Origin of the sequence: Brevundimonas sp., from assembly GCF_046293315.1 — a bacterium.
Classification (GTDB): Bacteria; Pseudomonadota; Alphaproteobacteria; order Caulobacterales; family Caulobacteraceae; genus Brevundimonas.
In genome coordinates this window covers 114600-168642 of the sequence record NZ_JBKBPF010000001.1, presented here as the reverse complement: position 1 = coordinate 168642, position 54043 = coordinate 114600, and the positions used below count along the sequence as shown (strand labels likewise).

General features: G+C 69.1%; 56 protein-coding genes and 1 pseudogene (1 of these 57 running past the window's edge). 21 read left to right on the top strand and 36 right to left on the bottom strand.

Features of this window, described 5'->3' with window-relative positions; all coding sequences use genetic code 11:
- Positions 1 to 130 precede the first annotated feature (130 nt).
- The gene (locus tag ACK4SE_RS00755; protein WP_409687302.1) at positions 131 to 700 is read left to right on the top strand and encodes a hypothetical protein; all 570 of its coding nucleotides are present in this window, start codon (positions 131 to 133) and stop codon (positions 698 to 700) included.
- Between the two features lie 180 nt (positions 701 to 880).
- Positions 881 to 3274, top strand: coding sequence for an ATP-binding protein (locus tag ACK4SE_RS00750; protein ID WP_409687300.1), 2394 nt, complete (start codon positions 881 to 883; stop codon positions 3272 to 3274).
- On the opposite strand, the gene ACK4SE_RS00745 is transcribed toward ACK4SE_RS00750, so the two are convergent.
- From ACK4SE_RS00745 to ACK4SE_RS00665, 17 genes and pseudogenes are all read right to left on the bottom strand, one after another.
- On the bottom strand, positions 3256 to 3771 hold the full coding sequence (locus tag ACK4SE_RS00745) for a periplasmic heavy metal sensor (protein ID WP_409687297.1): 516 nt from the start codon (positions 3769 to 3771) through the stop codon (positions 3256 to 3258). The two genes, ACK4SE_RS00750 and ACK4SE_RS00745, sit on opposite strands and share 19 nt — an antisense overlap.
- Complete coding sequence (locus ACK4SE_RS00740) at positions 3768 to 4193, bottom strand: hypothetical protein (protein WP_409687294.1); 426 nt, start codon at positions 4191 to 4193, stop codon at positions 3768 to 3770. The genes ACK4SE_RS00745 and ACK4SE_RS00740 overlap by 4 nt, the downstream gene beginning before the upstream one ends.
- Positions 4190 to 4771, bottom strand: a pseudogene (locus ACK4SE_RS00735) (RNA polymerase sigma factor); the annotation flags it as partial. The gene ACK4SE_RS00740 and the pseudogene ACK4SE_RS00735, both read right to left, overlap by 4 nt.
- A 54-nt stretch (positions 4772 to 4825) precedes the next feature.
- Complete coding sequence (locus ACK4SE_RS00730) at positions 4826 to 5422, bottom strand: EF-hand domain-containing protein (protein ID WP_409687291.1); 597 nt, start codon at positions 5420 to 5422, stop codon at positions 4826 to 4828.
- 72 nt (positions 5423 to 5494) lie between these two features.
- Positions 5495 to 8398 (bottom strand): bifunctional [glutamine synthetase] adenylyltransferase/[glutamine synthetase]-adenylyl-L-tyrosine phosphorylase, encoded by a 2904-nt coding sequence (locus ACK4SE_RS00725; RefSeq protein WP_409687288.1) that lies wholly within the window; start codon positions 8396 to 8398, stop codon positions 5495 to 5497.
- Positions 8395 to 9801: a sensor histidine kinase gene (locus ACK4SE_RS00720; RefSeq protein WP_409687285.1), complete on the bottom strand. Its 1407-nt coding sequence runs from the start codon at positions 9799 to 9801 to the stop codon at positions 8395 to 8397. Before ACK4SE_RS00720 ends, ACK4SE_RS00725 begins: the two co-directional genes overlap by 4 nt.
- Positions 9798 to 10199, bottom strand: a complete 402-nt coding sequence (locus ACK4SE_RS00715; RefSeq protein ID WP_409687283.1) for an endonuclease domain-containing protein — start codon at positions 10197 to 10199, stop codon at positions 9798 to 9800. Before ACK4SE_RS00715 ends, ACK4SE_RS00720 begins: the two co-directional genes overlap by 4 nt.
- 74 nt (positions 10200 to 10273) lie before the next feature.
- Positions 10274 to 10945: a response regulator transcription factor gene (locus tag ACK4SE_RS00710; RefSeq protein WP_409687280.1), complete on the bottom strand. Its 672-nt coding sequence runs from the start codon at positions 10943 to 10945 to the stop codon at positions 10274 to 10276.
- A gap of 32 nt (positions 10946 to 10977) precedes the next feature.
- Positions 10978 to 12549 (bottom strand): Do family serine endopeptidase, encoded by a 1572-nt coding sequence (locus ACK4SE_RS00705; protein ID WP_409687278.1) that lies wholly within the window; start codon positions 12547 to 12549, stop codon positions 10978 to 10980.
- A gap of 103 nt (positions 12550 to 12652) precedes the next feature.
- Complete coding sequence (locus ACK4SE_RS00700; RefSeq protein ID WP_409687275.1) at positions 12653 to 13150, bottom strand: cytochrome c-type biogenesis protein CcmH; 498 nt, start codon at positions 13148 to 13150, stop codon at positions 12653 to 12655.
- Positions 13151 to 13282: 132 nt separating this feature from the next.
- A complete protein-coding gene (locus tag ACK4SE_RS00695; RefSeq protein WP_409687272.1) occupies positions 13283 to 15256 on the bottom strand; it encodes a heme lyase CcmF/NrfE family subunit in 1974 nt (657 codons plus the stop codon).
- Positions 15253 to 15756, bottom strand: a complete 504-nt coding sequence (gene ccmE / locus ACK4SE_RS00690; protein ID WP_409687269.1) for a cytochrome c maturation protein CcmE — start codon at positions 15754 to 15756, stop codon at positions 15253 to 15255. Before ccmE ends, ACK4SE_RS00695 begins: the two co-directional genes overlap by 4 nt.
- Positions 15753 to 16565: a c-type cytochrome biogenesis protein CcmI gene (ccmI, locus tag ACK4SE_RS00685; RefSeq protein ID WP_409687866.1), complete on the bottom strand. Its 813-nt coding sequence runs from the start codon at positions 16563 to 16565 to the stop codon at positions 15753 to 15755. Before ccmI ends, ccmE begins: the two co-directional genes overlap by 4 nt.
- 24 nt (positions 16566 to 16589) lie before the next feature.
- Positions 16590 to 17945 (bottom strand): hypothetical protein, encoded by a 1356-nt coding sequence (locus ACK4SE_RS00680; protein WP_409687266.1) that lies wholly within the window; start codon positions 17943 to 17945, stop codon positions 16590 to 16592.
- A 77-nt stretch (positions 17946 to 18022) separates the two neighbouring features.
- On the bottom strand, positions 18023 to 19426 hold the full coding sequence (locus ACK4SE_RS00675) for an ATP-binding protein (protein ID WP_409687264.1): 1404 nt from the start codon (positions 19424 to 19426) through the stop codon (positions 18023 to 18025).
- Complete coding sequence (locus tag ACK4SE_RS00670; RefSeq protein WP_409687261.1) at positions 19423 to 20103, bottom strand: response regulator transcription factor; 681 nt, start codon at positions 20101 to 20103, stop codon at positions 19423 to 19425. The genes ACK4SE_RS00675 and ACK4SE_RS00670 overlap by 4 nt, the downstream gene beginning before the upstream one ends.
- On the bottom strand, positions 20103 to 20438 hold the full coding sequence (locus ACK4SE_RS00665) for a PepSY domain-containing protein (RefSeq protein ID WP_409687258.1): 336 nt from the start codon (positions 20436 to 20438) through the stop codon (positions 20103 to 20105). The genes ACK4SE_RS00670 and ACK4SE_RS00665 overlap by 1 nt, the downstream gene beginning before the upstream one ends.
- A gap of 239 nt (positions 20439 to 20677) precedes the next feature.
- On the opposite strand from ACK4SE_RS00665, the gene ACK4SE_RS00660 reads away from it, so the two are divergent.
- Positions 20678 to 21040 carry a hypothetical protein gene (locus ACK4SE_RS00660; protein WP_409687255.1) on the top strand — a complete coding sequence of 121 codons (363 nt, stop codon included), beginning with the start codon at positions 20678 to 20680 and terminating at the stop codon, positions 21038 to 21040.
- Between the two features lie 217 nt (positions 21041 to 21257).
- The gene (locus ACK4SE_RS00655; RefSeq protein ID WP_409687252.1) at positions 21258 to 21632 is read left to right on the top strand and encodes a hypothetical protein; all 375 of its coding nucleotides are present in this window, start codon (positions 21258 to 21260) and stop codon (positions 21630 to 21632) included.
- Between the two features lie 56 nt (positions 21633 to 21688).
- Here ACK4SE_RS00655 and ACK4SE_RS00650 read toward each other — a convergent pair whose 3' ends face one another.
- From ACK4SE_RS00650 to ACK4SE_RS00640, 3 genes are all read right to left on the bottom strand, one after another.
- Positions 21689 to 22261 (bottom strand): nucleotidyltransferase family protein, encoded by a 573-nt coding sequence (locus tag ACK4SE_RS00650; RefSeq protein WP_409687249.1) that lies wholly within the window; start codon positions 22259 to 22261, stop codon positions 21689 to 21691.
- Positions 22258 to 23040: a bifunctional hydroxymethylpyrimidine kinase/phosphomethylpyrimidine kinase gene (gene thiD / locus ACK4SE_RS00645; protein WP_409687247.1), complete on the bottom strand. Its 783-nt coding sequence runs from the start codon at positions 23038 to 23040 to the stop codon at positions 22258 to 22260. The genes ACK4SE_RS00650 and thiD overlap by 4 nt, the downstream gene beginning before the upstream one ends.
- A 213-nt stretch (positions 23041 to 23253) precedes the next feature.
- Positions 23254 to 23592, bottom strand: coding sequence for a DMT family transporter (locus ACK4SE_RS00640; RefSeq protein WP_409687244.1), 339 nt, complete (start codon positions 23590 to 23592; stop codon positions 23254 to 23256).
- 82 nt (positions 23593 to 23674) lie between these two features.
- Between ACK4SE_RS00640 and ACK4SE_RS00635 the strand changes: the two genes are divergently transcribed.
- From ACK4SE_RS00635 to ACK4SE_RS00620, 4 genes are all read left to right on the top strand, one after another.
- Positions 23675 to 23986 carry an ArsR/SmtB family transcription factor gene (locus tag ACK4SE_RS00635; protein ID WP_409687241.1) on the top strand — a complete coding sequence of 104 codons (312 nt, stop codon included), beginning with the start codon at positions 23675 to 23677 and terminating at the stop codon, positions 23984 to 23986.
- Positions 23983 to 24522 (top strand): SRPBCC domain-containing protein, encoded by a 540-nt coding sequence (locus ACK4SE_RS00630; RefSeq protein WP_409687238.1) that lies wholly within the window; start codon positions 23983 to 23985, stop codon positions 24520 to 24522. The genes ACK4SE_RS00635 and ACK4SE_RS00630 overlap by 4 nt, the downstream gene beginning before the upstream one ends.
- Before the next feature lie 70 nt (positions 24523 to 24592).
- Positions 24593 to 25024, top strand: a complete 432-nt coding sequence (locus ACK4SE_RS00625; protein ID WP_409687235.1) for an SRPBCC domain-containing protein — start codon at positions 24593 to 24595, stop codon at positions 25022 to 25024.
- 13 nt (positions 25025 to 25037) lie between these two features.
- A complete protein-coding gene (locus ACK4SE_RS00620; protein WP_409687232.1) occupies positions 25038 to 25499 on the top strand; it encodes a DUF1579 domain-containing protein in 462 nt (153 codons plus the stop codon).
- Positions 25500 to 25923: 424 nt separating this feature from the next.
- On the opposite strand, the gene ACK4SE_RS00615 is transcribed toward ACK4SE_RS00620, so the two are convergent.
- Positions 25924 to 27165 carry a class I SAM-dependent RNA methyltransferase gene (locus tag ACK4SE_RS00615; protein ID WP_409687229.1) on the bottom strand — a complete coding sequence of 414 codons (1242 nt, stop codon included), beginning with the start codon at positions 27163 to 27165 and terminating at the stop codon, positions 25924 to 25926.
- A 154-nt stretch (positions 27166 to 27319) separates the two neighbouring features.
- Between ACK4SE_RS00615 and ACK4SE_RS00610 the strand changes: the two genes are divergently transcribed.
- The 3 genes from ACK4SE_RS00610 to ACK4SE_RS00600 all read left to right on the top strand — a co-directional run bounded on the left by ACK4SE_RS00610 (position 27320) and on the right by ACK4SE_RS00600 (position 30646).
- Positions 27320 to 27958: a hypothetical protein gene (locus ACK4SE_RS00610; RefSeq protein ID WP_409687226.1), complete on the top strand. Its 639-nt coding sequence runs from the start codon at positions 27320 to 27322 to the stop codon at positions 27956 to 27958.
- 219 nt (positions 27959 to 28177) lie between these two features.
- The gene (typA, locus tag ACK4SE_RS00605) at positions 28178 to 30010 is read left to right on the top strand and encodes a translational GTPase TypA (RefSeq protein WP_409687223.1); all 1833 of its coding nucleotides are present in this window, start codon (positions 28178 to 28180) and stop codon (positions 30008 to 30010) included.
- Positions 30011 to 30154: 144 nt separating this feature from the next.
- Positions 30155 to 30646: a hypothetical protein gene (locus ACK4SE_RS00600; RefSeq protein WP_409687220.1), complete on the top strand. Its 492-nt coding sequence runs from the start codon at positions 30155 to 30157 to the stop codon at positions 30644 to 30646.
- 76 nt (positions 30647 to 30722) lie between these two features.
- Here the strand turns inward: ACK4SE_RS00600 and ACK4SE_RS00595 are convergent, their stop codons facing one another.
- Positions 30723 to 30971: a GlsB/YeaQ/YmgE family stress response membrane protein gene (locus tag ACK4SE_RS00595; RefSeq protein WP_409687218.1), complete on the bottom strand. Its 249-nt coding sequence runs from the start codon at positions 30969 to 30971 to the stop codon at positions 30723 to 30725.
- A 195-nt stretch (positions 30972 to 31166) separates the two neighbouring features.
- Here ACK4SE_RS00595 and ACK4SE_RS00590 point away from each other — a divergent pair, with 195 nt between their 5' ends.
- Both ACK4SE_RS00590 and hisN read left to right on the top strand, forming a co-directional pair.
- Entirely contained in the window at positions 31167 to 31553 is a 387-nt protein-coding gene (locus ACK4SE_RS00590) for a helix-turn-helix domain-containing protein (RefSeq protein WP_409687215.1), read from the top strand.
- 50 nt (positions 31554 to 31603) lie between these two features.
- Positions 31604 to 32392, top strand: a complete 789-nt coding sequence (hisN, locus tag ACK4SE_RS00585) for a histidinol-phosphatase (RefSeq protein WP_409687212.1) — start codon at positions 31604 to 31606, stop codon at positions 32390 to 32392.
- On the opposite strand, the gene ACK4SE_RS00580 is transcribed toward hisN, so the two are convergent.
- The 3 genes from ACK4SE_RS00580 to ACK4SE_RS00570 all read right to left on the bottom strand — a co-directional run bounded on the left by ACK4SE_RS00580 (position 32389) and on the right by ACK4SE_RS00570 (position 35337).
- On the bottom strand, positions 32389 to 33426 hold the full coding sequence (locus ACK4SE_RS00580; protein WP_409687208.1) for an alpha/beta fold hydrolase: 1038 nt from the start codon (positions 33424 to 33426) through the stop codon (positions 32389 to 32391). The two genes, hisN and ACK4SE_RS00580, sit on opposite strands and share 4 nt — an antisense overlap.
- Positions 33423 to 34346: a class I SAM-dependent methyltransferase gene (locus tag ACK4SE_RS00575; RefSeq protein ID WP_409687205.1), complete on the bottom strand. Its 924-nt coding sequence runs from the start codon at positions 34344 to 34346 to the stop codon at positions 33423 to 33425. The genes ACK4SE_RS00580 and ACK4SE_RS00575 overlap by 4 nt, the downstream gene beginning before the upstream one ends.
- A 115-nt stretch (positions 34347 to 34461) precedes the next feature.
- Positions 34462 to 35337 carry a class I SAM-dependent methyltransferase gene (locus ACK4SE_RS00570; RefSeq protein ID WP_409687202.1) on the bottom strand — a complete coding sequence of 292 codons (876 nt, stop codon included), beginning with the start codon at positions 35335 to 35337 and terminating at the stop codon, positions 34462 to 34464.
- Between the two features lie 258 nt (positions 35338 to 35595).
- Here ACK4SE_RS00570 and ACK4SE_RS00565 point away from each other — a divergent pair, with 258 nt between their 5' ends.
- Entirely contained in the window at positions 35596 to 36057 is a 462-nt protein-coding gene (locus tag ACK4SE_RS00565) for an Hsp20 family protein (RefSeq protein ID WP_409687199.1), read from the top strand.
- Positions 36058 to 36109: 52 nt separating this feature from the next.
- Here ACK4SE_RS00565 and ACK4SE_RS00560 read toward each other — a convergent pair whose 3' ends face one another.
- Genes ACK4SE_RS00560 through gpmA form a run of 3 tightly spaced genes read right to left on the bottom strand, consistent with a single transcriptional unit; the run spans position 36110 to position 38772 of the window.
- Positions 36110 to 37384, bottom strand: coding sequence for a pentapeptide repeat-containing protein (locus ACK4SE_RS00560; protein WP_409687196.1), 1275 nt, complete (start codon positions 37382 to 37384; stop codon positions 36110 to 36112).
- Positions 37385 to 37435: 51 nt separating this feature from the next.
- Entirely contained in the window at positions 37436 to 38062 is a 627-nt protein-coding gene (ribD, locus tag ACK4SE_RS00555) for a bifunctional diaminohydroxyphosphoribosylaminopyrimidine deaminase/5-amino-6-(5-phosphoribosylamino)uracil reductase RibD (protein WP_409687193.1), read from the bottom strand.
- Positions 38059 to 38772, bottom strand: coding sequence for a 2,3-diphosphoglycerate-dependent phosphoglycerate mutase (gene gpmA / locus ACK4SE_RS00550; protein ID WP_409687191.1), 714 nt, complete (start codon positions 38770 to 38772; stop codon positions 38059 to 38061). The genes ribD and gpmA overlap by 4 nt, the downstream gene beginning before the upstream one ends.
- Before the next feature lie 139 nt (positions 38773 to 38911).
- Here gpmA and ACK4SE_RS00545 point away from each other — a divergent pair, with 139 nt between their 5' ends.
- Positions 38912 to 39043, top strand: a complete 132-nt coding sequence (locus tag ACK4SE_RS00545) for a hypothetical protein (RefSeq protein ID WP_409687188.1) — start codon at positions 38912 to 38914, stop codon at positions 39041 to 39043.
- 18 nt (positions 39044 to 39061) lie between these two features.
- Entirely contained in the window at positions 39062 to 40561 is a 1500-nt protein-coding gene (locus tag ACK4SE_RS00540; protein WP_409687185.1) for a phosphomannomutase/phosphoglucomutase, read from the top strand.
- Here the strand turns inward: ACK4SE_RS00540 and ACK4SE_RS00535 are convergent.
- Both ACK4SE_RS00535 and glmM read right to left on the bottom strand, forming a co-directional pair.
- A complete protein-coding gene (locus tag ACK4SE_RS00535) occupies positions 40558 to 41547 on the bottom strand; it encodes a YeiH family protein (RefSeq protein ID WP_409687182.1) in 990 nt (329 codons plus the stop codon). The two genes, ACK4SE_RS00540 and ACK4SE_RS00535, sit on opposite strands and share 4 nt — an antisense overlap.
- A gap of 43 nt (positions 41548 to 41590) precedes the next feature.
- A complete protein-coding gene (gene glmM, locus ACK4SE_RS00530) occupies positions 41591 to 42940 on the bottom strand; it encodes a phosphoglucosamine mutase (RefSeq protein ID WP_409687178.1) in 1350 nt (449 codons plus the stop codon).
- Positions 42941 to 43113: 173 nt separating this feature from the next.
- Between glmM and glmS the strand changes: the two genes are divergently transcribed.
- Together glmS and galU are read left to right on the top strand one after the other, a co-directional pair.
- Entirely contained in the window at positions 43114 to 44931 is a 1818-nt protein-coding gene (gene glmS, locus ACK4SE_RS00525; RefSeq protein WP_409687175.1) for a glutamine--fructose-6-phosphate transaminase (isomerizing), read from the top strand.
- A 434-nt stretch (positions 44932 to 45365) separates the two neighbouring features.
- Positions 45366 to 46250: a UTP--glucose-1-phosphate uridylyltransferase GalU gene (galU, locus tag ACK4SE_RS00520; RefSeq protein WP_409687172.1), complete on the top strand. Its 885-nt coding sequence runs from the start codon at positions 45366 to 45368 to the stop codon at positions 46248 to 46250.
- Between the two features lie 10 nt (positions 46251 to 46260).
- Here the strand turns inward: galU and ACK4SE_RS00515 are convergent, their stop codons facing one another.
- The 4 genes from ACK4SE_RS00515 to ACK4SE_RS00500 form a co-directional block, all read right to left on the bottom strand.
- Positions 46261 to 46536, bottom strand: a complete 276-nt coding sequence (locus tag ACK4SE_RS00515) for a hypothetical protein (RefSeq protein ID WP_409687169.1) — start codon at positions 46534 to 46536, stop codon at positions 46261 to 46263.
- A 2-nt stretch (positions 46537 to 46538) separates the two neighbouring features.
- Positions 46539 to 47093, bottom strand: coding sequence for a hypothetical protein (locus tag ACK4SE_RS00510; protein WP_409687166.1), 555 nt, complete (start codon positions 47091 to 47093; stop codon positions 46539 to 46541).
- Positions 47094 to 47310: 217 nt separating this feature from the next.
- Positions 47311 to 48393, bottom strand: a complete 1083-nt coding sequence (gene aroC / locus ACK4SE_RS00505) for a chorismate synthase (RefSeq protein WP_409687163.1) — start codon at positions 48391 to 48393, stop codon at positions 47311 to 47313.
- Positions 48394 to 48405: 12 nt separating this feature from the next.
- Positions 48406 to 49128, bottom strand: coding sequence for a DnaJ C-terminal domain-containing protein (locus ACK4SE_RS00500; RefSeq protein ID WP_409687160.1), 723 nt, complete (start codon positions 49126 to 49128; stop codon positions 48406 to 48408).
- 89 nt (positions 49129 to 49217) lie between these two features.
- Here ACK4SE_RS00500 and pdxH point away from each other — a divergent pair, with 89 nt between their 5' ends.
- Complete coding sequence (gene pdxH / locus ACK4SE_RS00495; RefSeq protein WP_409687157.1) at positions 49218 to 49880, top strand: pyridoxamine 5'-phosphate oxidase; 663 nt, start codon at positions 49218 to 49220, stop codon at positions 49878 to 49880.
- Here pdxH and ACK4SE_RS00490 read toward each other — a convergent pair.
- Both ACK4SE_RS00490 and udk read right to left on the bottom strand, forming a co-directional pair.
- Positions 49871 to 50509 carry a TetR/AcrR family transcriptional regulator C-terminal domain-containing protein gene (locus ACK4SE_RS00490; protein ID WP_409687154.1) on the bottom strand — a complete coding sequence of 213 codons (639 nt, stop codon included), beginning with the start codon at positions 50507 to 50509 and terminating at the stop codon, positions 49871 to 49873. The genes pdxH and ACK4SE_RS00490 overlap by 10 nt on opposite strands.
- A 98-nt stretch (positions 50510 to 50607) precedes the next feature.
- Positions 50608 to 51255 carry a uridine kinase gene (gene udk / locus ACK4SE_RS00485; RefSeq protein WP_409687151.1) on the bottom strand — a complete coding sequence of 216 codons (648 nt, stop codon included), beginning with the start codon at positions 51253 to 51255 and terminating at the stop codon, positions 50608 to 50610.
- A 166-nt stretch (positions 51256 to 51421) separates the two neighbouring features.
- Between udk and ACK4SE_RS00480 the strand changes: the two genes are divergently transcribed.
- Both ACK4SE_RS00480 and ACK4SE_RS00475 read left to right on the top strand, forming a co-directional pair.
- Positions 51422 to 53047 (top strand): long-chain-fatty-acid--CoA ligase, encoded by a 1626-nt coding sequence (locus ACK4SE_RS00480; RefSeq protein WP_409687148.1) that lies wholly within the window; start codon positions 51422 to 51424, stop codon positions 53045 to 53047.
- Between the two features lie 390 nt (positions 53048 to 53437).
- Positions 53438 to 54043, top strand: the 5' portion of a protein-coding gene (locus tag ACK4SE_RS00475) for a DUF1499 domain-containing protein (protein ID WP_409687145.1). It continues 96 nt past the right edge of the window; the window shows 606 of its 702 coding nt (coding positions 1-606); its start codon is at positions 53438 to 53440; its stop codon lies beyond the right edge, outside the window.

Below are 54043 nucleotides of genomic sequence, written 5' to 3'. Positions count from 1 at the left end.
GTCGTTGAGCTGCGCAATTACTGCGAACGATTTGCAGAATCAATCTCAATAATTATTTCCCGCTCGAAACGGGCCGCTAACCCTGCCCCGCGCATGATCGACGGTCTGTTTGGAGCATCGGGATCGAGCCATGGCGCGCGCGCAGTTTCAGAAGGGCCAGAAGGTCTGGGTCGAGTGCGTCGGCGCCTGGGCCTTCATCGAGAAGGTCCAGCCGGTCTGGGCCAAGGGTTTCGACGAGCCCGTGCGTGTTACCTACGACGTGGGTCTGGGCCGCGAGTTCACCGGGTCCGAACTGATGCTGCCCCAGGAGGACGCCGCCGCCGCCGATATGGGCGACTGGCGCCTGCTGCGAGCCCGCAACAAGTGGCAACTGGCCGAGGACTGCCAGCATCATCCGTTCCCCGGCACCTACCCCGTCGTTGTCACCGACCCGGCGGACTGGGGCGGCTGGCGCGTGCCCGGCGCCGAATACGACCGCGATCCGGAAAAGATTGAGGCCCAGGCCCGGCTGATCGCCGCCGCGCCCATGCTGATGAAACTGGCCGAGGATCTGGCGGGCTCCATCGACGAGAACGTGGATGAAGCCCCGCCCGAACTGATCCGCCTGGCCCGCGCCGCGCGCGAGATGCTGAAGGGCGTCCAGACCGTTCCCGGACCGGCCCCGGATGTGGAAGCGCCCGCCGCCGCCAGCGCCGCCTGATATTCGCGGCCATATCTTCGCGGCCATATCTTCGCGGCACGGGGCCTCGACACGAATCTGCGACGCACCCTAGGCTGTGTGTCTTCACGAATCGTGCGGGAGAGGGCGTTGAACGCCGACGAACGCCGCGGGAAAGGGCCAGGCCGCAGGTCATCCGACAGGTCATCCTCCGGTCTGGGCATGCCCGTCTGGGTGCGCGTCGCCGTGCTTGTCGCCGCGCTCGGCCTGTCGATCTACTCGCTGCTCTATGCGCGTCAGGCAGGCGACCGCCCGCGCGAACAGGCCGAATCTGTCGCCCAGGCCTTGCAGACCCAATCCGACCTGGCCGCCGCCCGCCTGGACGCTGACGCCGCCCGCGCCCTGATCGGCCTGACCGCCGCGTCCCGCGCCCTGGCCGCCACCCCCTCTCGCCCGCTTGACGCGGTCGAGCAGGCCCGCGCCGCCGCCCCGAATCTGGGGTACGCGGTCGTCTCCGAAGGGGGCGACGTCATCGCCGCCGTCGGCGCAGAGGCCTCCGCATTCCAGTCGACCCCGGCCTCGCAAGAGCATACCCTGTCCCGTGCCCTTGATGGCGGCGCGCTGCTGATGCGGCTGCAGGCTCAGGGGGGCGCCGCGCTACTGGCGCGATTGCCTCTCCCTGCCACCGCATCAGGCGCCCCCCTGCCCCGCCACGGACTCAGCGTCAGCATCGTCAACGCCGACGGGATCATCGTCGCATCGGACAACCCCGCCCTGAACGACCAGCCCTCATCGGTGCTGGGCCTGACGCCTGAGGCGCTGATCGAGCAGGCCGACGCAGGTGGTGTTCACGCCCAGGGCGACCTGCGCCTGGCGGCGGTGGACACCCAGACCGCGCCGGCCACGATCGTGGCCTCGGCCCCCGCGAGCGGCGGGGGTCTGCTGGCGCTCTTCGGCGACGCCTGGATCCTTATCGGTCCGCTCGGCCTCGGCCTCGGACTGGGCGCCCTGGTGCTGTTTCAGGAGCGCCGGGCGCGGCGGGCGGCCCGGGTGTGGGCCGACACCGAGCGCCGCTTTCACACCGCCGTGGAAGCCGCCCGATGCGGCGTCTGGGAATGGAACCTTGATCGGGACGAGGTGGTCCTGTCCGACGTCATGGCGGGCATGCTGGGCTTCGGCCGGGGGGGCGTCCTCGCCGCCGACCAGATCATCGAACGCATCAATCCCCGGCACCGCGAGGCGGTGGAGCACGCCCTGCTCCAGGCCCAGGCCTACGGCGAGGTGGAGATCGCCTTCCGTGTCGACGCTCCTGATCAGCCGCCGATGTGGATGGAGCTTCGGGGCCAGGCGCCGCGCCAGCGCGGTCAGGACGGCTATGATCATCTCATGGGCGTGGCCCTGGACATCACCGAGTCCCGCCGCGCCAAGGCCCAGGCGCAGGCCGCCGAGAACCGCCTGCGCGACGCCATCGAAAGCGTGTCCGACGCCTTTGTCCTGTTCGATCGCTACGGCCGGTTGATCCTGTGGAATCAGGCATTCCAGGACGCCTTTGGTTTCCAGACCGGCCACCTCAAGCGGGGCGCCCAGAAGGAAGAGCTGACCCGCATCGCAGCCCTGGCCATCCGCAAGGATCAGCCGTCCGCCACGGGCCGGCCCGGAATGCGCGAGATCGAGCTGGCCGATGGCCGCTGGCTGCAGATGTCGGAGCGCTTCACGGGCGACGGCGGGGCGGTAGTCACCGCCGCAGACATCACCGTCATCAAACGCCAGGAAGTGGAGCGCAAGCTTGCCGCCGACGCCCTGCAGGCCACCGTGCGCAAGCTGGAGACCAGCCAGGACGAACTGTCCCAGCTGGCGCGCAAGTATGAAGTGGCCATGACCCGGGCCGAGGCGGCCAACCAGGCCAAGAGCGAGTTCCTGGCCAACATGAGCCACGAGCTGCGCACCCCGCTGAACGCGATCAACGGCTTCTCGGAAATCATGGCCGGCGAGATGTTCGGCCCCCTGGGCGACGAACGCTACAAGGGCTACGCCGTTGATATCCTCAACTCGGGCCAGCACCTGCTGGCCCTGATCAACGACATCCTCGACATGGCCAAGATCGAGGCGGGCAAGATGACCCTGCACTACGAGGCCGTGGACCTGTCGGAAATCTGCCAGGACGCCATCCGCCTGATGCGGGGTCGGGCGCAGGAGTGCGGGCTGAAGCTGAGTCTGGATGCGCCGGATATGCCCGAGATCGAGGCCGACTACCGGGCGCTCAAGCAGGTCCTGCTCAACCTCATTTCAAACGCGGTCAAGTTCACGCCGGACGGCGGAGCCATCACGGTGAGCCTCGCCCTGATCGGCGAGCGTGTGCGGGTTGCGGTCACCGATACGGGCATCGGCATCCCGCCCGAGGATCTGGCCCGTCTGGCGCAGCCCTTCGAGCAGGTCGAGAGCCAGCATTCCAAGACCAATCAGGGCACCGGCCTGGGCCTTGCCCTGACCAAGTCGCTGATCGAGATGCATCACGGCGAGATGATCATCGAAAGCGAGATGGGCCAGGGCACCGTCGTCAGCTTCGTGCTGCCACAGCGCCGGCCGGTGGAGGTCGCTCAGTCAGAAGCGGCCTGAGCGGGCGCAGGCGCCGCGGCCCGTTCCCCGTTTCTTGGGTGATGGCGGCCCTGACGCTTCAGAATCGCGGCCATGCGCGCACGATCCTCGGGATTGAGTTCGGACAGCATGCGCACCGCCTCGGATTCCAGGCGGGCCCGGCCGCGAAGCTCCGACGCGCGCGACTGCTCCAGCAAGGCGCTGACCGCCGCCGCGTCGAAGGACTGGCTCTCGGCCATGGCGACCGCGCCGCGTCGGGCCTCGCGCGATTCCTGGAAATCGGGGCGCGCCGCCAGCGCCGCCTGCCGCAAGGTTTCGCGCACCTGATCCCGGCTCGAAGGATCGAGGGTGTCGATCACCTCCATCAACGGAACGCGCGGGGTCCGGTCGCCGCGCGAACGCTCGATCCGCTCCTCCGCCGCCGTTTGGTTGACATAGGCCGCCACCCCCGCCGCCACGGCGAAAACATTTACCGCCAGCGAGACGGCCAGGGCGATCATCAATGTCCGCTTGCTCATCCCAGAACCTCGGTGTCGTCCAGGGCTTCCAGGCCCGCCTGATAGAGAACCGCATCCGCCTCGGCCGGGGCCATGAGCTGATCCGACAGGTTCACGCCCACCATCACACCGGCGGCGCAGGCCGCAGCCCAGCCCGCCCCCGACATCCAGACGAAGCGTCCGAAGCCGAAGCGACGCGCGCGCGGCTCCAGCCCGGCCGTAGCCGCCAGGGCGATCACCTGCTCGCGCAGGGCATGACTGACCATGGGGCGGGGAGCGGCGTCCAGGGCCAGATCCATCTGGCGCGCCTCGAACAGCAGACGTTCGGCCCCATGCGGATTCCCGCCCATGAAGGCGCGCGCGGCGTCCCGCTCGGCCTCGGGCCAACGGCGCACGTCGGCGCCATAGGCCTCGGCCAGATCCTGAAATCGTTGCGCGTTCATCTCAGCACACCTTCACTCCGCGCCGTTTCGGCCAGTGTCGCCCGAAGGGCGCGCCGACCGCGAGACAGCAAACTCTCCAGCGCCTCCACGCTGATCTCCATCAGAGCCGCGGCTTCGATATTGCCCAGCTCCTGATAGTGGCACAGCACGATCGCCTCGCGCTGTCGTTCCGGCAGGGCCGCCAAAGCCGCGCCCACCCGAGCGCCAAGCTGCGCCGCCTGCAATCCCTGATCTGGTGACGGCCCGGGGTCGACCCGGTCCGGCATCGAATCCGTCACCACCTCGCGGCGCCGGCGCAACCGGTCGTAGCAGAGGTTCAAGGCCACCCGGTGCAGCCAGGTGTCGAACCGCGCCTTGCCGGGCTTCCAGCGCGGCGCCTGGCGCCACGCCTTCAGCATCGTCTCCTGCGCCACGTCCTCGGCCTCCGAGGGGTCGTTCAGCATGCGCTGCGCCAGGGCCAGCATGCGCGGCAGCTTGCGCGCGACCATGGCCTGGATCGCCGCGGGGTCGCCCTGACCCACGCGGCTCACCAGATCTTCGTCGGGATCGACCACCCGTGTCCCCAAGCCAGCTCGCTCCGTTTCCTTGCGGGCGGGCCGACCAGACTGATCCGGTCTGTCCCGACATCACCCTTACTCCGCCGGCTGGCGACGGTCGGCCCGGCGGGCCTGATGGTCAGCACGACGCGCCTCGCGGTGCGCGCGCATCTCGGCGCCGGTGACATAGCCGTCACCGTTGGCGTCCATGGCGGCGAATTGCTCCACCGCACGCTGGCGCGCCTGTTCGATGTTCACGCCCTGACCGTCGCGGTCAAGTCGCATGCCCGCCCGCTGACCGCCACGATGGCCGCGTCCGCCGCGACGCTCACTCGCCTCGCCGCGCTCGGCCCGGCGCTCTGTCATGCCCTCGCGGCGCTGTTCGTGCGCCGCATCATACTCGCTGCGGGTCACTGTTCCGTCGCTGTTCGTGTCCATGCGCTCGAACATGCGACCGCGCATCTCGCCCATGCGAGCCTGGCGGTGGGCCTGCATTTCCTCGCGCGAGACCACCCCGTCGCCGTTGGCGTCCATGGCGGTCAGGCGGGCGACCCGCTGCTCCACGAACTCGGCCTGGCTGAGCCGCGCATCGGGGTCCATGCGTCCGCCGCGCTGGCCATCGTTTGTCTGGGCGATCGCGGCCCCGCTCAGGGCCAGGGCGGCCACGCCGCCCAGCACAATCATCGTCTTCATGGGTTCGTTCTCCTGATCCGCCTTCGAAAGGCGGCATTGTCTGTCCCTGTCGAAAGGTTCAACGAACAGGCGTCAGGATTCCGTCGCGGACGGATTCAGCGGCCCCAGCAGGTCTTCCAGCGCCGCCCGCGCCGCCGCGCGCCGGGCGGCCAGTTCGCTCTTCAGGGCGTCGAAGCTGTCGAAGCCCGCCACCCCCGCCAGCCGCTCGCGGAACTCGGCGGGCTCGGCCTCGGGATCGGGATCGCCCTCGAAGGCGCAGCGGATCACCTGGCTGATCGATTGCTGGAGGCCCCAGGCCTGGCCGAACGCCGGATCCACCCCGGGCGCGCCGAGCGCCTCCACGGTCGAAACGGTCAGGGACTCGCCCCGGGCGGCGGCCAGAAGCTGGCTGTGCTGGGCCGCGAATTCGCAGTCCACCTGACCGCCGGGCGCCAGCTTCAACTCCCACAAACCACCACCGGGACGCTCCCGGTCCATCAAGGCGCGCATGTCGCGCACGTCCCGGGTGACCTGATCCGGGTCGCGCGGCAGCCGCAGGGCGGTCTGGATAGCGCCCGCCACCCGCTCTGCGAAGGCAGGATCGCTGGACCAGACCACGCGCGCCCGGGTCAGGGCCAGAAACTCCCAGGTCTCAGCCTCGCCGGCGTAATAGTCCTCCAGCGCCCGGAAGCTGACCGACACCGGCCCGGCGCGGCCCGAGGGGCGCAGACGCATGTCCACCTCATACAGCGCCCCCTCCGCCGTATGCGCCGACAGGGCCGCGATCAGCCGCTGGGTGAAACGGCCATAGAAGGTGTCGGCGCTCCAGCCCTTCCCCTCCGACATGCCGGCGGGATCGTCGGCCTCATAGACCGTCATCATGTCCACATCGGACCCGGCGGTCATCTCGCGCGACCCGGCCTTGCCCAGGGCCACCACGGCGATACGGCCCGCGAAGGCCCCGCCCTGACGCGTGACCTCTCTCAGCGCGGCGGCCGAGAGGGTGCGCACCGAGGTATCGGCCAGATCGGCATAGGCATGGCCCGCGCTGTCGGCGTTCGCCCGGCCGGTCAGGGTCTGGATGCCGATGCGGAAGATCTGGTCACGGTGCATGCGCCGCACCGCGTTCATGGCCTCTTCAAAATCGCTTTCGCCCACGGCCTCCGCAACGAGTTCATCCAGCACGCCGGTGTCCTGATCCAGCGGCTCCAGGAAGCGGGCGTCCAGCATGCTGTCCAGAGCTGCGGGATAACGGGCCAGCGTCCGCGCCAGACGCGGCGCGAAGGCCATGACCCGCACGATCAGGGCGAACAGCTCGGGCTGGGCGAGGAACAGCGACTGGATCTGCGCCCCCGCCGACAGTCCGGCGAAGAAGGTCGAGAACCGGGCGAAGGCGGCGTCCGGTGCGCCGGTCTCGGCCAGGGCGGTCAGCAGGCGCGGCGCCAGACGGGTGAACAGCTCCCGCCCCCGCGCGGTGCGGGTGGCGCCGACGCGGCCGTGGTGCCAGCTGCGAATGGTGTCGGCCACGCCCTCGGGACTGGAAAAGCCCATGCGCTCCAGGGTCTTCAGGGTCTCCGGGTCGTTTTCCACGCCGGTGAACACCAGACTGCCCCAGGGCGAGGACAGGTCCTCCTCGTCCGAAAACAGCTCGCCATAGCGACGGTTCACCCCCTGCAGCAGGGTCTCCACCCCCCCGTCGAACACCGCCAGATCAGCCTCGCCGGACAGGGCGGCCACGGCGGCGCGGCGCTCGGCGGCTTCCGGCAGGGTGTGGGTCTGTTCGTCCGCCAGCATCTGGATGCGGTGCTCCAGACCGCGCAGGCGGTCGTAGGCGGCGGACAGCTCGGCGCGGGTGTCCTCGTGCACATGGCCCGCCCCGGTCAGCGCGGCCAGCGCCTCCAGCGTGCGAGGTGCGCGCAGCGCGGGGTCGCGGCCGCCCAGGATCAGCTGCTGGGTCTGGACGAAGAACTCGATCTCGCGGATGCCGCCCCGGCCCAATTTCAGATTGGCGCCCGCCGCGTGCAGGCCCTCGCCGGTCTTGAAGGCGTGGATCTGGCGCTTGATGGAATGGATGTCGGCGATGGCGTGATAGTCGAGGCTGCGCCGCCAGATGAAGGGCGCCAGCTCGGTCAGGAATCCCTGCCCCGCCGCCAGATCGCCGCACACCGGCCGCGCCTTGATGAAGGCCGCCCGCTCCCAGTTCTGACCCACGGATTCATAGTAGGCCATGGCCGCCGGCGCCGGGACCACCGGCGGCGTCGACGACGGGTCGGGCCGCAGGCGCAGGTCGACCCGGAACACATAGCCGTCGCCCGTGCGCTCCGACAGCAGGGCGGCCACGCCCTGGGCCAGGCGGTCAACGAAGGGCTGGGCCTCCACCCCGGGCGCCAGCGCGCCTTCCACCAGATCGGGCTCATGGAAGAACGAGATGTCGATGTCGCTGGAATAATTCAGTTCGCCTGCCCCGTGCTTGCCCATGGCCAGGGCGAACAGGCCCGGGACGGGGCCGCGCGGATCTTCGGCGGCGCTGATCAGCTTGCCCCGCTGGCGGGCGTCATGGGCGACGGCGCGCAGGGCCGCGCACGAGGCGGCGTCGGCGAAGGCGGTCAGGGCGCCCGTGACCCGGTCCAGATCCCACGCCCCGCCCAGATCGCACAGTGCCGTCAGCAGATGCAGGTCCGCCTTCAGCCTGCGCAGGGGCGCGCGCAACTCGTCCGCGCCGCCGGTCAGGGCGCCGGTCTGCGCAAGGATGGCGGCGAGGCGGTCGTCCGGCGCCGTCTCAAGAATGGCGCGCAAGCGCTCGGGCCCGCGTCGCGCCAACCCGGCCAGATAGGGCGCGGCGGCGAACACCGGCTCCAGCGCGGGCCAGGCCGTATCGAGCGTCTCAAGCCAGCCGCCCTCACGCGCGGCGGCCTCGACGGGCTCACGGGTGCGCGCGGCCAGTTCGGCGTCCAGCACGGGCCCGCAGGGCTTCAGCTGTCCGTCCAGGCCGCTCATTCGGCGGGCGGCAGGACCAGGGCGACGCGCAGCCCCGGCCCCGTGTCGTCCACCACCCCCGGGCCTTCATCCAGATAGATGCGCCCCCGGTGCGCCTCGACCACCGCCGCCACCAGCGACAGGCCGAGGCCCGAGCCCGGCTCGGTGCGGCTGTTCTCGAGCCGCACGAACCGGTCCAGCACCCGCGCGCGATCCTCGTCGGGCACCCCGGGGCCGGTGTCGGTGACGGAGAACTCCACCTGGCCGCTGGAGCGTCGGCGCGCGCGCAGCATCACCGCGCCCCCCGGCGGCGTGTACTTGATGGCGTTGTCGATGATGTTTGCCAGCGCTTGGGCAAGGAACGGCCGGTTGGCGCGGATCATCAGGCCCTTGTGGATTTCGGAGTCGAACTCCAGCCCCTTGTCCTCAGCGGCCGGCTCGTACAACTCGGCCATGTCGCCGGCCAGGTCCGCGGCGTCGAACACCTCGGCCGGGGGCTCCCGCGACGCCTGCAGGCGGGCGATGGCCAGCACCGTGTTGAAGGTCTTCAGCAGTTCGTCGGCCTCGGCCAGCGCCATCTCCAGGGCGTCGTTGGCGTCGATACGCCCGGCTTCGGCGTCGATCAGGGCCACCTCGAGCTTGGCCCGCATGCGGGTCAGCGGACTGCGCAGGTCATGGGCGATGGCGTCGCCGGCGTGGCGGATCGACGCCATGGACGTCTCCAGCCGGTCCAGCATGCCGTTCAGGCCCGCGCCCAGTTCGTCCAGTTCATCGCCCGACCCGCGCACCTCTGCCCGCGCCTTCAGGTCGCCGCCCTTGACCGCTGCGACCACCGTATTGAAACGGCCCATGGAGCGTTCGAGATTGCGGCTGATCAGCAGGCCCCCACCCAGCCCCAGCACCAACACCAGCAGCATGGCCCCCCACAGGGCCTGGGTCAGCCGGTCCAGATAGGCTTCGGTGTCGCCGATGTCCTGGGCCACGAACAGCAGCTCGCCCCCCTGCAGGCGCACCATGACGCCCAGCGCCTTGCGCCGGATGATGCGGCCCGCCTCGTCGGTGTCGGTGAAGCGGAACGCCTCCCACCGCTCGGGCGGATCGTCCGGGCTCGGCTCCACAGGGGTGATGTTCAGGCTGCGGGTGACCGGCTCGCCCTGGTCATCCAGCAGGATGTAGAGATAGGGTCCGCCCCTCAGGATGCGCTCCACCAGCGCCTGGTTCAGCGGGTTCAGCCCCCGCTCCCGGTAAACGGCGCTCAGCACCCCCACCTCGCGCCGCACATCGGCTTCCGCCCGCGCATGGGCTTCCGACGCCGAGGCCACATAGACATAGGCCAGCACCGCGCTGGCGGCTGCGGCGAACAGGGCCACGAACATCAGCGTCAGCCGGAAGGGCGTGCGCCGGAAGAGCGAGGGCAATTTCACAGAAATTCTCCCTCCCCGTCCCGGGGAGGGTGGCTGGCGCGCAGCGACAGCCGGGTGGGGCGGGCAAGGCAATGCCGCCGCACCGTCTGAACGACGTCATCCAGAGCATCCCGAACGGACAAATTCGAGAACCGCAAGGTCAGAAATCCCACTCTCGCCAACACCGCGTCCCGCACCCTGTCCTTACGCTGACGGTCTTCGCCATCGTGCGATGCACCGTCCAGCTCGACAATCAACAGCCTGTCCATGCAAACGAAGTCGAGGATGTAACCTCTCACCGGTGCCTGTCGGCGGAAGTGCAGGCCCTGGGCCCGCAATCTGCGCAAAGCAACCCACAAGCGAGCCTCGGCTGGCGTCAATCGTTTCCTGAGAGCTCTCGCCTTGGCGATGACAGCCATGTCGCCGAGTCCTCCCCACCCGGTCGCTACGCGACCGCCCTCCCCGAACGGGGAGGGAGAACGCCTTGCGAAACCTAAGCTTCCAATCTGTAACCCGCGCCTCGCACCGTCTGCAGCATGGCCCTGTCGAAGCCCTTGTCGATCTTGGCGCGCAGGCGGCTGATGTGGACGTCGATGACGTTGGTCTGGGGGTCGAAGTGGTACTCCCACACCTTCTCCAGCAGCATGGTGCGGGTCACCGACTGACCGGCGTGGCGCATCAGGAATTCCAGCAGCTGGAACTCGCGCGGCTGCAGGTCGATCTCGGTCTCGCCCCGGTACACGGTGCGGGCGATCAGGTTCATCTCCAGATCGCCGACCTTCAGCACCGTCTGCACCCCGCCGGTCTCGCGGCGGCGCGACAGGGCCTCGACCCGCGCGATCAGCTCGGCGAAGGCGTAGGGCTTGACCAGATAGTCGTCCGCCCCGGCCTTCAGGCCCGTGACCCGGTCCTCGACCTCGCCCAGCGCCGACAGGAACAGCACGGGCGTCTGATCCCCGTCCTTGCGCAGGGTCTCCACCATGCCGACCCCGTCCAGGCGCGGCATCATGCGGTCCACCACATAGACGTCGAAGCCGCCCTTCTGGGCCTCCACGAGGCCGTAGGCGCCGTCGACGGCATGGGTCACCTCGTGCCCCGCCTCCGACAGGCCGCGCACCATGGCGCCCGCGGCCTCCTCATCGTCCTCGACCACCAGTATGCGCATCAGCCCCGTCTCCAGAATCGTCTAAGGCCAGCCTACTCTTCGTCGCTGTCCAGTTCGAGAACCACCGGCCGATTGCCGTTGGGTGTGCGCACCAGAAGCAGGACGCCCGGGCGACCGGTCTCACGAACGCGCTGCACCGCCTGCCGGAATTCGGCGACGGTGGAGATGGCGCGACCGTCCGCCTGGACGATGACCATTCCCGGTGCGAACCCGCGCGTGGCCGCCGTGCTGCCGGAGGCGACGCCCGTGATCACCAGACCGTTCACGCCAGAGGGAATCGAGTGACGCTCGCGCAAGGCGCTGGTCATCGGCGCGACCGTAAGCCCTTCGATGGCCGTGCCCGCCGGGGTTTCCGGCTGTCCGGGACGCGGCGCGCCTTCGGCGTCAGCGCCTTGGGCGTTCAGTTCAGCAGCCGAAGGCCGAACGCCGGAGCGGACACTGAGCTGGACGCGACGCCCTTCGCGCAGAACGGTGAGGCGCAGGGTGTCGCCCGGCGCGGCCTGACCGACGCGACGCGTGAGGTCGGTGTTGTTGCGCACCGCTTGTCCGTCCAGCTCAACCACGATGTCGCCGGCCTGAACGCCCCCCTGATCCGCCGGGCCGCCCGGCGTCGTGCTGTTGACGTAGGCGCCCTGAACGTCATCAGACAGACCCAGAGCTTCGCGATAGTCGCTGGTCAGGGTGCCGATCTCGACGCCCAGATAGCCGCGCTGGATGCTGCCGCCCTGCATCAGCTGCTGCGTTACACGCTGCGCCACCTCCGCAGGGATGGCGAAGCCGATGCCCACCGACACGCCTGTAGGCGAGAAGATCGCCGTGTTCACCCCGATGACGCGGCCATAGATGTCGAAAGTCGGCCCGCCCGAGTTGCCCCGGTTGATGGGGGCGTCGATCTGGATGAAGTCAACATACTGGTCGCCGATGTCGCGGCCGCGCGCCGACACGATGCCCGCCGTGGCCGAACCGCCCAGACCGAAGGGATTGCCCAGGGCCACGACCCAGTCGCCCACGCGGGGCTGGGCCTGGGTCTCGAACTGGACGAACGGGAAGGTCCCGCCGTCCACCTTCAGCACCGCCAGGTCGGTCAGTTCATCACGACCCACAACCCGCGCCGTCAGTTCCCGGTCATCGGTCAGCCTGACCGTGATCTCCGACGCGTTCTCCACCACGTGGTTGTTGGTGACGATGTAGCCGTCCGCCGAGATGAAGAAGCCCGAGCCGGAGCCGGCGCCTTCCATGGTCGGCGGTTCGCCCTCTTCCCCTCCCGGTCCCTGCGGCTGCTGCGGGACGGAGAACGGGAAGGGCAGGCCCGGAATGTTGGGGAAGCCGCGCATGGTCGGGCGCGGCACCCGGGTGGTCACGTCGATCTGCACCACGGCGGGTGAGACCTGTTCGATGATGTCGGCGAAGGAATTGGGCGCGCCCGGGGGCGGCTGGAACAGTACGGCGCCGGCGGTGGAGGCGGGAACCAGGCCCCCGCGCAGCTCGGCCCGCTGCTCCTGCGCGCCGGCCGCCGGCCAGTCGATGATCCCGCCGGCGGTCGCGGCGGCGGCGAAGGTCAGTCCGACCGCGGCGCCCAGAATGAATTCCTTACGCTTCAGCATCGTCGTCCTTGTTCGTTGTTCGACAGGCCCGAGAGGGCCGTTGACCCTAGATATAGCTGTATGACGCCGCCCGCCAAGGCGAACCAGTTACGGATCATACAGATCAGGGATGATCATGGGGCGAGGATGCGTCCAAATCCGGGCGCTCCGCCAATCGCTTTTCCAGCGCGGCTTCCTCCGCCGGCGTCAGGGGCGCGGCCTCCGCCGGGCGGCGCCGCAGGGTGGTCAGCAGCACGGCTCCCGCGATCAGCACCACCAGGAACGGCCCAAGCCACAGCATCAGCGTCCCGACGCGAAACGGCGGCCGGAACAGCACATAGTCCCCATAACGCCGGACCAGCCCCGCCTCGATCTCGGCATCGGTGCGCCCCGCCGCCACTTCGTCACGCACCAGACGGCGCATGTCCGCCGCGATGCCGGCCGGGGAATCGGCGATGGATTCGTGCTGGCAGACCACGCAGCGGATATCCTCGAACAGGGCCCGCGCCCGCCCCTCCTGCGCCGGATCCGGCAGGGGCCGGTCGGGCGCCGCCGCCGGCTCGGCAAAGGCCATGAGGAGCAGAGCAGCGACGAGCGCTCCTCCCCCATAAGCGAAGCGCATGGGGGGGGGGGCCCCGCGGGCGGGGGGGGGGCGCCCCAATCCTGGACCCGGTGGATGGGGTCGCCCCCTCCACCATCCTCCGGATGGTCCCCCTCCCCCGCTGCGCGAGGGAGGAGAAGGTCAGAAGCCCCCTCATCCCTGCTTCCTCCCCGCCACCCCGAACCTGAGCCGCCGGTCCGACAGGGACACCAGCCCGCCCAGCGCCATCAGCGTCGGGCCGAGGAAGATCAGCCGCGCCCACGGGTTCCAGTGCACCCGCACGGTCCAGGCCTGGGCCAAGGTCTCGGTCGCGCGCCGCTCGCCCAGCACCACATAGACGTCGTCCAGGCCCCGGAAATCCAGCCCCACCTCGGTGGTGGTCTGGCGGCCCGCCGGGAAGAAGCGCCGCTCGGCGGTCAGGGTGCGCGCCCCCGCGCCGTCCTCGCGCGCCACCGTGAACACGCCCTGTTCAGCCAGATAGTTCGGCCCCTCGATGATGCGCACGGCATCCAGCGTCACATGCCACGGGCCCGCCACGGCGGCCGGCCCGCCCGGCGCGGTCACCGCCACCGCCTCGATCTTGAAGGCCGTCTCCGCCACCGCCCCCATGACGAACAGGCCCAGACCGGCGTGGGCCAGGGTCATGCCGAACGCCCCCACGGGCAGGCCGGTCAATCGCCGCCACACCTCGGCGCGGGGCGCCCGGAACAGGCGGATGCGTTCGGCCAGTTCGGCTAGCGCCCCCGCGATCAACCAGACGCCCAGCCCGATTCCCGCCGCCGCCATGGCCTTTATGGGATCAAACACGAACAGGGAGGTCAGGGCTGCGATCACCGCCACGGCCAAGGCCAGGGTCAGGCGCTGGACCACGCCCTTCAGGTCCGCCCGCTTCCACGCCAGCAGCGGCCCGGCGGGCAGGATGATCAGGGCTGCCGCCATCAGCGGGGTGAAGGTCAGGTTGAAATAGGGCGGGCCCACCGAGATGGTCTCGCCGGTCACGGCCTCGAGGATCAACGGATACAGGGTGCCCAGCAGCACCGTCGCCGCCGCCGCCGACAGGAACAGGTTATTGAGAACCAGACTGCTCTCGCGGCTGACCGGCGCGAACACGCCGCCCCGGGGCAGGCCGGGCGCGCGCCAGGCGAACAGGGCGAAGGCCGCGCCCGCCGCCACGCCGAGGATGGCCAGCAGCAGCATGCCCCGCTCCGGATCCACCGCGAAGGCGTGCACCGAGGTCAGCACGCCCGAGCGCACGAGGAACGCCCCCAGCATGGAGAAGCTGAACGCCATCAGCGCCAGGAACACGGTCCAGCCCGCCAGCGCCCCCCGCTTTTCCGTCACGATGGCCGAGTGCAACAGGGCCGCGCCCGCCAGCCACGGCAGGAACGAAGCGTTCTCCACCGGGTCCCAGAACCACCAGCCGCCCCAGCCCAGTTCGTAGTAGGCCCAGAACGAGCCCAGGGCGATGCCGATGGTCAGGAACACCCAGGACGCCAGCGCCCAGGGTCGCACCCACCGCCCCCACGCCGGATCGACCCGACCCTCGATCAGGGCCGCCACCGCCAGCGAGAAACACACCGAGAACCCGACGTAGCCCACGTAGAGCATAGGCGGGTGGATCGCCAACGCCGGGTCCTGCAGCAGCGGGTTGAGCGAGGCGCCCTGCACCGGCGCCGGGTCCAGCCGCGTGAAGGCGTTGGAGGTGAACACGGTGAAGGCCAGGAACATGGCGTTCAGGCCGCCCTGCACCGCCACCGCCGAGGTCTTCAGTCCGAACGGCAGGCCGCGTCCCAACCCCAGCACCGCACCGAACGCCGTCATGACCAGACACCACAGCAGCAGCGACCCTTCATGGCTGCCCCAGGCTCCCGTCACCCGGTAGAACAGCGGCTTGGCCGTGTGGCTGTTCAGGGCCACGTTGCTGACCGAGAAGTCGGAGACCATGAAGGCCCAGACCAGGGCGCCGAAGGCCACCGCCACCGCCCCCGCCGAGGCGAACGCCGCCCCCTGCCCCGCCCCGGCCAGAACCGGCGAGCGCAGCAGACGGCCCGCGCCGGACGCTGCGGCCTGCAGCACAGCGAGGGCCAGAGCCAGGGCCAGGGCGAAGGCGCCGAATTCCGCGATCATTCGGTCACATACGCCGCATTGGAGGGGGCCGCACCGGAAGGCGCATCGCCCTCGCCGCGCCACTCGCCGGTTTCCCTGAGGCGGTCAGCCACCTCGCGCGGCATGTACGTTTCATCGTGCTTGGCCAGCACCTGGGTGGCGTGAAACACCCGCGCCTCGTCGAACGACCCTTGCGCCACGATGCCCTGCCCCTCGCGGAACAGATCGGGCAGGTCGCCCTGGAACACGATCCGGGCGTCCGCCGCGTTGTCGGTGACGGAAAAGGCCACCGAGCCGTCGGCGCCCTGTTCGACGCTGCCCGGCAGCACCAGCCCGCCCAGCCGGATCATGCGGCCGGCGGGGGCGGCCTCCTCGGTGATCTCGGAGGGGCTGTAGAAGAACGTGACGCTGTCGCGCATGGCCCACAGCGACAGGCCCACAGCCAGCAGCAGCACCGGGGTTACCGCGGCTACGATCCACAGACGGCGGCGCGCCTTGGGCGAACGGGGCAGCCACCTCACGCGCCCCCCTCCACGGCCGCCAGATCAGCCTGAAGCTGGTCGCGGCGCCCGTCACCCGGCGGCAATTCGGTCAGCAGCGGTTCCCACAGGGCGCGGGCGGCGTCCGCCTCGCCCCGGGCCAGAGCCGCGCGGCCCAGGAAATAGCGCGCGGCCTGGGCATTGGGGTCGCGGCGCAGGGCTTCGCGGAAAGCGGCCTCGGCGTCGCCGCCCACCACGCCTTGCTGGGTCGCCGTCAGGGCTTCGCCCAGCCGCGACCAACTGACGGGATCCTCGGCGTCCAGGGTCAGGGCGCGCCGGAACGCTGTGGCGGCTCCGATCGGGTCGCCCGATTCGAACCGCGCGCGGCCCAGAAACACCTGCGCCTCGCGGTCGCCCGGGTTGTCGCGCGCCACCACCTCGGCCACGGCGGCCAGACGCGGCGCGTCAAGGGTGTCGAGGGCCGCAGCCCAGCGCTCGACGCGGGCCTCGCGCGGCTGATCCGGCATACCCGGCGAGCCCGTAAGCCAGTAAATCCCCAGTGTGGCCACGGCCGTGGCCAGCAGCGCCGCCAGCACCCAGCGCCCTTGCGTCATGTCCGCCGGTTCCGGCCCGGCCTCATCCTCGCTGGACAGGAGCCGGCGCCCGGCCTCCGCCCGCGCCACGCGCCAGGCGTCCTCGTCCAGCAGACCACGGTCGTGCAGGGCGTCCAGTTCGGCGATCTGACGGCCGTCCGGCGCGACCGGACCCACGGCCACGGCCGCGCCCCGCGCACGCCACAGCACCACGATCCCCGCAAGGGTCGCCGTCATGCCCGCAGCAAGCCAGAACATCCACATGGAACGGGGTTTAGGCGATCAGGCGATCTGTGGCGAGGGCGCGGCTGTCGCACCCGTGGCCGCCGCCAGCCTTCGCCTCAGGGTCCGGGCCGGAAGCTCCGCATCGGCCTGCTCCAGAAAGCCCGCGCACAGCTCCGTCAGGGCCGTCATCTGATTCTCGTCCGACCCTTCGCCCGCGTTCAGGGCCTCGATCAGCTCGTCCCCGTACTGGCTCAGGCGCTTTTCCAGCGTTTCGCACACCTGCGCCCGCTGGCCCGCGCAGCCCAGCACACTGGCGGCCGAGCGGGATGCGCCCAGCATGACCATGGCCGCGCGCGCCTGCTCCACCAGCGGTCCGTCGGTGCGCGCATCCATAACCGGCGCCATGCGGCTCATGGCCCCGTGGATGCGCACCCGCTCCATGGGCAGGGCCTTGTCCACCATGCGTGGGCACAGTCCCATCAAGTTCTCCAGCGCCCGCCCGATGCGCTGCTTGAGCACATGGAACCGGCCGCCCCAGGCGCCCTCGTGGGTGAAGGCCAGGGACAGCTCCATCTGGGCCATCAGTTCGGATGCCGCGGCGAGACGGCCGGCGATGTCCCGCGCCGCCTCCGGCTCGCTCCGAGCCGGGTGGAACTGGTCCAGGGCGTCTGCGGTCTCCTCCACCTGTTCGAACAGCCGCTCGCCGAAGTCCGCCAGTTCGGACTCCGCCAGAAAGCGCTCCTCCCCGCCCACGCCCGAGACCCGGCTGATGACCCGCAGGATCAGGGGCGCTTCACGGATATTGGCGAACAGGATCTCCAGCATCCGGGGCGCCGCGTCCTCGCTGATGCGGCTCGTGTCCCGCATCATCAGGCGCAGCGACGCCGCACTGTCGGCGTCCGGCCGACCGGTCCACAGATCAAGCATGGGCATGGCCGCCCGCGCCATGGGCGCAAGATCAAAGCACGAGGCCAGATTCTCGGCCGTACGCGCGTCCAGACCCGGCCAGACCACGGCGGGTTCATCGCGCAGAATCGCCGCAGCGCTCAGACACAGTTGATCCAGAAGGCGCGGATCGATCTCGCCGCCGCCCACGGTCATGTCCTCGGCCTGCTTCAGCAGCAGGGGCTGGCGCGCGCTGACCGTCTTCCACAGCCCGCTCAGGATCGGGGCCGGAAAGCTCAGCCCCCGCACCCCGTCGGCCCGCTTGCGGAACAGGGCGATCAGGGGACCGAAGGCCATGGCGCGCATGCGGCGGGCGTTGATCTCCCCCACCGTGCGGCGCCGGATCCAGTCGGCCTTGGCGCCGGGGGTCGAGCGCAGGGCGACGGACAGCTTGGCCAGCGCCGAATCCGGCGCCGCCTCCAGCATGGCGCTGATCGCATTGCGGCTGGCGACGGAGAGCTCCGTCATGCGCCCCATACTCCCCGACGTTTCATCCGCGCATTATCCGCCCGCCCGCTTAAAGAAACACATAAGCCGGACCGGCGTCAGGATTCGGCTGCGGGCAGCTCCAGCATGGCCTTCAGCCCGCCCATGTCGCTGTCGCCGAGCGTCAGACGCCCCTCATAGGCCCGGGTCAGTTCGTCCACGATGGACAGGCCCAGGCCCGTGCCCGGCACGGCCTCATCCAGCCGCGTCCCGCGCTTGAGCACCTCGTCGCGGCGGTCCTCGGGCAGACCCGGCCCGTCGTCCTCAATCACCAGAAGCAGCCGCCCCATGCCGATGGCGCCCGCCGAAACCTTCACCCGCCGCCTGGACCACAGGCAGGCGTTCTCCAGCAGATTGCCGACCATTTCCTGCAGATCCTGCCGCTCCCCCCGGAACATCAGTTCGTCCGGCGCGCGCCAGTCGATCTCCACGCCCCTGGACTGGAACACCCGCTCCAGCATCACCGCCATCTCGTCCAGCACCTCGGCCACGGCGGTGCGCTCGCCCGAGCCCTGGGCCCGGGCTGCGGCGCGGGCGCGGCGCAAATGGTGGTCCACCTGCCCGCGCATGATCTCGGACTGGCGCCGCACGATCTCGGGCAGCCCGCCCGACTGCCCCTCGGTCTCGGCCAGCATCACCGACAGGGGCGTTTTCAGGGCGTGCGCCAGATTGCCCACATGGGTGCGCTGGCGCTCCACCACCTCCTGATTGTGGTCCAGCAGCTTGTTCAGCTGGTCCGCCAGGGGGGAGATTTCGACGGGATAGTCCCGGCTGATGCGGGTGGCGCGACCCTTGCGCACATCGCCGATCTCCTGCCCCAGCTCATAAAGCGGGCGCAGGCCGATCCGGACCTGGAAGAACACCGCCGCCATCAGCCCTGCGCCCAGCAGGCCCAGGGCGATCCAGGTCAGGGCGGCGAACTGGCGCGTGTCGGAATCGATGTCGGAGCGGTTGATGGCGGCGATGAACACCACGGGTTCGGCGCGGCCCGGCAGCAGTTTCTGGCTTGCCGCCACTCGCAGGGGTTCAGCGTTATTGGGGCCATGGGCATTGTAGGACACGGTCGCACCCGCCGCGGCGGCGACCCGGTCGGGCAGGCTCGCCGGGATCGGCATGTCGGCGTCCCACAGGGATGTCGACCGCGCCACAACCATCAACCGGCCCTCGCCGTCGCGCTGCGCCACGGCCCAGTACTTGCCCGACAGGATGTCCAGGGTGCGCGCATCCTGAATCTGGGGAACGACCACCCGGTCGTCCCGGACCGTGGCGACGCGCACCAGTTCGTCGATGGTGTTGTTCAGGACCCCGCCCAGCCGCCGCAGTCCCGATTCCTGGAACTGCGAGGTCAGCACGGCGCCCGTGGCCAGCAGGGCCACGAGGATCCAGGCGGACGCCAGCCAGATCAGCCGGCGGGTCAGGGACCGGCCGGGACGACCCAGATAGCGCCCCAGATCCTGCTTCACGCCGCCTGGGACTCCCCGGCCAGCGGCGTCAGGCGATAGCCCAGCCCGCGCACGGTCTCGATCCGGTCAGAGCCGATCTTCTTTCTCAAGCGGCCGACGAACACCTCGATGGTGTTGGAGTCCCGGTCGAAGTCCTGATCATACAGGTGCTCGACCAGCTCGGTGCGGCTGATCACCCGGCCCTGGTGCATCATCAGATAGTGCAGCAGCCGGTATTCCAGAGAAGTCAGGCGCAGGGGCTCGCCGTCCACGCTGGCGCGCGCCGCGCGCGGGTCCAGGCGCAGGGCCCCGCACTCCAGCGTGGAGGTGGCGTGTCCCGCCGAGCGCCGCAGCAGCGCACGCAGTCGGGCCAGCAACTCCTCGGTGTGGAACGGCTTGGTCAGATAGTCGTCAGCCCCGGCGTCAAAGCCCGACACCTTGTCGGACCACGCGCCGCGCGCGGTCAGGATCAGCACCGGCGTGGTCTTGCCGTCCCGGCGCCAGCGCTCCAGCACCGAGACGCCGTCCACCTTGGGCAGGCCCAGATCCAGCACCACCACGTCATAGGGTTCGGTATCGCCCAGGAAGTGGGCTTCCTCGCCGTCCGGGGCGTGGTCCACCGCGTAGCCGGCGTCGCCCAGGGCGGTCTTCAACTGGCGCGACAGGTCGGCGTCGTCCTCGACAAGCAGCACTCTCATCAGCGTTCTCCGATCACGGCGCCGGTGCGGGCGTCGACCGTGATGTCGGCGACGCGCCCGCCCGGATATTCCCAGCGCACCACATAGACGGCGCGGCCGCCCATGTTGCGCTCATTGATTCCCAGCATGCGGCCCTCGCGGCCCCGGGAGACAGAGCGCGCCACCTCGCTGGCGCTGACCCGGCGGCCCTCTCGGGATTCCTCGCGCGCCCGCTCCTGGCGCAGCGCGCCCATCAGGGGGTCACGCGCCTGGGCCTCGAACGCATGGGCTGACGGGACCGCCATGGGAGCGGCGGCGATCAGCCCGGCGAGAAGAAGGATACGGATACGGTTCATGCTCAGCGGTTTACGGCGGCGCCTCTGAACGGCGTCTGAACAGGGACGTGAGAAACGGGTCATGACCGGCGCGTCCATCGGTCGCTTCACAAGGACCATAGAGGCTTCGCGCCGGTTCAGGAAGGTGAATGCCGACTGAACCGCGTCGTTCAGGTCAGGCTCAGGCGGCGCGTGGTCTTCTGTGATCCTCATCACCGCCCCGATGACCGGGTCGGCCGAACCGAAGCGAGGACAGCACCATGATGAAGAAGATACTTTTGCCCGTCATGGCCGTCGCGGCGATTTCCGTCGCGGTTCCGGCCGCCGCCCAGAATTACGGCCCGCCCCGCGGCGGTCCCGCCTATGGCCAGCAGCACGCCGGCCCGCCCATGGCCGTGCGGGTGCGCCATCTGGATCGCAACATCGAGTTCGCCCACCGCGCCCGTGTCATGAGCACCGGCAAGGCCCGCGACTTCCGGCGCGGCATCGCGCGTCTGGTGGAACTCGAGCGCCAATACGGCCCGCGCATGACCCTCCGCGAGCGTCATGACCTGGAGCGTCGCTATCAGGATCTCGACCGTTCCATCGACCGCTATGTGCAGCGCGCGCGCTACCGCCGCTGATCAATCTCTCTCCCGCCAGAGCAGGGCGCGGTCCGAAAGGGCCGCGCCCTTTTTATTGCCCGCGCTCGCTGAAGCGGACGCGGCTGAACAGGGGGTTCGGCCAGATGAACGCCAACTGAAACGCCCCGTTCAGGCTCCGATCAGGGGCGGTGCGCTTCACTGATCCCGTCGTCGCCGCCCTGCCCCCCGGGGCGACCGCAATCGAAGGATCGAAGCCATGAACAAGACCCTCGCCGCTTCCCTGATGGCCGCCGCCGCCGTGTCCGTCGCCGTCCCCGCCGCCGCCCAGAACCACGGCCCGGCCCGTGGCGGACCCGCCGCCCACGCCCCGGCCTGGCAATCCATCGCCCAGCGCAAGGCGACCCTGGACCGCCGCATCGACCGCGCCGCCCAGAACCGGGCCATCAGCCCGCGAGAGGCCAACAGCCTGCGCGCCGAACTGAACGCCATCGTCCGGCTGGAAACTCAGTATCGCCGTGGCGGCCTGACCCGCTGGGAGATGCGCGATCTGGACCAGCGCTATGACCGGCTGTCCGCCCGGGTGCAGGCCGAACGCGCCGACAACAACCGCCGCCCCGGCGGCCGCTGGTAGGCAACCTCTCTCCCGTGCGTGCGGCGCGGTCCGAAAGGGCCGCGCCGTTTCGCATGTCAGGCCTCGATCACGCGTATCTCCGGCCAGCGCGCGCGGGCGTTTTCAACAGCCCTCGCCCACCCCTTGGCTTTCGGCCGGACCGGGTTCGGCCGCAGCACCATGTCGAACACATCCTCCAGCCCGAACGGCGCCGCCACGCTGACCGCCCCGTCCGCCTCCAGCCGCACCCCCACCGCGAAAGCCGGCGCCACAAAGCGCCCCAGCGCCTCGTCCGTGCCGGTCAGGGCCTCATAGGGCTCGCCGAACTTGCCCTCGAACCACAGATGCACCCGCGCCTGATTGCGCACCTCCACCATCTCCCGCAGCGGCGGCTCGAACGCCCCGGCGACCTGACGGATCACCGCGTCCTCGGCGTCCCACGAGATGTTGGGATCGAAATAGCCCAGATCGTAGTCCTTGATGCCGTATCCCGCCGCCCGGCCCGTCACCGCGTTCCAGACGCTCTGATAGACCGCGCCCGAAAAGATCCGCCAGTCGTTCAGGCTCAGCCCGCGCACCGTGGTCATCACCTGCATCAGGCCGGGATCGGCCCGCACGATGGCCTTCAGCCGATCCTCCAGATCGCTCATCGCAGCGGCCAGCCGTGGTCCAGCGGCCCGTGGCCCCGGCCCAGCCCCGGCGCTTGCCGGATGGCCTCGGCCACATAGGCCCAGGCCTCGGCTGCCGCCTGTTCCAGCGGCAAGCCCTTGGCGATCCCCGCCGCGCACGCGCTGGCCAGGGTGCAGCCGGTGCCGTGAGTATGCCGCGTCTCGATGCGCGGGCCCTCCAGCAAGGTCTCGCCCCCAGGCGTCATCAGCAGGTCCACCACCGTCTCGCCCGGCACATGGCCGCCCTTCATCAGCACGGCGCCCGCGCCCAGCCTCAGCAGCGCCTCGCCCGCCCGCCGCTGGCCGTCCAGATCAGCCACCGTCAGCCCGGTCAGGGCCTCGGCCTCCGGCGCATTGGGGGTCAGCAGGGCCGCGCGGGGAACCATCAGCTCGCGCACCGCCGCCACCGCGTCCTCGGCCAGCAGGGGCGAGCCGCCCTTGGCGATCATCACCGGGTCCACCACCGTCGGCGCGCCCGCCCGGTCCAGAATCTCGGCCACGCAACGCACCACCTCAACCGAGCCCAGCATGCCGGTCTTGATCGCATCGGTCCCGATGTCGTCCAGCACTGCGTCTGCCTGGGCCGCGATCACCTCCAGCGGCACGGGATGCACCCCGTGGACGCCCAGGGTGTTCTGAACGGTCAGGGCCGTGATCGCCGTGGCCGCGAACCCGCCCATCATGGTCACCGCCTTGATGTCGCCCTGCACCCCGGCCCCGCCGCCGGAGTCGGACCCGGCAATGATGAGAACGCGGCCCATTTTTAGGGCGCTACCGCTCGCGACGCGGTCGCTCGCTGCTTGAGCGCGTCTGGAGTCAGTCACCACCATGGCCCCCTCTTTCCGTCACCCTCCGGCTTGACCGGAGGGTCCAGAGACTCCGGCAGGAGCGAGGACCAGCGGGACGTTCGGTGAATCTGGATTCCCCGGTCAAGCCGGGGAATGACGGCGGAAAAGCCTGGGCGCCCAGTCGCATCATTGCACCCCCGAAAACAGCTTCAGACCCACGATGCCGCTGACGATCATCAGGATGCACAGAATCCTCAGCGTGGTGGACGGCTCGCCATAGACCAGGATGCCGATCCCCGCCGCGCCTACCGCCCCGATGCCGGTCCAGATCGCATAGGCCGTGCCGATGGGCAGCTTCTGGGTCGCCAGCCACAGGAACCAGAAGCTGGCGATCATGGTCACGCCCACCACCAGCGAGGTCACCGGCCGCGACGGCCCGACGAATTTGAAGCCCGAGGCCCAGGCGACCTCGAGCAGGCCCGCGATCAGCAGGGAAACCCAGGGATTGAGGGGAGGAAGCGTCATGCCAGCCACATGGGACAAGCCGCCCCGGGGGGCAAGCGCCCATCATATTGACATATAGCTATATAGCTGTTTGTTTATATTCATGCATCAGGCTCTTCAGGCGCTCGGCGAACCCAATCGACTGGCCATCATGGCCATGCTGGCGGACGGCGAACGTCCCGCCGGCGACTTCGTGGACGCCCTGCCCATCAGCCAGCCGACCGTGTCCCGGCACCTGTCCGTGCTGCGCGAGGCCGGCCTCGTCACCGTGCGCAAGGACGCCAACCGGCGGCTGTACAGCCTGAACCCCGCGCCCCTGGCCGACATCGACGCCTGGCTGGAGCCCTATCGCCGCTTCTGGGCCAATCGCCTCGATGCGCTGGAGACCTATCTGGACAAGGAGTTTCCCCAATGACCGACACGCTTGTCCGCCTGGATGCCGATCAGGGCCGCTGGCGCGAGATCGAGGGCGGCTGGGAGTTGCGCTTCGAGCGCCGCCTGCGCCACAGCCCCGAGCGCGTCTGGGCCGCCCTGACCACGCCCGGGGGCCTGAAATGCTGGCTGGCCGAGGCGAACATCGAGGGCCGCGACGGCGGCCGCATGGACCTGCGCTTCACCCAGCCCGCCACTGCGGACTTCCCCGATACCGAGGCCTGCCGCACACAATACAATGAAGTGCTGGTGTGGCGGCCCGTCACCCGGTTCGACCATACCTTCGGCGACCCTGAGTCCGTGGTCAGCTGGCGGCTCGAACCCGACGGCGACGGCACTTGCCTGACCCTGATCCACCGCGTGCCCCGGAGCTGGGAGTGCGACCTGTCCCGCACCCTGTCCGGCTGGCACCACCACATGGAGGGCCTGGAGGACGCCGTCCAGGGCGTGGCCCACCTCTGGTCCTGGGCCCGTTGGACCGCCCTGCGCGCGGCCTACGCCGCAGAGGTCGCCCGGTGACCGGCTTGGCCGCCTCCGCAGGCATGCTGATCCGTCGCCCGGATGCGCGTATTGCGGCCTGGGGCCGCTGATGAACGAGCCGGTCGAAATACGCGTGGAAAAGCGGTTTCGCCATTCGCCGGAGCGAGTGTTCGACGCCTTCATGAACCCTGAAACCGTTGGTCTGTGGCTTTTCGCCACCAGAGGCGGCGTCATGGAGCGGACCGACTATGAGCCGCGCGAAGGGGGGCGTTTCGCCATCTTCGAGCAGCGGGGCGATGCCTTGGCCCGACATTGGGGCGAGTTCATCGAGATCGACCCCCCGCACCGCGTCGTCTTTATGTTCTGGGTGGATGAAGCACAGGATGACCGCACCCGCGTCACCGTGACCTTCGCCCCGGCCGGAGATGGATGCGACCTCACCCTGACACATGAATTGCAGCCCCGCTGGGCCCGGTACGCCGGGCGGACCACCGAGGGCTGGACCATGATCCTGGACAGCCTGTCCAAGGTGATCGGATGAAGGAGAGACGCTCATGACCGATGTGAAGCCTGCCGCCGAGCATGGCTGGCTGACCCGCCTCGTCGGCGACTGGACCTATGAATCCGGCGAGGGCGAGACCCGCGCCGAAGGGACGGAGACGGTCCGGATGCTGGGCGATCTCTGGGCCGTGGCCGAGGGCGAGGGCACGATGGTCGGCGGTCGCTACCTGTGCGTCATCGGCTTCAATCCCGCCACGGGCCGGTTCGTGGGCCAGTGGACCGGCGACATGATGGCCCATCCTTGGGTCTATGACGGTGAACTGTCCATCGACGGGCGCAGCCTGCACCTGACGAGCGAAGGCCCCGCCTTCGACGGGTCGGACCGCCTGCAGGCCTATCGCGACACCTACGAGATCATCAGCGACGACGAACGCCTCCAGCGCGGCGCCTGGCAGGACGAGACCGGCCAGTGGGTCGACATGTACGTCGCCACCTACCGCCGCAAGGGAACATAATCCCGCATTTTCGGCGTCCATTCCCTTGCCCGACAAGGCCTCGACGTCTCGCGAAGGCCCGTTTTCACCGCCCTGCTTCGCGCGCGCCTATAATGGCGTGATGAGCACACGCATCACCCCCCGCCGCCCCCCGCAGACGGAGAAAGTTGGACTACAGTTAGACTCTTTTTCGCCTCGAGAGTCTCACTTCCCCACATCGTCATTCCCGGCCTTGTGCCGGGAATCCATAATCACGGAACGCGCCAAGGGCGCTCGCCCGTCGGGCGTATGGATCGCCGGGACAAGCCCGGCGATGACGGAATTATTTGAATAAAACCAACAGAACTGCCCAAGTCAGCCCCTCTACGCCCCAAAGGAGATTTCAGACAATTCGGACAATTCGGACACTGTTTTTTCGCTCAGTGTCTGAAACCGCCGACTCCGCTCAGCGCCGGAAAACGCCCACCAGCTCCACATGGGTCGACCACAGGAACTGGTCGATGGGGGTGACCCGCTCCAGCACGAACCCGGCATCGATCAGCACCCGGGCGTCGCGGGCGAAGGTCGTGGGGTTGCAGGACACACCCACCACCACCGATACGGACTTGGTCCCGGCGAACTGCTGCACCTGCTCCAGCGCCCCGGCCCGGGGCGGGTCGAAGACGATGGCCTCGATCCCCTTCAGGTCGTGGGGCGACAGGGGGCGGCGGAACAGGTCGCGGGCCTGGGCGTCGATGCCCTTCAGTCCCTGCGCCGTCCCGGCCCCCGCCTTCAGGCCCGCGATGGCCCCGGCCGAGGCGTCCGCCGCCAGCACCGGCGCCACCTCGGCCAGGGGGAAGGTGAAGGTGCCGGCGCCGCAGAACAGGTCCGCGATCCGCCTGGCGCCGCGCACCGCCGCCACGGCCCGCTCCACCATGGCCGCCTCGGCCACGGGCGAAGCCTGCATGAACGAGGCGGGCGGCAGGGGCACGGTCGCGCGGCCGAACCGCACCGTGGGCTGGCGCATCATCACCAGCACCTCGCCGTCCATGCTCAGTCGCGCCATGTCGGCCATCCGCGCCGCGCGCACGCCCTGCTGGGCCACGTCGGCGGAGCGGCCGCTGCGCTCTACCCCGGTGATGTCCACGTCCAGGCCGGAATCGGTCACGGTCACATGCAGGGTCGGCGCCGACTTGGCCCCGCCCAGAAACGGCGCCGCCACCGCCGCCAGACCCGGCAGGGCGGCGTTGATGCGCGGGTCCGACAGGGGACAGTGCGCCAGGGGGACCACCCGCCACGACCGGCGCCCCTTGAAGCCCAGCACCACCTGCCCGTCCTCGTCGCGCCGCGCGTGCAGGGCGATGCGGCGACGCACCCCCGGCGGGGTGGCGACGGTCGCCTCGACCTCGGTCTCGATGCCTTCCCGCTCCAGGGTCTCGGCCACCAGATCCCGCTTCCACGCCAGATAGGGGGCGCCGGCCCAGTGCTGGAGCGGCGCGACCCCGCACTCGGCGTAGGTCTCCGACTGGATAGGAACCCGGTCGGCGCTGGCCTCGATGATCTCGATGCCCTCGGCCCGGCCGTCCCTGACCACCGCGCGCACCACCTCGCCGGGCAGGGTTCCGGGCACGAAGACGCCGCCGCCGGGGGTATCGGCGATCCCGTCGCCCTGGTGGCCCACGCGGGCGATGGTCAATTGTTCGGACATGGCGACCCCATAGCCCGTCCTGCGCCCAAACCGAAACATGAACGAAGATGAACGGCCCGCTCAAAACCCGTTCAGGTTCGCTCCGCCATAACGGACGTCGACAAGGGGGTGCTGATCCTTTCAGCGCCGAACCCAAGGAACGGAGCCGAAAACGATGAACGCCCTCCTGAAGAACTCCGCCATCGCGGTCGCCGCCATCGCCGCCTGTGCGACCGCCCTGCCCGCCTCGGCCCAGACCTACGGCCAGCCTTACGGCCAGAGCTACGGCTATCAGGCCCAGAGCGGCTACGGCTACAACCAGGGCTACGAGACCAATCAGCCCTACTACGACCAGTGCGTCCGCGATCAGCGCCAGCGTCAGGTCGCGGGCGGTGTGGTCGGAGCCCTCGTCGGCCTCGCCGCCGGTCGCGGCGTCGCCAGCCGCCGGGTCCGCAGCGAAGGCGGCGCCATGGGCGCGGTGCTCGGCGCCGCCGTCGGCGCCGGTGTCGGCGGCTCCACCGCCGCCTGCCAGCCCGGTCAGGCGCAGCCCTATGGCCAGCCCTACGGCGCCCAGGCCGGCTACGGCTACGACAACAACCGCTACGATGATCGCTACGGCCAGCAGTACGGCTACGACCGTGGCTACGACAATCAGGATCGCGGCTACGGCTACAGCCAGCCGGTCCGCAACTATGACAACACCGACCAGTGCCGCCTGGTCGAAAGCAACATCCGTCTCCCCGACGGCCGCGTGGAAAACCGCTATGTCCGCGCCTGCCCCGATGGAAACGGCCGCTATCGCGTCGTCGATTAAGTTTCAGCCCCCCTGTCGAATCGACGACGTGTAGGAAGCCGCCGGTGGAGCAATCCGCCGGCGGTTTTTCTCTGTCCGCCTTTGCAGCTACCGGCGGCTCCCGCTGGCCTTTTGCCCGCGCGTCCTATATGGAGCCCCCGCCTCCCCGATCCGCAAATCCAGCGGCCCGAACGGACCGAGCCGGTCCGCGCGCCCGCCTTACACGTCTGAATCAACGCCATGAACCTTCGTAACGTCGCCATCATCGCCCACGTCGACCACGGCAAGACCACCCTTGTGGACCAGCTGCTGGCCCAGTCCGGCGTCTTCCGAGCCAATGAGGCGACCACCGAACGCGCCATGGACTCCAACGATCAGGAGCGCGAGCGGGGCATCACCATCCTGGCCAAGGCCACCTCGGTGCTGTGGAACGGCAAGGCGGGCGAGACCCGCATCAACATCATCGACACCCCCGGCCACGCCGACTTCGGCGGCGAGGTCGAGCGGATTCTCGGCATGGTGGACGGCTGCGTCCTGCTGGTGGACGCCGAGGAAGGGGTCATGCCCCAGACCAAGTTCGTGCTGACCAAGGCCCTGAAGATGGGCCTCAAGCCCATTCTCTGCATTAACAAGGTCGACCGCGCTCACGCCGACCCGGACCGGGTGCACCTGGAGACCATCGACCTGTTCTCCGCCATCGGCGCCAGCGAGGAACAGCTGGACTTCCCCCATATCTACGCCTCGGGCCGCAACGGCTGGGCGACGCTGGACCTGAACCAGCCTTCGGAAACCCTTGCCCCGCTTTTCGACCTCATCGTCGAGCATGTGCCGCCGGCGCCGGTCGCCCTGAACGTCGACAAGCCTTTCCAGATGCTGAACGTGCTGATCGAGTCCGATCCCTTCCTGGGTCGGCTGCTGACCGGCCGTATCGAGAGCGGCAAGGCCGTCGCCGGCATGGCCATCAAGGCCCTGGACCGGGACGGCAAGCAGATCGAACAGGGCCGGATCACAAAGGTTCTGGCTTTCCGGGGCCTGAAGCGTCAGCCCGTGGAAGAGGGCGCCGAGGCCGGTGACATCGTCGCCATCGCCGGCATGTCCAAGGCCACCGTGGCCGATACCCTCTGCGCGCTGGAAGTCACCGAGGCCCTGCCCGCCCAGCCCATCGATCCGCCGACCATTTCCATGACCGTGGCCGTCAACGACAGCCCCCTGGCCGGCCGCGAGGGCGACAAGGTGCAGAGCCGGGTCATCCGCGACCGCCTGCTCAAGGAAGCCGAGTCCAACGTCGCCATCCGCGTCACCCCGACTCCGGGCGCCGACGCCTATGAAGTCGCCGGCCGCGGCGAACTGCAGCTGGGCGTTCTGATCGAGAATATGCGCCGCGAAGGCTTCGAGCTCTCCATCTCCCGCCCCCGCGTGGTCTACCAGACCGGCGAGAACGGCGAGCGCCTGGAGCCCATCGAGGACGTGGTCATCGACGTGGACGACGAATACTCTGGCGTGGTCATCGAAAAGCTGTCGGCTCGCAAGGCCGAACTGAAGGACATGGGCCCCTCCGGCGCCGGCAAGACCCGCATCCAGCTGATGTGCCCGTCGCGCTCGCTGATCGGCTATCAGGGCGAGTTTCTCACCGACACCCGCGGTTCCGGCGTGCTGAACCGGGTGTTCAGCCACTATGAAGCCTACAAGGGCGCCATCGAGGGCCGCCTGAAGGGCGTGCTGGTGTCAAACTCCGACGGCGAGACGGCGGCCTTCGCCCTGTGGAACCTGGAAGATCGCGGCGTCATGTTCGTGGGCGCTGGCGAAAAGACCTATCAAGGCATGATCATCGGCGAGAACAGCCGGTCTGACGACCTGGACGTGAACCCCATCAAGGGCAAGCAGCTGACCAACGTGCGCGCCTCGGGCAAGGATGAGGCCGTTCGCCTGACTCCGCCTCGCCGCCCGTCACTGGAGCAGGCCATCGCCTATATCGAGAGCGACGAGCTGGTCGAGGTCACGCCCAAGTCCATTCGCCTGCGCAAGCAGGTCCTGAATCCCTCGTTCCGCAAGAAGCGCGTTCGCGAGGACTGATCCGGACGCCTCGTCCCATATCGATCAGGAATCGGTCGATTGGGGCAGGCTCGGGGTCATTTCTGGGCGGCTGAAACAAAACGAAATCTGCTGTGTTCACTTTTATGCGAGCGCCTCCCGGCTCGCGAAACAGGAGATTTCATCATGATCCGCAAGACCGCTCTTCTGACTGGCGTTGCCGGCGCCCTGATGTTCGCCGCCCCCGCTTTCGCCCAGGAAGTTCCCACCGAAGATCCGATGGCCCAGGCGCCGATCGAGCAACCGGCTGCCGAAGCCAGCGGCACGGTCGAGCCGGGCGCTGAAGTCCGCGCGGCTGATGGCGCGTCGCTGGGCATCCTTGAAGGCGCCGGCGTGGACGCCTCGGGCCAGCAGACCCTGCAGATCCGCACCGCTGACGGCCAACTGCGCGAAGCGCCCATCGACGGCGCCGGCCTGGACAACGGAGCCGTGGTTCTGGCCTGGACCGAAGCCGAGTTCGAAGCCGCCCCCGCCGTGACAGACTCCACCTCGAACGTGGCCGGTTCCGAAGCCGCTCTGGAAGGCGAAGCCGAGTTCACCGACGAAGCCAAGCCTGAGACCGAAGCGCTCCCGCAGCCCACGCCCGAGACCATGGAAACGGTCGAACCCGAGGCCTGAGTCGCAAGCTGACTCACGACGCATAAGGAAAGGGCGGCTCTTTCGAGCCGCCCTTTCTGCTGTCTGAACGTTCGTTCTAGCGGCGCTTCACAAGGCCGAGAATGAACAGCAGGATGATCGCGCCAATCGTGGCGACGATGGTCGAGCCGATCCAGCCGCCCCAGGCGAAGCCCAGAGCATTGGCGACGAAGCCGCCGATCACGGCGCCGATGACGCCCACGATCAGATTCGTGATCAGGCCGTGGTTACGGCCCATGATCTGCTCCGCCAGCCAACCGGCGATGATGCCGATGATGATCCAGGCGATCCAACTCATTCCACCCATGTCGATTTCCTTCCGTTGTAAACGATGGTCGGCCCTCTAATGCGCCGACGCGGTCAAGGTTGCCTGATTGCGGCCATATTGCACCCCCGAACGGTGAATCCTCTCTCGCCACGCGAAAGCGGCATGGCGCTTGCCGCAAGACCCGCGAGCTGTGCCGTAGTGGAACAGCGGTCGCCAAACGAGAAGGGGCTCAGGATGGCCACCGAAATCGACCTTCATCTGGGACGCCGGTTGCGTCGCCGTCGCCGTCTGCTGGGCCTGACCCAGCAACAGCTGGCCGTCCAGGTCGGCATTCGTTTCCAGCAGATCCAGAAGTACGAATGCGGCGCCAACCGGATTTCCGCCGCCCGCCTTTGGCAGCTTGCCGAAGCGCTGGAGACGCCCGTCAGCTATTTCTATGACGGCCTGTCCGAGGCCCTCGAGCGGAAGGAAGCCGGCGGAGCGGGCCCCGGCAACGGTGAGATGTTCTCCCGCAAGGAGACCATCGACCTGATCCAGGCCTATTACCAACTGGGCGAGCGCCCCCGTCGTCGCTTGCTGGACTTGGCCAAGTCCCTGCACGGCACGCCGGAACCGGCCTGAGTCCCATAAGATCGTGACGCGTCGGCGGGCGCACTGTATGCCCGCCGGTCATGACCCCTTATGAAGCCTTCGCCGTCGACTTGGCGCGCGCCGCCGCCGCCGTGACCCTGCCCCTGTTCCGCACCGACTGCGAAGAGGAGGACAAGGGCCAGCCCGGCGCGTTCGATCCCGTGACCCGGGCGGACCGGGACGCCGAAGCCGCAATGCGGTGCCTGATCGCGGGACGGTTTCCCGATCATGGCGTCATCGGCGAGGAATATGGCGAAGACCGCCCTGACGCCGAGTACGTCTGGATGCTTGACCCCGTGGACGGCACGCGCGCCTTTGTCGCCGGTCTCCCGCTCTGGACCACCCTGATCGCGCTGCGCCACGAGGGGCGCCCCGTGACCGGCGTCATCGCCCAGCCTGTCATGGACGAGATTTTCCTGGGCGGCCCTTCAGGCGCCGTGCTGCTGAAGGGCGATGACGCGCCCTCCCCGCTCAGGGTTCGCGCCTGTCCCCGCCTGAACGATGCGGTCATCGCCACTACCGATCCGGACATCTTCACCGGCGCGGAACTGGGCGCCTGGACCCAGGTCCGCGCCGCCGCCCGGCTGGCCCGGCTCGGCTGCGACGCCTACGCCTACGCCATGATCGCCGCCGGCCGCATCGACCTGGTAGCTGAGACCAGCCTGAAGCCCTGGGACTGGTCCGCCCTGGTTCCGGTGGTGGAGGCCGCGGGCGGCAAGGTGGTCAACTGGCGAGGCCAGGCGCCGGACGATAGAGGTCAGGTGCTGGCCGTCGGCGATGAGGCCCTGATCGATCAGGCTCTGGTGACCCTCAAGCGCGCGGCGCTCTAGGCGGGCGCAAGAGCCTCGCCCGCAGGCGCTCGCGCCCCGCGAGGCGCCAGATAGTCGGCCATGGCGTCGAATTCCCGCAGGAAGGCGGCGCGTCGGTCATCCGTCTCCATGATGACTTCGTGCAGCGCGCCCTCGACCTCCACATAGCGGCCCCGGCCAAGGCGCTTGGCGGCCCAGCGGTTGGTTTGTTTCCACACCACGTCGTCTTCACCCGCCTGGACAATGGACACCGGGATCGAGACCCGCTTGAGCGCCTTGGGCTTCAGCGCCCGCTCGCCCACGTCGAAGGCCACCGCCAGCCATCCCCATGTGGGCCCGCCCAGCGCCAGGTGCGGACAGGCGTACAGCTGCTGACGCCACAGGTCGTATCGGCTCTCGTCCGACGTCAGGGCGTCGGTCTCGAAGGTGTGGTCGAAAGGATCGTCCGGATTGTCCAGCACATAGTCGCCGGCCTTGCCGTGGCGCAGGTTCCACTTCACGGCCATCCTGGCCGACCACATGGATCGTTTGCCCGTGCGAATGCGCAGCATGGGGCTGGACAGCAGCGCGCCGGACAGCCGGCTCTCCCCCGCCTCAAGGGTCAGAAGATTCAGCGCACCGCCCATGGAATGGCCGATGGCGATCCAGGGCTTCGGCAGACGCGCCTCGAAGGTGTCCAGCAGGCGGGCGTAATCGTCGAGGAACTCCTCCACCGCACGGGCGTGCCCCCGCAGGCGGTCGGGCAACAGCCGCGCTGAAAGGCCCTGGCCGCGCCAGTCGTGGGCCAGCACGCAAAAGCCCCGCGCCAGAAGATTGCCGATCAGCTCGAAATACTTCTCGATCGGCTCGGTGCGGCCGGGACTGAGGATGACGGTGCCGCGCGGCGCGTCCTCCATGGACGGAGAGGGCGTCCACAGGGCCGCGCGCAGGCGCAGCCCCCCCGCCCCCCGATACCACTCGCCGACACCGCCCGGCGGTGACGACGCGCCCGGGACCCCCATCAGGGGAGCGTTGGCGGCGAAGGCCGCAGCGCGATTGATGGCGGATCCGCTCATTCAGGCTTCCGGAACTTCAGGGTCATGCGGTCGCTCTCGCCGATGGCGTCATAGCGGCTGCGGTCGAACTCGGGATCGGCGGGCTCACCCGGTGGAGCGGTCACGCTGTTGGGCGGCAGGGTGTCCACGCCGAAGGGGTGGTCCTTGGTGTCCTCGGGATTGGCGTTGATCTCGCTGGAGGCCACGAAGATGAAGCCCGCCTCGGCCGCCAACTGCTTGACGAACGCTTCCTGCACATAGCCCGACGCCGCGGCCGGATCCTGATCGGCGCCCGAGGCGCCGCGATGTTGTTCGACGCCGAGCACGCCCCCGGGCCTGAGCGCCGCATAGGCGTCGGCGAACGCCTTTTCCGCGATCCCCGCCGCCATCCAGGCATGCAGGCTTCTCAGGAACAGGACGATGTCGATGGTTCCGGTCGGGGCCAGCGGCCCGCTGGTCGGGCCAAAGGCCGATATCTCCACGTCTCCGTACAGTCGGCGGTCACTGGCGAAGCGTCCCTCGAACCGGGCCATGACCTGACGCTGGGCCGGGTCGGCGTCAGGGCCGATTTCGAAGCCCGCAGCATACAGCTTGCCGCCGCCCCGGTTCAGGTAGGGCGCCAGAATTTCCGTGTACCAGCCCACCCCGGGCCACATCTCGACCACGTGCATGTCGGGCCGAATGCCGAAAAAGGTCAGGGTCTCGACGGGATGGCGCCATTGATCGCGCCCCTGATCCTGGACCCTCCAGGCACCGGCGACCGCCCATTCCAGGCTGCCCTCCGGGGCCGTTGGAGGACCTTCCGGCTCGCCGGCCGGAGGCTCAGGCTCGTCAGACCGCCCGCAGGCCGAGACCAGCGCCAGCCCGGCCACGGCCGCGCCGCCCGCCAGAAGCCGCCGACGCGAGGCGCACACCGCCCGATTCCAGGACCGATCAGCCATAAATCCCATATGCCGCCCGACTCACGTTTAGAGGCCGCCCGCCACGACCACCGCTTCGGACTTAAAGCGGTTCACCATACCCGTCAAAGCGCGCCGCGACGCATCCGCCTTATGCTCATTCGGGCTTACGGAAGCGCAGGGTCATCCGGTCGCTCTCGCCGATGGCGTCGAAGGCGGCGCGTTCTGCTTCGGTGAGCGTGCGGCCGTCCTGCTCGACGCGCCGCACCGGCGGCAGGGTCCAGACGCCGAAGGGATGGTCCCGATCGTCGGCGGCGTTGGCGTTCAGTTCGCTGCGGGCGTCCAGTTCGAAGCCGGCCGCCTGGGCCGCGCGAATGACGTAGCTTTCCGGCACGTAGCCGGTGGGGGCGGTGTCCGCGACGTTGAGACCCTCCACGGCCCGGTGCTGCTCGACGGCCAGCACGCCGCCCGGCTTCAGCGCGCGGAAGAACTCGGCCATGTAGCGCTCGGTGAGATCGTTGCGGGCCCAGTTATGGAAGGCGCGGGCCACCAGGATCAGGTCCGCTGATCCGTCCTCGACGCCCAGGCCCGAGGCGGGGCCGAAATTGACCGCGCGGGCGGCTCCGCCGAAGGCGGCCAGTTCCTGTTCCAGCCCGGCGCGGGCTTCGCGGGCGCGGTCCGAGACAGTGGGCGCCTCCAGATCGACCCAGGCGGCCACGTACTCGCCGCCTGTGCGCTGGGCGTATGGGGCCAGGATTTCCGTCCACCAGCCAGCGCCGCCCGGTTCGATTTCCACCACCGTAAGGCCGGGGCGCAGGCCCCAGAAGGTCAGGGACTCATAGGGACGCCGCTGCACATCGCGCGCGACGTTGGCGGGCGCGCGGGTGTCCGAAGCGATGATCTCCGCCAGCACGGCGTCCTCGGCGTGAACCGGGGCGGACGCGGAGCCGCGGGCGGGCGCGTCGGGTGTCTGGGCCAGCGCGACGGGCGCGGTCAGGGCGAGAAGGGCGGCGGCGAGGGTCAGGCGGCGCATAGGGGGTCTCCCGGTCAATGGACGGCGTCTCCGTTGCGCGCACCCTAAAGGCCCCTCGCCCTTGGGCAAGCGGCGTCTGACGAATTCGCACAGAACCCTCTTGCGGGGGATTTCGGCCCTCCTATTTCAGTCTCCGAGAGCGCCGGTTCGCCGGGCTTTCACGGTCGCTGCGGGGCCCATCAGGGACCGCCAGAGGCCGACACCGTCCGTCCCCGGAAACGGGGCGGTTCAACCTTGCTGTGCATCAGGAGGATTGTAATGCGCACCATCGACTTCACCCCCCTCTACCGTTCCGCCGTGGGCTTCGACCGCATGGCCAACCTGCTGGAAAGCGCCGCGCGCACCGGCGAGCCGGGCGGCTGGCCGCCCTACAACATCGAGACCACGGGCGAGAACGCCTACCGGATCGAGATCGCGGTGGCAGGCTTCAAGCCCGACGAACTGAACATCGAGGTCAAGGAGAACCTGCTCACCGTCACCGGCCGCCGCACGGCCAATGACGAGAGCGAACGCACCTTCCTGCATCGCGGCCTGGCCGAGCGCGACTTCGAGCGCCGCTTCCAGCTGGCCGACTATGTGGTGGTGACCGAAGCGGGCCTCAACAATGGCCTTCTGACTATCGACCTGAAGCGCGAACTGCCCGAGGCGCTCAAGCCCCGGCGGATCGAGATCAACGCCGGCCCGGCCCTGATCGAGGGCAAGGGCAAGAAGGCGGCGTAACGCCTGAGCCGATTGTAAAACCTGGGAAGGGCGGTCTTCGGGCCGCCCTTTCTTATTCGTGGTCCAGCACCAGTCCGCGCACGCCGTGCATCTGGGCGGCGAGGAACTCGGCATGCCGGGTCTGGGCTCCGTGCAGGACCGCGCGGCTGAGGTCGGCCTGGACCAGAACGGCCCGGCGCAGGTCGGCGCCCGACAGGTCCGCGCCCCGCAGATAAGCCCCGGTCAGGTCGGCGGGCAGCAACCGGTCCTGGGCGATCATCAACGGACCCAGCTGCACCTCGCGCAGGTCCGCGCCGGTCAGGCGCGCGCCTTTCAGACGGGCGCCGCGCATGTCCGCGCCGCGCAGCTTGACCGAGCGCAGGTCCGCGCCCTCCAGCTGGGCGCCCTGAAGCTGAACGCCCTCCATGTCGAGGCCGTAGAACACGGCCCGCTTGGCCGACAGGCCGGTCAGGGTCAGCCCCCGGATGGTTTTCAGGCTGCGCAGATCCACATCGTCGAACACGGAGGGCTGGCCCCTGGCCCCGCCCGTCTCGCACCAGAGGGCGTGTTCGCGCAACATGTCGGCCGCTGGCAGCTTCGACACCGGCGCGCCCGAGGATTTCTCGTCGGTCAGGGCCCCGGTCATGTCGGCCCCGTCGGCTCGCCACATGGCGCGCTTGGTGCCCACCAGCACCGCGTCGCGCAGGTCCGCCCCGGTCAGGTCAGCCCCCGACAGGTCCGCGCCCGCAAGGTCGGCGCCGTGAAAATTGGCCTGCTTCAGATTGGCCCGGATCAGCTTGCAGTCCCGCATCACCGCACCGGAGAAGTCGGCCGAGATGGCGATGATCCCGGTCAGCTTGGACCGTTCCAGATTGGCGCCGGACAGATTGGCGCCGGACGCCCGCGCCCGGTCCCGCACCAGATGCTCCACCATGCGGAAGCCCAGCTTGGAATCCGCCGCCGCGATCGCCCCTTCGCGCAGATCCGCCTCGAACAGGTCCGCCCCGGTCAGGTCCGCGCCGCGCAGGCAGGCGCCCCGCAGGTCGGCCCGCCTGAGGCTGGCCTCGACCAGCAGGGCGTCCTGAAGGTCCGCCCCAAACAGCACCGCATTGTCCAGGCGGGCCCCGCTAAGGTCGCAGCCGCCCATGTCGGCGGCCGAGAAGTCCGCGTCGGTCAGATTTCGGCCCCGCAGGCTCAGGCCGGACAGGTTCATCCATGTGAATACCGCCCGCGCGCCGCCGGGCTTGGCCTGCCACAGCCGGTCGTGCCGGGCGCAGATGGCGTCCAGCTCGGCCTGGGTCAGCCGCCGCCTGTTGGCGGGATCAATGGGAGCGGATTGCGCCGACATGGACCCAGAATGCCTGACCGGCGCTTAAGAAAGGGTTGGAAAACCGGGGACCTATTCGGTCAGCAGCGCCTGTTCCCGCAGAGCGTCGGCCAGGGGACCGGGCGCGGTCCACAGTCGGGTGTAGCCCGCCTCGCCCAGACGCTTCAGCTCGGTGGCCAGATCCGCCCTGGCCGAGGCGGCGAACTGGCCGTCGAAGCCATCGCCGCTCTCGTCGATCCGCACCATGGGACGGCCGGTCTCGAGGCGGTGCAGATAACCTTCGTACAGGATCGCTGCTTCGTCGCTGAGCACCCCGGTCTCGACCTCCAGCCCCTTCGCCTTGACTCGCTCGACGCCGCGCCCGGCCGCGAACGGCGACGGGTCCAGGCAGGCGATGACCACCCGCGTCACACCGGCGTCGATCAGATACTGGGCGCAGGAGGTGCGGCCAGACGACCGCGCTCCGCACGGCTCCATGGTCACATAGGCGGTGGCCCCCCGGGCCTTGTCGCCGGCTGCCGGCACAGCCTGTTCTTCCGCATGGGGACGGCCACCCGGCGCGGTCGCGGCCTCGCCGACCACTTCGCCGTCCTTGACCACGACGCAGGCCACAGCCGGATTGGGCCAGGTCTTGCCCATCTGGTCCCGGGCCAGACCCACGGCCCGGCGCATGAATTCCTGATCGCGCGTATCGCTCATGACAGATCCGGCAGGGGCTGGGCCCTGTCCTCATCCAGATAGCGGGCCGAAACCGGCTTCAGATCGACGTCCAGTTCGATGTCCAGGGGATTGCCGGTGGGTATCTCCACCCCGACGATGCGATCGTCCGGCACATCGAACAGATGCTTGACGATGGCCCGCAGCGAGTTGCCATGGGCGGCGATCAGCACGTCCTCGCCCGCCTTCAGGCGTGGCGCGATGGCGCTGTCCCAATAGGGCAGCACCCGCTCCAGCGTGATCTTCAGGCTTTCAGTGTCAGGAATGTCCTGCCCGGCGTAGCGGGGGTCTGTGGTGAAGTCGAACTCGCCGCCGGACGCCAGCGGCGGCGGGGGCGTGTCATAGCTGCGCCGCCAGATCGTGACCTGCTCCTCGCCATGCTTTTCGGCGGTCTCGGCCTTGTTGAGACCAGTCAGGCCGCCGTAGTGGCGCTCGTTCAGCCGCCAGTCCTCGATCACCGGGACGTCCTTCAGGCCCGCCGCCTCCAGCGCCATGGCGCCGGTGCGCCTGGCCCGGTTCAGCACCGAGGTGAACATCACATCCGGCTTGAAGCCCGCCTTGGCGATCAGTTCACCGCCGCGCGTCGCCTCGGCCTCGCCCTGATCGGTCAGGTCCACATCCACCCAGCCGGTGAAGCGGTTTTCCAGGTTCCACTGGCTCTGGCCATGTCGCAGCAGGATCAGTCGGGGCATCGGTGTCTCCAATTGAGCCTGACCGGGTAGGACCGGCGGGCGCGGGGGTCAACCCGCAAGCGCGGCGCAGCGCCGTCCGTTCCTTGCGATGTTGTGGCCCCTGAAACCACCCTGCTATAGCGGAGCCATGCGGAACCGGATGTTCTTCCCCCTCATGGCGCTGATCGCCATCGCCATGGTCGCCCTGGCGCTGAACTGGCCCGAGGGCGAGGCGGGACGGGGCATGGCCCCGGCGCCCGCCGCCGCGCCGCCGGTCGCGCCCGCCGGCTGACGCCGCCCGGAGGGATCCATGCTGACACCCCGTCCTGGCCTGGCTCCCGACACCGCTGACGACGAGACCCACGCGGTGGTGGAGCCCACGGGGTTTCGCGAGTACGACGCTCGCTGGATTCTGGGGACGGAGATCAACCTCCCCGGCTTGCGGGCGCTGGGTCTGGGGCTGGCGACCTACATCCAGGAGATCGGCGTCCGGCCACGCATCGTGGTCGGCCACGACTACCGGTCCTATTCCGAAAGCGTCAAACAGGCCCTGACGCTGGGCCTGATGCAGGGCGGCATGGAGGTGCTGGACATCGGTCTGGCCCTGTCGCCCATGGCCTATTTCGCCCAGTTCGCGCTGGGCGCTCCTTGCGTGGCCATGGTCACGGCCAGCCACAACGAGAACGGCTGGACCGGCGTGAAGATGGGCGCCGAGCCGCCGCTGACCTTCGGTCCGGATGAGATGGGTCGCCTGAAGGCCATCTTGCTGAACGGCGAGGGCGTCGCCCGCCCCGGCGGACGGCTGGAGCGCGTCGAGGGTTTCCGGGAACAATATCTGGACGAGGTGACCGCCGGGGTGACCCTGAAACACCCCCTCAAGGTGGTGGCCGCCTGCGGCAACGGTACGGCCGGAGCTTTCGCGCCCGAAGCTCTGCGCCGCATGGGGGCGGAGGTGATCGAGATGGACTGCGACCTTGACTGGACCTTCCCCCGGTACAACCCGAACCCCGAAGACCACGTCATGCTGGCCGAGATGTCCGGGCGGGTGAAGGAGACCGGCGCGGATCTGGCTGTGGGCTTCGACGGCGACGGGGACCGATGCGGCGTGGTGGACGACACCGGCCAGGAAATCTTCGCCGACAAGATCGGCCTGTTACTCGCCCGCGACCTGTCGGCCCTGCATCCGGGCGCCGCCTTCGTGGTCGATGTGAAATCGACCGGGCTCTACAAGACCGATCCCGTGTTGGCGGAGAACGACGCGACCACCGTCTACTGGAAGACCGGCCACAGTCACATCAAGCGCAAGGTCGCCGAACTGAAGGCGCTGGCGGGTTTCGAGAAGTCGGGACACTTCTTCTTCACCCCCCCACTCGGACGTGGCTACGACGACGGCATCGTGGCGGCGGGCGCGGTGCTGGCCATGCTGGACCACCACCCGGGCAAGCGGCTGTCGCAGCTGAAGGCCGCCCTGCCCGCCGCCTTCACCTCCCTGACCATGAGCCCGCACTGCGCCGACGAGGCCAAGTACGGGGTCGTGGAGGCGGTGATCCGGGATTATCTGACCCTGCACGCGGCGGGCGGCGAAATTCTCGGCCGCAAGGTGGTGGAGGTCCTCACCGTCAATGGCGCGCGCGTGCACCTGGAAGACGGGTCGTGGGTGCTGGTGCGCGCCTCGTCCAACAAGCCGGAACTGGTGGTCGTGGTGGAGAGCCTGCGGTCAGAAGACGACATGCGCGACCTGTTCCACAGCGAGGTGAAGCCCCGGCTGGCCGCCCACGACGCCGTCGGCGCATGGAATCAGGAAATCTAGAGCAGGCTCAGCAGGCCGATCAGGCCCAGCGCCAGCACGCCCAGCAGGGCCAGCGACAGCACGGCGGCCAAAGCGACGCGAGGACCGGAGCGGAGCACCGCGCGCAGGTCTGTAGTCAGACCCAGCGCCGCCATGGCGATCACGGTCAGGACGCCCGCCACCGCCGTGATCGGCGCGATCAGCGCCTCCGGGATCAGACCGAAGGACCGCAGGGCCGCCATGGCGATGAAGCCGAGGATGAACCACGGGATCAGGCGCGCCAGCCCCGGCTTCTGACCCGCCCGGTCCCGCGTGGTCAGGGCCAGCACGATGCACACCGGGCCCAGCATCAGCACGCGGGTCAGCTTGACCAGCGTGCCCACCTGCGCGGCCGCCAGCCCCATGGGCGCCACCGCCGCCAGCACCTGAGGCACCGCATAGACGGTCAGACCCGCCAGCACGCCCGCATCGGTGATGGACAGGCCCAGCAGGTCGGCGACCACCGGCAGCAGCAACACCATGCCCACGCCCAGAACGGCGGTGAACCCGATGGCGGCGGAAACCTCCTCGCCCTTGGCCCCGATCACCGGCGCCACAGCGACGATGGCGGAGTTGCCGCAGATGCCGTTGCCACAGGCCACCAGCAGGGCGGCGTTGCGGGTCAGGCCGCACCAGCGGCCCAGCCAGTAGCCCCCGGTCACGCCGACCGCCACCACCAGCACGATGCCCAGCAACAACGCGGGCCCCATGGCCGCAAGAGCCGGAGCGCTGAGCGAGGCGCCCAGCAGCACCACCGCCACCTCCAGCAGGAAGCCGGCGCTGAACGCCACGCCGGCGCGAAACGTCTCCGGCGGCGGCCACAGAGTCCGCACCCCCGCGCCGATCAGGATGGCCAGCACCAGACCTTCCAGCCAGATGCGGTCGAACACCCGGGTTTCGAAGCTCTGCACCCCCATGGCCACGCCGGCCACGGCCAGACTGAGCGCCACGCCGGGGGCCAGCGCCATGATCCGCTTCGGGGGGGATTGAACGGTCATCGCCGGCGGGCCGTCAGCCCGCCGCCTTGACCGCCTCGGCGATGTCGTCGACCACCGAGTCCACAAGTTTGGCGTCGTCACCCTCGGCCATGATGCGGATCAGGGGCTCGGTGCCCGAGGCGCGCACCACCACCCGGCCGGAGCCATTCAGCCTCGCCTGGCCAGCAGAAATCGCGTCTGTGACCCCCTTGTTCCCCAACGGGGCTCCACCGGCATGGCGCACGTTCTTGAGTTTCTGGGGCACCGGCTCGAATTGGGCGGCCAGTTCACTCATGGGCTTGCCGGTCTCCACCATCACAGCCAGCACCTGCAGCGCGGCGATCAGGCCGTCGCCGGTGGTGGCGTGGCGGCTGAGGATCAGGTGGCCCGACTGCTCGCCACCCACATTGAAGCCGCCCTCACGCATGCGCTCCATGACATATCGGTCGCCCACCTGGGTGCGGTCCAGCGTCAGGCCGTCGGCCTTGAGGACGCGCTCAAGCCCCAGATTGGACATCACCGTGGCGACGATCCCGCCCCCGGTCAGAATGCCTCGCCGGGCCCAGTCGCGGGCGATCAGGGCCATGATCTGGTCGCCGTCGATGACCCGCCCCTTCTCGTCGCACAGGGCGAGCCGGTCCGCGTCGCCATCCAGGGCGATGCCGATGTCGGCGCCGTAGCGCTTCACCGCCTCGGAGAGGGTGCGCGGATGGGTCGATCCGCATTCCGCGTTGATGTTCATGCCGTTCGGATCGACGCCGACGGGAAAGACATCCGCGCCCAGTTCGTAAAGGGTGGTCGGGGCCACGCGATAGCCGGCCCCGTTTGCGCAATCCACGGCGATTCGCAGGCCGTTCAGGTTCAGTTTGCGCGGGAAGGTCGCCTTGGCGATCTCCACGTAGCGGGCCTGGGCGTCGTCGATGCGCTTGACCCGGCCCAGGGCGTCCGGCTCTGCCAGCCCCTCGCCCAGATCCTCGTCCATGAGGGACTCGATCTTCAGCTCCATCTCGTCGGACAGCTTGTAGCCGTCCGGCCCGAACAGCTTGATGCCGTTGTCGGCATAGCTGTTGTGGGAAGCCGAGATCATCACGCCCAGGTCGGCGCGCATCGAGCGGGTCATCATGGCCACGCCGGGCGTGGGCAAAGGGCCAAAGGTGCGCACATCCATGCCCACGCTTGCGAAGCCGGCCACGAGGGCCGGCTCGATCATGTAGCCGGACAGGCGCGTGTCCTTGCCGATCACCACCAGATGGCGTCGGTCGTCGCCGGACATAAACAGCTTGCCCGCCGCGAGGCCGACGCGCAGCGCCACCTCGGCGGTCATGGGATAACGGTTGGCCTGGCCGCGAATGCCGTCGGTGCCGAAATAGCGTCGCTTGCTCACGATCCCTCCCGAGTCCGCCGGGAAATCTGGCGAAACTTCATTTTAGTGTGGCGAACACGACGCTTCCGTTAAAGCCGGTCGGACAATGCTCGCCGTTTGCATGCGGGCTTAACGCCGGGCGCGGCCTGTGCCAAGCAGCCTGAAATCTTCCGGCCCAGGAGAACTATCAAACCATGTGCGGAATCATCGGCGTGACCGGCGCGGCCCAGGTGGCCCCCCTGTTGATCGACAGCCTGAAGCGGCTGGAGTACCGGGGCTACGATTCCGCCGGGGTGGCGGCGCTGGTCAATGGCCGCATCGAGCGGCGCCGGGCCAAGGGCAAGATCCGGGAACTGGAGGCGGTTCTGGCCGATCAGCCGCTGAGTTCGGTGGTCGGCATCGGCCACACCCGCTGGGCCACCCACGGACCGCCGACCGAGCCCAACGCTCACCCGCACAAGGCCGGACGCGTGGCGGTGGTGCACAACGGCATCATCGAGAACTTCGCTGAACTGAAGGCCGAGCTGGAGGCCACGGGCCGCGTGTTCGAAAGCCAGACGGATACGGAGGTGGTGGCGCACATGATCGACGCGCGGATGGACGCCGGCGACGAACCCATGGCCGCTTTCAAGACCGTGCTGGACCGCCTGACCGGCGCCTATGCGCTGGGCGTGCTGGTCGAGGGCCACGACGACCTTATCCTTGGCGCGCGCAAGGGCAGCCCGCTGGTGGTGGGCTGGGGAGAAGGCGAGATGTATCTGGGCTCCGACGCCCTGGCCGTCGGCCCCTTCACCCAGAAGATCAGCTATCTGGAGGAAGGCGACTACGTCGCCCTGACGCGGGCCGGCGCCGACATCCGCGACGAGCAGGGCCGCAAGGCGAACCGCGCAGTGGTCGTCGTCTCGGCCTCGGCCGCCATGGTCGAGAAGGGCGAGTACCGCCACTTCATGGAAAAGGAAATCCACGAGCAGCCCGACAGCGTCCAGCACACCCTGTCAGCCTATCTGGATCTGGTGGCCCAGAAGGTGAAGCCGCAGGATGCCATCGACCTGACGAAGATCAGCCGCATCCAGATCGTGGCCTGTGGCACCGCCTTCTACGCCGGCGAGATCGCCCGCTACGCCTTCGAGCGGCTGGCGGGCGTGCCCTGCGACGTGGAGATCGCGTCCGAGTTCCGCTATCGCAGCCCGGCCCTGACGCCCGGCACCCTGGTGATGGCCGTCAGCCAGTCCGGGGAGACCGCCGACACCCTGGCCAGCCTGACCTGGTGCAAGGGGCAGGGCTTCGACACCGCAGCGGTGGTCAACGTCCACACCTCGTCCATGGCGCGCGAGGCGGCGGCCATGTGGCCCACCTGGGCCGGCCCCGAGATCGGCGTCGCGTCCACCAAGGCCTTCACCGCCCAGGTGGCGGCGCTGCTGTCGCTGGCGCTGGCGGCGGGCGTGGCGCGCGGTCGCGTGGCGCCCGACGAGGAGGCGCGACTGGTCAAGGCCCTGTTCGAGGCCCCCCGCCTGATCGCCGAGACCCTGCAGGCCGACGATGACATCAGGGCCGTGGCGCAGGATCTGGCCAAGGCGTCGGATGTGCTGTTCCTGGGTCGGGGGGCCATGTTCCCGCTGGCCATGGAAGGCGCCCTGAAGCTAAAGGAGATCAGCTACATCCACGCCGAGGGCTACGCGGCCGGGGAACTGAAACACGGCCCCATCGCCCTCGTCGACGAGGCGACGCCGATCATCGCCCTGGCCCCCATGGACGAGGTGTTCGAAAAGACCGCCTCGAACCTGCAGGAAGTGGCGGCGCGCGGCGGACCAGTGGTGATGATCACGGCCCGGGGCGCTCCCTCGCCGCACGGCGCGGCGGTGCGGCGGATCGAGATTCCGCCCTGCGACCCCTTCATCGCGCCTCTGGTCTATGCGGTGCCCGTTCAGTTGCTGGCGTACTACACGGCCGTGCAGAAGGGCACAGACGTGGATCAACCTCGCAATCTGGCCAAGTCGGTGACCGTCGAGTAGGCGGTCCTCAGCCTTCCGGCGGGGGGCTTGCCGCCGGACTGGGGGCTGGGCCGCCTTCGGGAAGCACCGGCGGTGTATCCGGGATGGCGGCCGCTTCCTGGCCCACGGCGGGCGGCACCTCGGTCTCTTCAGGGGGCATGATCAGATCCGCGGGAACCTCGAGAGTCTCGGCCGTGGTCGGGGACGCGGGAGCCTCAGGCTCCCGATCCCCACAAGCGACGAGCGCCAGGGCGGACAGTGTCACGGCGAGAACAGCGAAGGGTCGGATCATGTCTGAGCCTTTCGAATGCGGACCTTGATGGGTCAGGACACCACATCGCGGAACCGTCCGCCAGTCCGGCTGTTCCGGTCTGCATTACCGCGCGGCCGTTTGCAGCGCCGCCGGAAGCGCTTATCAACGGCGTCGCCGAACCCCGATCCAGACTGGAGCCTTCATGACTGACGCCAACTCTCCTCGACGTGTTCGCAAGGCCGTTCTGCCCGTGGCCGGCCTCGGCACCCGGGTTCTGCCCGGCACCAAGACCACGCCGAAGGAGCTGCTGAACGTCGTGGACCGGCCCATCCTCAGCTACATCGTCGAGGAGGCCCGCGAGGCGGGCATCGAGCACATCGTCTTCGTCACCGGCCGGGCGAAACAGGCCATCGAGGACTATTTCGACCACCAGATCGAGCTGGAGGCCCAGCTGGAGGCCAAGGGCAAGACCGAGATTCTGGAGATGATGAACGGCGAACTGGCCCGCGCGGGCGAGATGAGCTTCACCCGCCAGATGAAGCCGCTGGGTCTGGGCCACGCGGTGTGGTGCGCCCGGGACATCATCGCCGACGAGCCATTCGCCGTGATCCTGCCCGACGTGATCGTGGACTCGTCGCCCGGCGCCCTGAAGCAGCTGGTGGAGGTCTATGAGGAGGTCGGCGGCAATGTCATCGGCGTCGAGGCGGTGCCCGAGGACATGACCGACAAGTACGGCATCGTCGATCCGCTTGAGCGCACCGGCAACCGCATCGGCATGAGGGGCATGGTGGAGAAGCCTGCCAAGGGGACGGCGCCCTCGAACCTCTCCATTTCGGGCCGCTACATCCTGCAGCCCGAGATTTTTCACCTGCTGGAGACCCAGGAGCGGGGCGCGGGCGGCGAGATCCAGCTGACCGACGCCATGGCGCGCCTGATGAAGGACCAGTCCTTCACCGCCGTGGAGTACGAGGGCGTGACCCACGACTGCGGCGACAAGATCGGCCTGCTGCGCGCCAACGTCGCCCTGGCCCTCAAGCGTGAGGATCTGGGCGCGGCCGCCCGCGAGGCGATCTCAGCCCTGCTCTGATCGCCCTGCTCTAGTCGTCCGTGCGGTAGCGGCGGCAGTCTTCGTTCGAGCCCTCGCGCACGCGGCGCTCGCAGGCACGACGTTCAGCGCGCATGGTCTCGGCGTCAGAGGTGGTGACCGCATCCACCCCGGCGCCCACGACCGCCCCCGTCGCCTTGACCCCTGTCCCGACGACGGCCCCGGCGACGCCGACCGCCGTGCCCACGATACAGCCTTGCAGCATCAGGGCCGCGAGGGCCGAAACCGTGAGGACGGCAAGGGAACGAAGGGCTGTAGCGCGGGTCATCCTCAAGCCTTGGCAGACGAAGAGGCAATGTGAAACGCGGGCGGAGTCGCGTGGCTGCGCCAGAGCTGCAAGATGATCGCCAGGGTGATCATAGGCAGCCCCAGCTCCCCGATCTCCTCGACGGACAGGAGAAGGTCGACCAATCCCTGGCTCGGCTGCAGACCCCAGTCACGCATGTAGCGCGGCAGGCCGTCGATGATCTTCAGCACCGGCAGGATCGCCAGAAGGCTGATCAGCCCGACCAGCGCTGCGCGCCGCTCGTGCCGCAGACGGCGGACTTCCGCCCAGACGCCGCGGGTCAGGGCAACGAAGGCCACCACCAGGCCGACCACAACCGCGGCCGAGATCAGCTTTTCCATCAGGGGCACGGCCGCAGAACTGTATTGCTTCAGGCTGAAAACGCCGTGGGTGGTGAACGCCTTGTGCAGGTCGATCTCACGTCCGGCCATGAAGATGGAGGCAAGGCACAGGAGGCCGAACAGACTGCGCTGCTTGATCCAGAGCGCCAGCGCAACGAACGCCACCAGCAGATGCAGGGCGGCACTGGCCATTTCCACGGGCCCATCCTCGCGAAGGGTCGCGCGCGCCAGACTCTGCGGGGCTAGGAGATCAAATATGACGGCGACGCAAACAACGGCGCCAAAGACCGCGAGGGCAAGGCCGGGCCAGGACGGCAAGATCTTGGCGAGTGTGTTGGTTTGGTGAGAACTCATCCGGGGACGCTAGACTTTCGAGATCACTCTGTCCCTCAAAATTACATTCGGGGTCGAGCGCTCAGCCCATCTGGCCCCGGTGGCGCAGCATGGCGTCGGCCAGCACGCAGGCGGTCATGGCCTCGACCACCGGAACGCCGCGCAGGCCAACGCAGGGATCATGGCGGCCCTTGGTGCGCAGGTCCGTCTCGGTTCCGTCGCGGGTGATCGTGCGGCGGAGGGTAAGGATCGAGGACGTGGGCTTGAAGGCAACGCGCGCCGTCACCGGCTGGCCGGTGGAGATGCCGCCCAGCACCCCGCCCGCCTTGTTGGACAGGAACACCGCGCCGCCCTCGCCCAGACGCATCTCGTCGGCGTTCTGTTCGCCGGTCAGGGCGGCGGACTCGAACCCGGCGCCGATCTCCACGCCCTTGGCCGCATTGATGGACATCAGCGCCCCGGCCAGATCGCCGTCCAGCTTGCCGTAAAGCGGCGCGCCCCATCCCGCCGGAACGCCCAGCGCCTCGACCGCAACCACCGCGCCGATGGAGGATCCAGCCTTGCGGATGTCGTCCAGATAGGCTTCCCACGCCGGAACCACGTCGGCGTTGGCGGCGAACAGGGCGTTGTGATCCACAGCGGCGAAGTCGATCCGGTCGTCCTCGATGCGGTGCGGGCCGATCTGGACCACGCCCGCACGGATGCTCACGCCCTCGCCCAGCACCTTGCGCGCCACGGCCCCGGCGGCGACGCGGCAGGCGGTCTCGCGCGCGGAGGACCGGCCCCCGCCCCGGTGGTCCCGCACCCCGTACTTGGCGTGATAGGTGTAGTCGGCGTGGCCGGGCCGAAAGGCCCGGGCGATCTCGCCGTAGTCCTTTGACCGCTGGTCGGTGTTCTCGATAAGGATGGCGATAGGCGCGCCGGTCGTGACCGGCCCCTCGCCGTCGTCGAAGGTCCCCGAGACGATGCGGCATTCGTCCGCCTCGCGCCGTTGGGTGACGAAACGCGAGCCGCCGGGCTTGCGCCGGTCCAGCCACGGCTGGATGTCCGCCTCGGTCAGGGCAATGCCCGGAGGGCAGCCGTCGATGACGCAGCCGATGGACGGGCCATGGCTCTCACCCCAGGTGGTGACGCGGAACAGATGGCCGAAGGTGTTGTGGGACATGGCTTACAGCCTCTAGGCCGCGAGGCGTTCGGACGTCCACACCGAACTGAAGCGCGCCAGCAGGTGTTCAGCCGCCGAGGGCGCGCCGGCCACGGGTTCCAGGGTCACGAACAGCCGGCCGGCCGGGCGCGCGCCGCGCGCGGGCAGACCGAGCCCTTTCAGGCACAGGCGCACCGTCCCCTCCATGCCGCCGACAATCCAGGCCTGACGGGGCCCGGCGTGAGTGGCGATCTCGACACGACCGCCATCGACCAGCAGACGCGGGTCCACAGGGCTGGTCATGAACAGGTCGTCGCCCAGGACTATCAGCCCGTCCGCGGCGCGAATGAGCACGGGCAGATACAGGTCGCCGCCGTCGGACGCCGCGCGTCTCAGCCGCACATGTTCGCCGGTGCGCAGGCCCGCGGGGACCATGATACGCAGGGCGCCGCGTCCCGGCAGGGCAACTGTGGCGCAGGCGCCGTGGATGGCTTCCAGCGGGCTCAGCACCACCACCGGCAGCGGCATCGGGCGGGCTCTGGGCGCGTCCAGCGCGGGGCCGAGGCCGCCGCGCTTCTGGATCAGGCGATAGGCCTCGATGACCCGGCGAAAGCGGTCGGCGTCGCCGCCGGGCTGGTCCGGGCGGGCGGCCTTGACTGCGGCGCGGAACAGCTCCGCCAGCCGGCGCGGCTCCACCGGCCCATGCAGGCCGAGAAGGCCGTAGGCGTCGCGCAGGGTCAGGGTCTGGCCGGTCATACCGGTGATTGAGGGATAATATGGTCAAGGCCGGGTTAACCGTGACGCTGGCCCTCCCCCAAACGACGTCGAGAGGCTAAGAACGGGCCATGAGCGATCACCCCATTCCGCCGACACCCACCGCCGAAGACTACGCCGCCCAGCTGGCGGCCAACGCCGACGAGGCCCAGTTCGAACGGGACGCCCCCCTGCCCCTGTTCCTGGAATGGATGGCGGACGCGCGACGGTCCGAGCCCAATGACTCCAACGCCATGGCCCTGGCCACGGTGGACGACGGCGGCCTGCCCGATTGCCGTATGGTCCTGCTCAAGGGCGTGGATGAGCGGGGCTTCGCCTTCTACTCCAACCAGGGCAGCGCCAAGGGCGGACAACTGACGGGCCAGCCGAAGGCGGCCCTGCTGTTCCATTGGAAATCCCTGCGCCGTCAGGTGCGGGTGCGCGGGGCGGTGGAGCCGGTCAGCACAGCGGAGGCGGACGCCTATTTCGCAAGCCGGGCGCGCGAGAGCCGCATCGGCGCCTGGGCCTCGACCCAGTCCCGGCCGCTGGACAGTCGGGAAACGCTTGAGGCCGCCGTGCGCGAGGCGGAGGCCCGGTTCGAGGGCGCCGAGCCGCCTCGGCCCGATTACTGGACCGGATGGCGTGTGATCCCGGAGCAGATCGAGTTCTGGCGCGACCGGGCGTTCCGGCTGCACGACCGCCTGCGGTTCGACCGGGATGGCGAAGGCTGGCGCCGGACGCGGCTCTATCCCTGACCGGTCCCGTAGCGGGCCAGAAAGGTGTCCACGGCCTGGGTGGCGATGCAACTGGCGTCGCGGCGGCTCTGCACATCGTCGCCCGTGACCATGGGCACGAAGAAGACCGGATGTTCGATCATGCCCATCAACTGGCCGGCCGCCCATGAGGGCCGCTCGATCCTGAGGGCCCCCTTGTCCGCCTGGTCGCGGATCACCTGCATCAGGACGCCGCCGATCTCGCCGCGGCCCCGCTCGAAGAAGCCGTCGGCGGTGGGCTGGAAGCGCTTGCGCTCGGCCATGACCAGCCGGAACACCGCCCGCACGAACGGGTCGCCCATGAAGCGGGCATAGGTTTCGGCGAAGGCGGTCAGTTGCTCGCGCACCGTGCCGCCGCGCACCTGGATGCCCTGGATCTGGCGGGCGAAATCGTCCGAGGCGTCGTCGATGACGTGGGTGAACAGATCGGTCTTGGACGGAAAGAAGGCATAGAGCGTGGCGGTGGACACCGAGGCGTCGCGCGCGATGGCCTCCATGCGCGCGGCAGCGTAGCCCTCGGCCATGAAGTGGCGACGGGCGACGTTGAGAAGATCCCTGCGCTTGTGCCGAAGGCCATCGGCGTCGTCCTCGTCGTTGACGGTCCCGGTCATGAAATTCGGTCGTCTCCTGCCACGGATGCTGCGGAACTCACCGATCAATGGTCCGCGACACGCGAGGGCAAGGCAAGAGACAGAAACGCGGGTTTCCGTCAGGCTCGTCGAAAGCCCTTGAGCAGGGGGTGCGCCAGCACCGGCGCGGCGAGCCGATCCACCGCCTGGACGTCCTCCAGCACCACCGCGGCGGTCTGGTCCGCCACCACGAAATCGGCGAGGGCGCGACCCGGCTCGGTGAAGCGTTCGTGGCCCGGGCGGACGGTCTTCAGATACTGGTCGATCACCGACCGGGCGGTGCGCCCGCGCTCGGCCTGGTCCCGCAGCAGGCGGCGGATGAAGCGGATGTCGGCAGGGGTGTCGACGAAGACCTTGAGGTCGAACAGCTCGGCCACCGCCGGGGTCGCCAGCAGGTGGATGCCCTCCACGATCACCACCGGCGCGGCGGGCACCGGGGTCCCGCCCGGTTCGCGGCCGTGGTGGATCAGGGAGTAGACGGGCGCCTCCACCGCCCGGCCAGCCTTCAGGGCCGCCAGATGCGCGGCCAGCAGGTCGTGATCCCGCGCCGCCACATGGTCGAAATCGAACGTGGCCGGATCGAAGTCCGCCAGGGCGGCCGCGTCCACATAGTACCAGTCCTCCAGCACCACGACGGCCTGATCCGGCCCCAGGGCGCGGGCCACGGCCTGGGCCAGGGTGCTCTTGCCCGAGCCGGATCCTCCGGTGATGGCGATGAGTAGGCTCAAGGGATGCGCTCCGCGATGGACGAGGGCCGTCCTTTAGGGCTTTCTGTGCGCGCGGGCCAAGGCCGGAAGCCTTGCCTGACCTAGCGTCACGTTGCTTAACATCGATCACCAAACTAGCTTCAGTCTGGAAAGCGCCGCTCTCAACAAGGCGCATATGGAGAAACGCATGCTGGGACGAATGCAGGACTGGCCGCTGACGGTCGACCGGATCATCGATCGGGCCAGCGTCTGGCACGGCCATCGCGAAATCGTAACCCGCACGGTGGAAGGCCCCATCGTGCGCACCACCTATGCGGACGTGCACCGCCGGGCCAAGCGGGTGTCGAACGCCCTGGCCGGCTGGGGCGTCAAGATGGGCGACCGGGTCGCCACCCTGGGCTGGAACACGGCGCGCCACATGGAGGCCTGGTACGGCATCATGGGCATGGGGGCGGTGTGCCACACCCTGAACCCGCGGCTGCACCCCTCCCAGATCGCCTTCATCATCAATCACGCCGAGGACAAGGTCATCTTCGTCGACCTGACCTTCGTGCCGATCCTCGACGCCATCATCGCCCACTGCCCGACGGTGGAGCGCGTGGTCATCATGACCGACGAGGTCTCGATGCCCGAGACCAGGCTGCCCAACGCGGAGTGCTATGAGTACGTCCTGTCCGAGCAGTCCGAGGACTTCACCTGGGGCGGCTTCGACGAGCTGACCGCCTGCGGGCTCTGCTACACCTCGGGCACCACGGGCGATCCCAAGGGGGTGCTGTACTCGCACCGCTCGAACTTCCTGCACACCCTGATCACCATGAGCTCGGACATCATGGGCGTGACCGGATCGGACGTGATCCTGCCCGTGGTGCCCATGTTCCACGCCAACGCCTGGGGCGTGGCGTTCTCGGCGCCCGCCGTGGGGGCCAAGCTGGTGATGCCCGGCGCGCGCATGGACGGCGAGGCCATCTATGAGCTGATCGAGGCCGAGGGCGTGACCTTCTCGGCCGCCGTGCCCACCGTGTGGCAGATGCTGCTGCACCATGTGGCCTCCAACGACCTGAAATTCTCCACCCTCAAGAACGTGCTGATCGGCGGCTCGGCCCTGCCCGAGGCGCTGGTGCGCGGCTTCAACGACCTGGGCGTGGACGTGCGCCAGGGCTGGGGCATGACCGAGACCTCGCCGGTGGGCACCGTCTCGACCCCGACGCCGGAGATCGCCCACCTGTCCTACGACGAGCAGATGCCGTTCCGCCTGAAGCAGGGCCGCCCGCCGGTGGGCATCGAACTGAAGCTGGTCAGCGACGAGGGCGAGCAACTGCCCCACGACGGCAAGGCCGTCGGCCGCCTGATGGTGCGCGGCCCCACCGTGTCGGCCAGCTACTTCAAGGACGTGGGCGGGAACATCCTCGACGACGAGGGCTATTTCGACACCGGCGACGTGGCCAATATCGACGCCAACGGCTTCATGCAGATCACCGACCGGGCCAAGGACGTGATCAAGTCCGGCGGCGAGTGGATCAGCTCCATCGACATCGAGAACGTGGCCGTGGGGCACCCCAAGGCGTCCCTGGCCGCCGTGGTCGGCATCGCCCATCCCAAGTGGGACGAACGGCCCCTGCTGCTGGTCAAGCTGAAGGACGGCGAGACCGCCGAAAAGCAGGAGTTCCTCGACTTCCTCGAAGGCAAGATCGCCAAATGGTGGATGCCCGACGACGTGGTGTTCGTGGACGACATCCCCCTGGGCGCCACCGGCAAGATCGACAAGAAGATCCTGCGCGAGCAGTTCAAGGACTACACCCTGCCGACGGTGTGATCGGGCACACCTTGGCATCCCGTCCCGGATAGCGCCTGCGGCGCTTCCGGGACGACAGGGGGCGCGGGGGCGGCCGGATTCCGGTTTCGGATTCGCTCAGAAAAAAGACTGTCCGAATTGTCCGAATTGTCCGAAATCGGGCGTCGGCCGATGCGGCGGTCTTTGTTTTACATCGATATTTTCTCCCCTCCCTGATCCCGGGCGATTTCGGACTGTCTGAAATCGGGCGCGAGCGGCCCCTCCGTCGGCCCGCCGATGATAGGCCCCCCCCGAAGGCGTGAGCGCAAAACGCCTCATCCCGGGCGCTGATCCTTTGGAAACAGGGGCGTCGGGCTTTCGGAAAGCGGGATTTGGGGGCAGGGTCGCGGCCACAACGGCGGGAGAGGCGACATGGGCGGATCACGACACGGCGGCGTCTGGCTGACGGCGGCCTTGCTGATCGCCCTGGCGGCGCCGGTTCTGGGCTTCGCAGCCGCCTTCGGCACCCGGGTGGGGCTGATCGACTGGCGGCTGGGCTATGAGCAACTGACGCTGGTCTGGGGCTGGCGGCTGGCCTGGGTCAGCGCGGGGGCGGCCCTGGCCACGGTGCTGCTGTCCATCGGCGATGTGAAGCGGCGCGGACTGTATGCGCTGGTCGCCGTGCTGGCGGCCGGCGTCACCCTTTACCTGCACATGACGCACCGGCAGGCGCTGGCCGCCCACCCGCCGGTGCATGAAGCCGCAAGCGACTGGGACGAGCCCCTGAGCTTTTCCGGGGTGATCCGGGGCCAGCGCGATCGGTCCGGGGCCGCGCCGCTGGCCGCCAGCCACGCCGACACCTGCGATCAGGCGGTCTTCGCCCCCACCCAGGTGGCGCCGCAGGCGGGCGCGGCGGCGCTGGAGGCGACCGGGTTCACCGTGGTCGGCACCTCGCCCTTCCGCATCGAGGGCCGGCGCGAGAGTTTCTGGTTCGGCTTCACCCACGACGCGGTGCTGCGGATCCGCCCGGGCCGCACG

Coding starts and splice junctions, on each gene's coding strand:
- ACK4SE_RS00730 (WP_409687291.1), bottom strand. CDS start 5,422: ATGAAGACGATGATTGTGCTGGGCGGCGTGGCCGCCCTGGCCCTGAGC.
- ACK4SE_RS00705 (WP_409687278.1), bottom strand. CDS start 12,549: ATGCTGAAGCGTAAGGAATTCATTCTGGGCGCCGCGGTCGGACTGACC.
- ACK4SE_RS00615 (WP_409687229.1), bottom strand. CDS start 27,165: ATGTCCGAACAATTGACCATCGCCCGCGTGGGCCACCAGGGCGACGGG.
- ACK4SE_RS00590 (WP_409687215.1), top strand. CDS start 31,167: ATGGCCACCGAAATCGACCTTCATCTGGGACGCCGGTTGCGTCGCCGT.
- ACK4SE_RS00660 (WP_409687255.1), top strand. CDS start 20,678: ATGATGAAGAAGATACTTTTGCCCGTCATGGCCGTCGCGGCGATTTCC.
- ACK4SE_RS00715 (WP_409687283.1), bottom strand. CDS start 10,199: ATGGCTGTCATCGCCAAGGCGAGAGCTCTCAGGAAACGATTGACGCCA.
- glmS (WP_409687175.1), top strand. CDS start 43,114: ATGTGCGGAATCATCGGCGTGACCGGCGCGGCCCAGGTGGCCCCCCTG.
- ACK4SE_RS00725 (WP_409687288.1), bottom strand. CDS start 8,398: ATGAGCGGCCTGGACGGACAGCTGAAGCCCTGCGGGCCCGTGCTGGAC.
- ACK4SE_RS00650 (WP_409687249.1), bottom strand. CDS start 22,261: ATGAGCGATCTGGAGGATCGGCTGAAGGCCATCGTGCGGGCCGATCCC.
- ACK4SE_RS00620 (WP_409687232.1), top strand. CDS start 25,038: ATGACCGATGTGAAGCCTGCCGCCGAGCATGGCTGGCTGACCCGCCTC.
- ACK4SE_RS00700 (WP_409687275.1), bottom strand. CDS start 13,150: ATGCGCTTCGCTTATGGGGGAGGAGCGCTCGTCGCTGCTCTGCTCCTC.
- ACK4SE_RS00745 (WP_409687297.1), bottom strand. CDS start 3,771: ATGAGCAAGCGGACATTGATGATCGCCCTGGCCGTCTCGCTGGCGGTA.
- ACK4SE_RS00755 (WP_409687302.1), top strand. CDS start 131: ATGGCGCGCGCGCAGTTTCAGAAGGGCCAGAAGGTCTGGGTCGAGTGC.
- pdxH (WP_409687157.1), top strand. CDS start 49,218: ATGAGCGATCACCCCATTCCGCCGACACCCACCGCCGAAGACTACGCC.
- ACK4SE_RS00515 (WP_409687169.1), bottom strand. CDS start 46,536: ATGACCCGCGCTACAGCCCTTCGTTCCCTTGCCGTCCTCACGGTTTCG.
- ACK4SE_RS00540 (WP_409687185.1), top strand. CDS start 39,062: ATGCTGACACCCCGTCCTGGCCTGGCTCCCGACACCGCTGACGACGAG.
- ACK4SE_RS00750 (WP_409687300.1), top strand. CDS start 881: ATGCCCGTCTGGGTGCGCGTCGCCGTGCTTGTCGCCGCGCTCGGCCTG.
- ACK4SE_RS00680 (WP_409687266.1), bottom strand. CDS start 17,945: ATGACGGAGCTCTCCGTCGCCAGCCGCAATGCGATCAGCGCCATGCTG.
- ACK4SE_RS00500 (WP_409687160.1), bottom strand. CDS start 49,128: ATGACCGGCCAGACCCTGACCCTGCGCGACGCCTACGGCCTTCTCGGC.
- ACK4SE_RS00610 (WP_409687226.1), top strand. CDS start 27,320: ATGAACGCCCTCCTGAAGAACTCCGCCATCGCGGTCGCCGCCATCGCC.
- ACK4SE_RS00695 (WP_409687272.1), bottom strand. CDS start 15,256: ATGATCGCGGAATTCGGCGCCTTCGCCCTGGCCCTGGCTCTGGCCCTC.
- ACK4SE_RS00625 (WP_409687235.1), top strand. CDS start 24,593: ATGAACGAGCCGGTCGAAATACGCGTGGAAAAGCGGTTTCGCCATTCG.
- ACK4SE_RS00635 (WP_409687241.1), top strand. CDS start 23,675: ATGCATCAGGCTCTTCAGGCGCTCGGCGAACCCAATCGACTGGCCATC.
- hisN (WP_409687212.1), top strand. CDS start 31,604: ATGACCCCTTATGAAGCCTTCGCCGTCGACTTGGCGCGCGCCGCCGCC.
- ACK4SE_RS00565 (WP_409687199.1), top strand. CDS start 35,596: ATGCGCACCATCGACTTCACCCCCCTCTACCGTTCCGCCGTGGGCTTC.
- ACK4SE_RS00595 (WP_409687218.1), bottom strand. CDS start 30,971: ATGGGTGGAATGAGTTGGATCGCCTGGATCATCATCGGCATCATCGCC.
- ribD (WP_409687193.1), bottom strand. CDS start 38,062: ATGAGCGATACGCGCGATCAGGAATTCATGCGCCGGGCCGTGGGTCTG.
- ACK4SE_RS00655 (WP_409687252.1), top strand. CDS start 21,258: ATGAACAAGACCCTCGCCGCTTCCCTGATGGCCGCCGCCGCCGTGTCC.
- galU (WP_409687172.1), top strand. CDS start 45,366: ATGACTGACGCCAACTCTCCTCGACGTGTTCGCAAGGCCGTTCTGCCC.
- ACK4SE_RS00570 (WP_409687202.1), bottom strand. CDS start 35,337: ATGCGCCGCCTGACCCTCGCCGCCGCCCTTCTCGCCCTGACCGCGCCC.
- ACK4SE_RS00665 (WP_409687258.1), bottom strand. CDS start 20,438: ATGAACCGTATCCGTATCCTTCTTCTCGCCGGGCTGATCGCCGCCGCT.
- ACK4SE_RS00740 (WP_409687294.1), bottom strand. CDS start 4,193: ATGAACGCGCAACGATTTCAGGATCTGGCCGAGGCCTATGGCGCCGAC.
- ACK4SE_RS00535 (WP_409687182.1), bottom strand. CDS start 41,547: ATGGCGCTGGCCCCCGGCGTGGCGCTCAGTCTGGCCGTGGCCGGCGTG.
- ACK4SE_RS00480 (WP_409687148.1), top strand. CDS start 51,422: ATGCTGGGACGAATGCAGGACTGGCCGCTGACGGTCGACCGGATCATC.
- ACK4SE_RS00580 (WP_409687208.1), bottom strand. CDS start 33,426: ATGAGCGGATCCGCCATCAATCGCGCTGCGGCCTTCGCCGCCAACGCT.
- ACK4SE_RS00560 (WP_409687196.1), bottom strand. CDS start 37,384: ATGTCGGCGCAATCCGCTCCCATTGATCCCGCCAACAGGCGGCGGCTG.
- ACK4SE_RS00545 (WP_409687188.1), top strand. CDS start 38,912: ATGTTCTTCCCCCTCATGGCGCTGATCGCCATCGCCATGGTCGCCCTG.
- ACK4SE_RS00640 (WP_409687244.1), bottom strand. CDS start 23,592: ATGACGCTTCCTCCCCTCAATCCCTGGGTTTCCCTGCTGATCGCGGGC.
- ACK4SE_RS00630 (WP_409687238.1), top strand. CDS start 23,983: ATGACCGACACGCTTGTCCGCCTGGATGCCGATCAGGGCCGCTGGCGC.
- aroC (WP_409687163.1), bottom strand. CDS start 48,393: ATGTCCCACAACACCTTCGGCCATCTGTTCCGCGTCACCACCTGGGGT.
- gpmA (WP_409687191.1), bottom strand. CDS start 38,772: ATGCCCCGACTGATCCTGCTGCGACATGGCCAGAGCCAGTGGAACCTG.
- ccmI (WP_409687866.1), bottom strand. CDS start 16,565: ATGTTCTGGCTTGCTGCGGGCATGACGGCGACCCTTGCGGGGATCGTG.
- typA (WP_409687223.1), top strand. CDS start 28,178: ATGAACCTTCGTAACGTCGCCATCATCGCCCACGTCGACCACGGCAAG.
- ACK4SE_RS00600 (WP_409687220.1), top strand. CDS start 30,155: ATGATCCGCAAGACCGCTCTTCTGACTGGCGTTGCCGGCGCCCTGATG.
- ACK4SE_RS00670 (WP_409687261.1), bottom strand. CDS start 20,103: ATGAGAGTGCTGCTTGTCGAGGACGACGCCGACCTGTCGCGCCAGTTG.
- ACK4SE_RS00490 (WP_409687154.1), bottom strand. CDS start 50,509: ATGACCGGGACCGTCAACGACGAGGACGACGCCGATGGCCTTCGGCAC.
- ACK4SE_RS00710 (WP_409687280.1), bottom strand. CDS start 10,945: ATGCGCATACTGGTGGTCGAGGACGATGAGGAGGCCGCGGGCGCCATG.
- thiD (WP_409687247.1), bottom strand. CDS start 23,040: ATGGGCCGCGTTCTCATCATTGCCGGGTCCGACTCCGGCGGCGGGGCC.
- ACK4SE_RS00575 (WP_409687205.1), bottom strand. CDS start 34,346: ATGGCTGATCGGTCCTGGAATCGGGCGGTGTGCGCCTCGCGTCGGCGG.